Genomic DNA, 56,024 nt, shown 5'->3' with positions numbered 1-56,024 from the left:
AGGCGTCGGTGTCGAGGCCGGGCTCGGGCCCGTCGAGCAGGGCGCCCAGCTCGCCGGCGAAGACCTGGTGGCGCAGCCGCTGGGCGGCCCGGACGTCCTCCTGGTCCCGGGCGAGGCCGACGACGTACCGGGGCGTGGGCTGCTCGGCGGGGGCGCCGACCGGCGTCGTGAGGTCACGGGCCTGGGGCTGTGCGGGGACGGCGAGCGTGGGCGTCGGTGCGGACATGGCGGGCTCCTCCGGCGGGACGGAAGGGGAAGGGGCGGGGCCGGGCCGCGTGAGCGGTGGCCCGGCCCTTTACTTCTTCCGTCACCGGCTGGATTCGACATGACCGTCCGGGGGCTCGCGGGTGTGCGAACGCTGAATGCTATTCGGCGAGGCTGTCCGTGATCGCGGCCGAGGCGTCCCTGGCCGCCTTGACGGGGTCCTCGCCCTGGAGGACGGCCGTCATGTACGGCTTGATGGGGTTGTCGGCCTCGACGTCGGCCCACTGCGGGGAGTTGGGGGTGGCCCGGCCGCGTGCGGCGCCCTTCGCCATGACGGCGGTGGCCTCCTGGCCGGCGACGACGGAGGCGAGGCCCTTCTTGTTGGGTACGTAGCCCATGGCGCGGGCGAGTTCGGACTGCCACTTCTCGCCGGCGAGCGCCTTGACGACGTCGAGGGCCGCGCCGCGCCGGGGCGCGTTCTCCGGGATGATGAGGTCGGAGCCGCCCGTGAAGACGGCGCAGGGCTGACCGGCCTTCTTGCCGGGTATCGGGAAGTAGCCGAGCTTGTCCTTGAGGTCCGGGTTGGCCTTGAGGACGGCGGCGACGGCGCTGGGCGTGGCGATGAGCTGGGCGACGTCGCCCTTGGCGAAGACGTCGGCCTGCGGCGGGGTCTGCTCGTCGGCGTTCTTCGGGCCGGAGCCGAGGGCCTGGAGCTCCTTGTAGAAGGCCATGCCGCGCCGGGCGGCGGGGCTGTCGAGCGCGCCGGTCCACTGGCCGCCCTTGTCGACGGCGAGCTCGCCGCCCTCGTCCCAGATGAATCCGGCGAGGGTGTACCAGTCCTGGCCGGCGAGGTAGATGCCCTGGGAGCCGTCCTGGTTGAGCTTCTCGGTGTCGTCGAGCCACTGGGCGCGGGTGGCGGGCGGCTTGTCGATGCCGGCGTCCGCGAACAGGTCCTTGTTGTAGATGACGATGCGGTTGGCCGCGTACCAGGGGATGCCGTACTGGGTTCCGGCGATGCTGCCGGGCTCGGCGAGACCGGGCAGCCAGTCCTCGCTGCCGAGGTCGCGGACCGATTCGAGCGTGAGGTCGAACAGCTTCTCGGTGTCGGCGTACTGGGCGACCTGGGTGTTGCCGACCTCGATGACGTCGGGGCCGCCGGAGCCCTGGATCGCCTCGGTGACCTTCTTCCCGATGCCGGTCCACTCCTGGATGGTGAACTTGAGCTCGACCCCGTCGTGCTCCTTCTCGTAGGCCTCGGTGAAGCGCGTGAGGAAGTCCTCGCTGACGCTGTCCCGCATGAGCCAGATGTTCACGGTCTTCGTCCCGCCGTCGCCGCCCGGCAGCATCCCGCAGCCGGCGAGGGCGAGCGCGGTGGCGGCGGCCAGGGGGCAGGCGAGATGGCGGTTCTTCACGTGGGTCACCTTCTGCTCAGGTTCAGCACAGGGTCGTGCGCATGGGGGCTGACCCGGCATGGGGGGACCGAACGGGGTGTTCGCGCGGGTATGTGGCCTGGATTCTGGTCTGGACCAACGGGATGGTCAAGTCCTTGACGATCCCGTTCCGCACCCCGGACGGACGGTCTGCTCCATTACCGTCGGTAGTTACTCGTGGGTCGCCCGGCCCCGTCGTGTCGCGCGCCGACGCACCCTGGGGCACCGTGGAGGGAACGCCACGAGCCCCGTCGTGTCGCGCGCCGACGCGCCCCGGGGCACCGTGGAGGGAACGCCACGAGAGGAGTTCGGCCCCCATGTCGAATCACACCTACCGCGTCACCGAGATCGTCGGCACCTCCACCGAGGGCCTCGACGAGGCCATCCGCAACGGCATCCAGCGCGCCTCGCAGACCCTGAGGGGCCTCGACTGGTTCGAGGTGACGCAGGTGCGCGGCCACCTCGTCGACGGCGCGATCGAGCACTACCAGGTCGGCCTGAAGGTGGGCTTCCGACTGGAGGACGAGGACTGATCGGCCCCGGCCGGCATCAGGTGCGGCCCTCCTTCTCCTGAGCCTCCCTCAGCGCCTCGGAGGGCTCCGCCCAGCGGGCCCGTACGACACGGAAGCCCGCCGCCTCCGCCGCGTCGCACACCGCCAGGTCGTCGTCGACCAGCATCCTCACCTTTCGGTCGGCGGCGAGCCGGCGCAGGATCTCCACCTTGGTCACCCGGGCCGGCCGGAAGTCACGGTTGCGCCGCATGTGGATCGCCCCCTCCGGGAGCCCCTGCTCCGCGAGCCACTCCACGGTCGCCCGGCGGCAGCGCTCGGGCCGCCCGGTCAGATAGACCACCTCGCACTCCTCGGCCGCCTCGCGGCACAGCGCGACGCCCTCCTCCAACGGCGGATCGTCGGGCGCCGCCGCGAAGAAGGCCTCCCAGTCCTTGGGCTTGCGCTCCAGGAAGTGCTGGCGGTGCGCGGTCGCGGCGAGCGTGTTGTCGAGGTCGAAGACGGCCAGGGGCCTGTTGTCCGATGTCACGGGCCCCAGCGTAGGAGCGGCGGGACGCGGGCGCCCGGGGATTACGGAGCGCGAGCAAATCCCTCCCGGCGTGCGGAGCCCCACGGCGGCTCTCCCGGCCGGTGGAGCGGCACAGCGGCTCTCCCGGCCGGTGGCCGTACGGCGGCGCCCCGGGCTTCACGCCCCGGGATCTGCGGGCCTGGATCCCGCCCCGGGAATCCCTCCCGGCCCCGCGCGTTGAACCCTCTGTGAGCACCTTCCTCCACGGCATCCGGTTCTCCGTCCTCGACCGCTCCCGCACCCGGGAGGGCGAGGACGCTCCCCAGGCGCTGCGCGACACCGTGCGCCTCGCCCAGGAGGTGGAGGCCCTCGGCTACCACCGCTTCTGGGTGTCGGAGCACCACGGTGTGCCCGGGGTCGCCGGTTCGGCCCCCACGGTTCTCGCCGCCGCCGTCGCCGCCGCGACCTCCACCGTCCGTGTCGGTACGGGAGGGGTGATGCTCCCGAACCACCGGCCGCTGGTCGTGGCCGAGCAGTTCGGGGTGCTGGAGTCCCTCTTCCCCGGCCGGATCGACATGGGGATCGGCCGCTCGGTGGGGTTCACGGACGGCATCCGACGGGCGCTCGGCCGGGACAAGGACGAGGCCGACCGGTTCGGGGAGCAGCTCACCGAGCTCCTCGGCTGGTTCACCGGCGAGCAGACGGCCCATCCTCAGGTGCACGCCCGGCCCACCGAGGGCCTCCGGGTCCCGCCCTTCGTCCTCGCGACCGGGGAGGGCGCCGGGATCGCAGCGGCGGCGGGACTGCCCCTGGTCATCGGCGACCTGCGCGGCCGGGACCGGGTGCTCACGGCCGTCGACACGTACCGCGCCGGCTTCCGCCCGTCCCCGTGGGCCGCCGAGCCGTACGTGGTCGTCGCCGGGACGGTCGCGGTGGCCGCCACGGAGGCGGAGGCACGGCGGCTGCTGATCCCGGAGGCGTGGTCGCTCGCGTACTCCCGCACCCGCGGGGTGTTCCCGCCGCTCGCGGCGCCCGAGCGGATCGAGGGGCTGCCGATGACGGAGAGGCAGCGCGGCTTCTACGAGGCGGGGCTCGACGGGCACGTGCACGGCACGGAGGAGCAGGTGGCCGAGGCGCTGGAGCGGGCGGTGAAGGAGACCGGGGCGCAGGAGGTGCTGGTCACCACGAGCACGTACGACCGGGCGGCGCTCAGCGAGTCGTACCGCCGTCTCGCCCGGGCCGTCGGTCTGGCACCGCCGACCGCCTGACGGCACGGGGGCGCGGCCGCCCGGCCGCGGCCGGCTTCCGCCCGCGGCCACCGCAGCCACCCGAGCCACTGGGGCCGACCGGGCCACCGGAGCCATCGCGCGTCCCCGGGCCGCCCGAGCCCCTACCGGAGCGACCGGGGCAAAGGCGGAGCATTCGATAAAGTCGCGCCATGCACGACAGCCCGCATGATCCCTACGTCCGCGTCCGAGGCGCCCGCGAGCACAACCTCGCCGGGGTCGACGTCGACATCCCGCGCGACGCGCTCGTCGTGTTCACCGGCGTCTCCGGCTCCGGCAAGTCGTCGCTGGCCTTCGGTACGATCTACGCCGAGGCGCAGCGCCGCTACTTCGAGTCGGTGGCCCCGTACGCGCGGCGGCTGATCCACCAGGTGGGGGCGCCCGCGGTCGGTGAGATCACCGGGCTTCCGCCGGCGGTCTCCCTGGAGCAGCGCCGGTCCTCGCCGAACGCCCGCTCCTCCGTCGGCACGGTGACCACCCTCTCCAACTCGCTGCGGATGCTGTTCTCGCGAGCCGGCCGCTATCCGGAGGGCGCGGAGAGGCTCGACTCCGACGCCTTCTCGCCCAACACGGCGGCGGGCGCGTGCCCTTCGTGCCACGGTCTCGGGCTGGTTCACGACACCAGCGAGGAACTCCTCGTGCCCGACCCCGGCCTGTCGATCCGTCAGGGTGCGATCGCCGCCTGGCCGGGGGCCTGGCAGGGGAAGAACCTGCGGGACGTGCTCGACACCCTCGGCCACGACGTCGACCGGCCGTGGCGGGAGCTCGACGCGAAGGACCGGGAGTGGATCCTCTTCACGGACGAGCAGCCGGTCGTCACCGTGCACCCGGTGCGGGAGGCGGACCGCATCCAACGCCCGTACCAGGGCACGTACATGAGCGCACGCCGCTATGTGCTGCGTACCTTCTCCGACTCCAAGAGCCCCACCCTGCGCGTGAAGGCGGAGCGGTTCCTCACCAGCGCGCCCTGCCCGGCCTGTGGCGGGGGCCGGCTGCGGCCCGAGGCGCTGGCGGTGACCTTCGCCGGACGGAACGTCGCCGAGCTCGCCGCACTGCCGCTCACCGCCCTGTCCGGTCTTCTGTCGACCGCCGCGGCGACGGCGGACGCCTCGGAGACGGCGCGCGTCCTGACCGCCGACCTCGTCGCCCGGATCGGCACGGTCACCGAACTCGGCCTCGGCTACCTCAGCCTGGACCGCGCCACCCCCACCCTCTCCAACGGCGAGCTCCAGCGGCTGCGGCTCGCGACCCAGCTGCGCTCGGGCCTCTTCGGTGTGGTGTACGTCCTCGACGAGCCGTCCGCCGGGCTGCACCCGGCCGACACCGAGGCGCTGCTCGTGGTCCTCGACCGGCTCAAGGCCGCCGGGAACTCGGTCTTCGTCGTCGAGCACCACCTGGACGTCGTCCGGCACGCCGACTGGCTCGTGGACGTCGGCCCGCGCGCCGGAGTGCACGGCGGGCGGGTGCTGCACAGCGGCCCGCCGGGCGAACTGGCCGGCGTCGAGGCGTCCGCGACCCGGCGTTTCCTCTTCGACCGGGCGCCCGCGCCCGCGCGCGAGGTACGGGCCCCGGCCGGCTGGCTGCGGACGGGCCCGGTGACCCGGCACAACCTGCGGGCGGTCGACGCGGCCTTCCCCGTCGGCGTCCTCACCGCCGTCACGGGCGTCTCGGGCTCGGGAAAGTCGACCCTGGTCGGGATGCTGACCGAGGAACTGTCCGGCGTGGGGCGCCTGGTGACGGTGGACCAGCGCCCTATCGGCCGGACGCCACGCTCCAACCTCGCCACGTACACGGGTCTGTTCGACGTCGTGCGCAAGCTGTTCACGGAGACCGAGGAGGCGAGGGCACGCGGGTACAAGGCGGGCCGCTTCTCCTTCAACGTGCCCGGGGGCCGCTGCGAGACCTGCCAGGGCGAGGGCTTCGTCTCGGTGGAACTCCTCTTCCTGCCCAGTACGTACGCCCCCTGCCCCGACTGCCACGGCGCCCGCTACAACCCCGAGACCCTCCAGGTGCGGTGGCGCGGCCTCACCATCGCCGAGGTCCTCGATCTGACCGTCGAGTCGGCCGCCGCCTTCTTCGACGACACCCCGGCTGCCGCCCGGAGCCTGCGCACCCTCCTCGACGTGGGCCTCGGCTATCTGCGGCTCGGGCAGCCCGCGACCGAGCTCTCCGGTGGCGAGGCGCAGCGCATCAAACTCGCCTCGGAACTCCAGCGGCCGCGCCGCGCCCACACCCTCTACGTCCTGGACGAGCCGACCACCGGGCTGCACCCGGCCGACGTCGAGGTCCTGATGCGTCAGCTCCACGGCCTCGTGGACGCCGGGCACTCGGTGATCGTCGTCGAGCACGACATGGACGTCGTCGCCACCGCCGACTGGGTCGTCGACCTCGGCCCCGGCGGGGGCGACCAGGGGGGCCAGGTGGTCGCCGCCGGACCGCCCGCCGACGTGGCCGCGTCACCGGAGAGCCGGACGGCCCCGTACCTGGCCAGGGCACTCGCCGACTGACCCGCTGCCCCTCCCCCTAGATCTAGCCCTACCCCTTCACCTTCCTCTGTGCCCGCAGCCACTCCCTGTTCATCGCCGCGATCGACGGGAGCGGGATGCCCTTCGGGCAGGCCGTCGCGCACTCGCCGGTCAGGGTGCAGCCGCCGAAGCCCTCGGCGTCCATCTGGGCCACCATGTCGAGGACCCGGGTCTCGCGCTCCGGGGAGCCCTGGGGCAGGACGTTCAGGTGGTTGATCTTGGCGGAGGTGAAGAGCATCGCCGAGCCGTTGGGGCAGGCCGCGACGCACGCGCCGCAGCCGATGCACTCGGCGTGCTCGAAGGCGGAGTCCGCGTCGGCCTTGGGGACCGGGGTGGCGTGGGCTTCGGGGGCCGAGCCCGTCGGGGCGCTGATGTAGCCCCCGGCCTGGATGACGCGGTCGAAGGCGGAGCGGTCGACGACGAGGTCCTTGACGACCGGGAAGGCCGACGCGCGCCAGGGTTCGACGTCGATGGTGTCGCCGTCGCGGAAGGAGCGCATGTGGAGCTGGCAGGTCGTGGTGCGCTCCGGCCCGTGCGCGTCGCCGTTGATGACGAGGCTGCACGCGCCGCAGATGCCCTCGCGGCAGTCGTGGTCGAAGGCGACGGGGTCCTCGCCGCGCAGGATGAGGTCCTCGTTGAGGGTGTCGAGCATCTCGAGGAAGGACATGTCGGGCGAGATGCCGTCCACCGCGTAGGTGGCCATGGCGCCCTCGGTGCCGCCGTCCTTCTGGCGCCAGACGCGCAGGTTGAGCCTCATGCGTAGCTCCGCTGGGTGGGGTGGACGTACTCGAAGGTGAGGTCCTCCTTGTGGAGGACGGGGGCCGTTCCGGTGCCGCCGAACTCCCAGGCCGCGGCGTACGCGAACTCCTCGTCGCGGCGGGCGGCTTCGCCGTCCGGGGTCTGGGACTCCTCGCGGAAGTGGCCGCCGCAGGACTCGGCGCGGTGGAGCGCGTCGAGGCACATGAGCTCGGCGAGCTCCAGGTAGTCGACGATCCGGTTGGCCTTCTCCAGGGACTGGTTGAACTCCTCGCCGGAACCGGGGACCTTGATGCGGCTCCAGAACTCCTCGCGGATCTCGGGGATGCGCCGCAGGGCCTTGCTCAGTCCCTCCTCCGTGCGGGCCATGCCGCAGTACTCCCACATGAGTTCGCCGAGTTCGCGGTGGAAGGAGTCGGGCGTGCGGTCGCCGTCGACGGAGAGGAGGAGGTGGAGGCGGTCCTCGGTCTCGGCGAGGACCTCGCGGACCGCCGGGTGGTCGTCGTCGAGGGGTTCGCTCGACGGGTGGCGGGCGAGGTAGTCGTTGATGGTGGCGGGGAGGACGAAGTAGCCGTCGGCGAGGCCCTGCATGAGGGCGGAGGCGCCGAGCCGGTTGGCCCCGTGGTCGGAGAAGTTGGCCTCGCCGATGGCGAAGAGGCCGGGGACGGTGGTCTGGAGGTCGTAGTCGACCCAGAGTCCGCCCATCGTGTAGTGGACGGCGGGGTAGATCCGCATGGGGACCTCGTACGGGTTCTCGGCGGTGATCCGCTCGTACATGTCGAAGAGGTTGCCGTACTTCTCCTCGACGGCCTTGCGGCCCATCCGTCGGATCGCGTCGGCGAAGTCCAGGTAGACGCCCTGTCCGCCGGGTCCCACTCCCCTGCCCTCGTCGCAGACGTTCTTCGCGGCGCGGGAGGCGATGTCGCGGGGGACGAGGTTGCCGAAGGAGGGGTAGATGCGCTCCAGGTAGTAGTCGCGCTCGCCCTCGGGGATGTCGGCGGCGGGGCGGGTGTCCCCCTGCGCCTTGGGGACCCAGATGCGGCCGTCGTTGCGCAGCGACTCGCTCATCAGGGTGAGCTTGGACTGGTGGTCGCCGGTGCGCGGGATGCAGGTGGGGTGGATCTGGGTGAAGCAGGGGTTGGCGAAGTACGCCCCGCGCCGGTGGGCCCGCCAGACGGCGGTGGCGTTGGAGTTCATGGCGTTCGTCGACAGGTAGAAGACGTTGCCGTAGCCGCCGCTGGCGAGGACCACGGCGTCCGCGTAGTGGGTGGAGATCTCGCCCGTGATCAGGTCGCGGGCGACGATGCCGCGGGCCCGCCCGTCGACGACGATCAGGTCGAGCATCTCCGTACGGGCGTGCATCTCGACGTTTCCGGCGGCGATCTGCCGGGACAGCGCCTGGTAGGCGCCGAGGAGGAGCTGCTGGCCGGTCTGGCCGCGGGCGTAGAAGGTGCGGGAGACCTGGACGCCGCCGAAGGAGCGGGTGTCGAGGAGTCCGCCGTACTCGCGGGCGAAGGGGACGCCCTGGGCGACGCACTGGTCGATGATCTCGACGGAGATCTGGGCGAGGCGGTGGACGTTGGACTCGCGGGCCCGGAAGTCACCGCCCTTGACGGTGTCGTAGAAGAGGCGGTGGACGGAGTCGCCGTCGTTGCGGTAGTTCTTGGCGGCGTTGATGCCGCCCTGGGCGGCGATGGAGTGGGCGCGGCGCGGGGAGTCCTGGAAGCAGAACTGGACGACGTGGTAGCCCTGTTCGGCGAGGGTGGCGCCGGCGGAGCCGCCGGCGAGGCCGGTGCCGACGACGATGATCCGGTGCTTGCGGCGGTTGGCGGGGTTGACCAGCTTCGCCTCGAAGCGGCGGGTGTCCCAGCGGTCGGCGACGGGGCCGACGGGGGCCTTGGTGTCGGTGATCGGTTCACCGGTGGCGTAGTCGGAAAAGGTCATGTCAGCTCACCACTCCGGTCATGACGGCGACGGGGACGGAGACGAAGCCCGCGGTCAGGACGAGCGCGAGGGTGTTGGCGAGGGCCTTGAGGAGGCGCTCGCGGCGGGCGCTGCCGACGCCGAGGGTCTGGGCGGCGCTCCAGAAGCCGTGGCGGACGTGGAGGCCGAGGGCGAGCATGGCGGTGATGTAGACGACGTCGCCGTACCAGGTGGAGAAGGTGTCGACGACGTTCTGGTAGGGCTTGCCCTCCTCGAAGCCGCCGGGGTGGACGGTGCCGGTGGTCAGGTCGAGGACGTGCCAGACGATGAAGAGGGCGAGGATGATCCCGCCCCAGCGCATGGTGCGGGTGGCGTACGAGGAGCGCTTGCGGCGGTGGACGTACGCGGTGGGGCGGGCCTTCACGTCGCGTCGGCTGAGCTGGTACGCGGAGACGGCGTGGGCGACGACGGCGGCGAGGAGCACGACCCGGACGATCCAGAGGGCCCAGTGGTGGTGCAGGACCGGGGCGCCCATGACGCGCAGCCAGTGGCCGTAGGCGTTGAACTCCTCGGGGCCGAAGAAGACCTTGAGGTTTCCGGCGACGTGGGCGACGAGATAGCCGAGCATGATGAGCCCGCTGACGGCCATGACCGTCTTCTTGCCGAGGGTCGACGACCAGAATCCGCGGGACGGTGTGGGGGACGGCGGGCGGGCGGCCGTCCGCTCCCTCGTGGGTGCCAGAGCCATGTTCTCGACGCTAGGGCCGGAGGACCCGAGAGGTCCAAGACATGGTCCGGCTGATCTCGATAGGCTGAACCTATTCATGTCCTCTACGCTGGGACCATGCAGTTCCAGCAGCTCCTCTACTTCGTCGCCGTGGCCGAGACCCGTCACTTCACCCGGGCCGCCGAGCGCGTCCACGTCTCGCAGCCCTCGCTCTCCCAGCAGATCAAGGCCCTGGAACAGGAGTTGGGCGCGGAGCTGTTCAGCCGCGCCCGGGGGAACATCGCCCTCACCGACGCGGGCGAGGCCCTGCTGCCGCTCGCGCGCCGCATCCTCGCCGACACGGAGACGGCCCGCCTGGAGGTGCAGGAGCTGGCCCAGCTCAAGCGGGGCCGGGTGCGGCTCGGGGCGACGCCGAGCCTGTGCACGGGGCTCCTTCCGGACGTGCTGCGCGCCTTCCACGACCTGCACCCGGGGATCGAGCTCCTGATCGAGGAGGGCGGCTCGCACGATCTCGTACGGGAGCTGGCGCGCGGGGCGCTCGACCTGGCCCTGGTGGTGCTGCCGCTGCCCTCCCCCTCCCCCGCCCTGACGACGGTCGAGCTGCTGCGGGAGGACCTGGTCGTGGTCTCCGCCGCGTCGGAGCCCGCGCCCCGTCGGCCGGTGCGGATCCAGGATCTGCGGGACCAGCCGCTCGTGATGTTCCGGCACGGCTACGACCTGCGGGAACTGACCGTGGCGGCCTGCCGGGCGGAGGGTTTCGAGCCCACGTTCACGGTCGAGGGCGGGGAGCTGGACGCGGTGCTCGGTTTCGTACGGGCCGGGCTCGGGCTCGCGGTCGTGCCGGCGATGGTCGCTGCCCGCGCGGGGCGGGACCTACGGGTGACGGCGCTGGCCCGGCCGGGACTGCGGCGCACGATCGCGCTGGCACACCGCAGCGACGTGGCGCCGCCGAGGGCCGCGCGGGAGCTCCAGAGGCTGCTCATGGCCTCCCGCCGGGGCGTGTGACACGCCCGGCGTCACCGGCCGGAGGCGCGGACGAGGGCGACGGCCTCGTCCGTGCGGCCCGCGCCGCAGATCCGGAGGACCTCGGCGAGCCCGGGGTGGTCCGCTTCGAGGAGCGCGGCCGCGGCGAGGATGTCGACGGCACTCGCGCGGCCGGTGAGCAGCTCGCGCAGGCGCAGGGCGAAGCGCAGGTCGGGGTCCGGGTCCGCCGGGCCGTCGTCCCCCGCCCGGTGCGGGGTCACCGCGACGCCCATCGAGTCCTGGCCCGGTGTTCTGCTGGCGCGGATCTCCGCGAGGGCGAGGGAGGCGTCCGCGGCCGGTACGGTGCCGGCGCGCACCTCCTGGGCGAGGTGGAGGACGGCCGAGAGGCGGGCCGCCGCGTCGGGGTTGGCGATCCGGGCGCGCTGGCCCCGCATGACGAGGCTGAGCATGGCGGGCGAGATCCCCAGGGTCTCGGCGAGTGCGGACTGGGTCGTTCCGAAGCGGTCGCAGAGCTCCCGGCACAGCTCGCCGAGCGGAGCCCCGTACCACTGGCGCTGGAGCTCCTGATTGCGGGCGATGGCGGTCGCGTCCATGCACGGGACGCTAGGCCTCCGGATTGACACTTGTCAAAGGGAGTTTTCATGTGTCAATCTCCCGATCGGAAAGGCACGACCTCGTCCACCCTCACTGATGGGACGTCACCATGCCCTGGAAGCGCACCACTTCACTGCTCGCCGTCGCCGCCGTCGCCGTCCTCGGGCTGACCGCCTGCGGTTCCGGCAGCACCGACGCGAAGCCGTCCGCCACCGCCACCGCCACGACCGAGGCCCCGACCGACGGAGCCGGCTCCGCGACCCCGGACGCCCCCGTCACCGACGGCGTGAAGAAGCCGGACGACCTGCCCGCGGGCCTGCCGCTGCCGGCCGGGGAGCTGACCTCGGTCACCGGGAGCAGAGGCGGCTACGTCATGACCTACAGCGCCCCGGACCCGCAGGCCGCGCTCGGCGAGTACCGCAAGGCCCTGGAGGGCGCCCAGTACACGGTGGTGGACGTCGCCGGCGTCTTCACCGCCACCACGGACAAGACCTCCGTCTCGGTCGTCACCACCGGCGACACCCTCGTCCTCACGCTGGCCACCCTCTGACCCGCCGCGCCGCGGAGGTACTCTGCGGCGCATGGAAGCAGGGGCGACACTCGCCGGACGGTACCGGCTCGTGGCGCCGGTGGCGCGCGGGGCGCAGGGCACGGTCTGGCGGGCCGTCGACACGCGCGACGGCACGGACGTGGCCGTGAAGCTGTCCGGCGGTGCGGACCTGGAGTCGTTGCTGCGGCTCGTCTGCGAGCAGTCGGTGCGGCTCGGCCATCCGCACGTGCTCGCCCCCGTCGACTGGTTCGTCCGCGAGGGCGAGGCCTGGCTGGTGCTGCCGCTCGTGCGCGGCGGCACCCTCGCAGGCCTCCTCGCCGACTACGGAGAACTTCCGTCGACGGTCGGCCTGCTGATCGCCCATCAGCTCATGGACGCACTGGTGGCCGTGCACGCCGCGGGGCTCGTGCACCGCGACGTGAAGCCGTCCAACCTGCTGCTCGCGGCGACCGGGACGGGCCGCCCCCGGCTGTACCTGAGCGACTTCGGCGTGGCCCGCGTCCTGCCCCATCTCCGTCTCACCTCACCCGCGTTCGTCGCGGGCACCCCGGACTACCTGGCCCCCGAGGTCCGGGCCGGGGCGGCGGGCGGTCCCGCGCAGGACGTCTACGCGGCGGGGCTCGTACTCCGCGAACTCGGCGCGCCCGCCGCGCTCGTGGCCGCCATGACCGCCGAGGCGCCCGGTGACCGGCCCACGGCCTCCGGGGCCCGGGACGAACTGGCCCGCTGCCGGGCGGCTCTGGGGCCCGAGCGGTGGCCGGTCCTGTGGGAGGGCGAACCCTTCCTCGTACCGGACCAGTTCTCCGGCGCTCCGGAGGAGACGTGCCCGGCTCAGGCTGCTGCCGCGGCACCGCCACCCCGCCCTCGACAGGGGCGGCGGGTCCTCGGGGCGGTCGTGCTCGGCTCCGTGGCACTCGCCGTCGCCGCGACGACCGCCCTCACCGCGCTCACTTCGGACGCCGGCTCAGGAGGCGTTCCGGCCTCGTCCCCGGCCCCGGTCCGCACCGTTCCGGCCCGTGCCGAGTCCGGGCCCCCGGACCCCGCAGGACCTGCCGCCTTCGCCCCCTGCACGGCGGACGAGGCGCTCGCGGTCTCCTTCAGCCCCGAGGGATACCTCCTGATCTGCGACCAGGTCCCCCGCACCGCCCGGTACGAGTGGACCCCTCAGCCCTCCGAGGAGGACTGAGGTCCGGCCGGGCGGAGCTCACACCGCGTCCGCCAGGAGGAGCGAGTGGATGCGGTCCGGGGCGCCCGGGCGGGCGTAGTACCAGCCCTGGGCCGTGTCGCAGCCGAGGTCGCGGAGCTGTCGCGCCTGCGCCCCGGTCTCCACGCCCTCGACGGTGACGGCGAGTTCCAGGCTGTGCGCGAGCGAGACGATCCCCTCGACGATCTTGAGGTCGACCGGGTCCACGGGGTGCTGCTGCATCCCCCGGGTGAAGGAGCGGTCGAGCTTGAGGACGCTCACCGGCAGCCGGCGCAGGTTGGCCAGGTTCGAGTAGCCGGTGCCGAAGTCGTCGAGGGCGATGTCCACGCCCATCTCGGCGAGCTGCCGCAGCGGCTTCAGCAGGTCCTCGTCGGCACCGATCAGCGCCGACTCGGTGACCTCGAGGCACAGCGCGCCCGGTTCGAGCCCCGACCGTTCCAGGACGTCGACGGTGTCGGCGACCAGGCGCGGGTGGTGGAGCTGTGTCGGGGAGAGGTTGACGTTGATCCGCAGCGGGCCGCCGTCGGAGTGCCGGGTCTGCCAGAAGCGGGCCTGGCGCACGGCCTCCTGGAGCACCCAGCGGCCGAGCGGCACGATGAGGCCGGTGTCCTCGGCGAGCGGGATGAAGCGGTCCGGGCCGAGCACGCCGTGCTGCGGGTGGCACCACCGGACGAGGGCCTCGGCGCCGTGCACGCTGCCGTCGTCGAGGTGGACGAGCGGCTGGTACTCGATGAAGAACTCGCCGCGCTCCAGGGCGGCGGGGAGGGCCGTGGTGAGTCCGTGCCGGGTGATGGCGCGGGCGTCGGCCTCCGGGTCGGCGAGTTCGAAGCGGTTGCCGCCCGCCGACTTGGCCCGGTACATGGTGATGTCGGCGCTGCGGAGCACCTCGGCCGGGGTGCGCTCCCCCGCCGGGCCCTCGACGACTCCGAGGCTGCCGCGCACGGTGAGTTCGCGGCCGTCGATGCTGAGGGGGGTGGCGAGGGCGGCGAGGATGCGGTCGGCGAGTTCGGTGACGTCCCGCTGGCCGGCGGCGCCGGTGGTGAGGGCGACGAACTCGTCGCCGCCGAGCCGGGCCACCATCTCGCCCGCCCCGGTGACGCAGCTCTGCAGCCGGTCGGCGACCTCGACGAGCAGCCGGTCGCCGGTGGAGTGGCCGAGGCTGTCGTTGATGACCTTGAAGCCGTCGAGGTCGAGGTAGCAGAGGCCGAAGCGGGCGTTCTCGCCGGGGGCGAGCGCCTTCTCCAGGCGTTCGAAGAACAGCGTCCGGTTGGGCAGTCCGGTGAGCGCGTCGTGGGTGGCCTCGTACCGCAGGCGCAGATGGAGCAGGCGCCGTTCGGTGGTGTCCTCCATGAGGGCCAGCTGGTACTGGGGGTTGCCGTCGGCGTCCCGGAGGAGCGAGACGGTGAGGTTGGTCCACAGAACCGTTCCGTCACCCCGGTAGTACGGCTTCTCGACGCGGTAGTGCTCGCGCTCGCCCCGGACCAGCTCCTCGTACAGCTTCCAGACGTGCGGCCCGTCCTCCGGGTGCACCCACTCGCTGACGTTCCGGCTGCGCACCTGGCCCTCCATCCCGCCGAACATGCGGGTGAGGGTCTCGTTGACCTCCAGGACGTTGCCGTCGAGGTCGGCGATGCCGATGCCGATCGCCGCCCCGTCGAAGACCGCGCGGAAGCGGCTCTCGGTGGCGTGCAGGGCGATCTCGGCGGCGCTGCGGGCGGCGAGCGCGGAGCGGGCGATGGCCTCCTGCTCGGCGCGGGTCCGCTCGCGCAGGGCCTGCGCGTAGCCGGCGGCCATGGCGTGCTGGAGCCGGGCGCAGCGGGCGCGCAGCTCCTCGGCGGGGAGGTCCGACTCCGTACCGCAGTAGAGCACCAGGTACGAGTCGACGACGCCGAGGCTGCGGCCGAGCGCGTCCGGGTCGGTGCAGTGGGCGGCGACGAGGGCCGTGCCGGTGCGCTGGGCCGGTGCCGTGTCGAAGGGGCGGGCGTGCAGGGCGTCGCACAGGGTGCGGGCCAGCGGCAGCAGATGCCCCTCGAACTCGGCGCGGGTCAGCGAGGTGGCGGTCACCGGGAAGATCGCGCGGCTCCAGATGGTGACGAACCGCCTGAGTCTGTCCTCCGGGCCGTCGGCTTCGGCGACGGCGCCGGACGGCTGCGACGGGACCTTCACGCCTTGCGCCCCACGCCTGCGAAACCGGAGAAGGCGTACGGATCCTCCTCCTCGGCCGCACTGTCCGGCCGCCAGAGCGGCATCGGGACGAGTCCGGGCTCGACCAGTTCGGTGCCCTCGAAGAAGCGGGTGATCTCGCCGCCCGACCGCATCACCAGGGGGTTGCGGATGTTGCGGTAGACCCCGACGGTGCCGCCGGCCTCCTCCTCGGACAGCGGGATGCCCTCGTACGAGGCGTGGGTGAGGACGACGAGGCTGCCGGGGGCGAGGGCGTCGATCAGTTCGGCGACGGCCTCGTACGGCCGGTCCTGGTCCTCCAGGAAGTGCAGCACGGCGACGAGGAGCAGGGCCACCGGCCGGTCCAGGTCGAGGAGTCGGGTCACCTCGGGGCTGTACAGGATGTCGGCCGGCTTGCGCAGGTCGGCGGCGACGACGGCCGCGCTGTCGTCGCCCTCCAGGACGGCGCGGCTGTGGGCCACGGCGACGGGGTCGTGGTCGACGTAGACGACCCGGGCGGCGGGGTCGGCGGCGCGGGCGACCTCGTGCACGTTGCCGAAGGTGGGTATGCCGGAGCCGATGTCGAGGAACTGGGTGACGTCGTTGTCAACGGCGTGGCGGACGGCGCGCCGCATGAAGGCACGGTTCGCCTGCATGATCTTGGGCAGGCCAGGCATGAACTCCATGGCCTTGCGCGCCGCTTCCCGGTCCACTTCGAAATTGTGCGAGCCGCCCAGATAGAAGTCGTACATACGGGACACGCTCGGTACCGAAATGTCGATACCGGGCGGAGCCCAGGCGGGACGCTCCATCAATGTCTCCAACAAGTCGCCATGGGGGATGCGGCCATGTGTTCGCGGCCGGTGTTCGAGGTGAGGCTACTGATCGCCCGCCGGGAGAGCGAGTAGAAACGGAAATTCGCGGTCCGTTCTTGGTCACACGCCATTGGCACGTGCGGCGGGAACGCAGAGTTCACGCCTTCAGGCTGTGCAAATTCACGTGCATATGATCGTGCGTCGGTTCCCGGGACGACGCCGGCCACGCCCGGTGGAGCCCCAGGCCCCGTCCGTACCTCGGCTGTTGCGGTGCCCGGGGCCCGGTCGCCGGTGCAGGATGCCCTGTTGGCCGTCCTGCCCGACAGGGCGACAACCGGACAGTTCTTCTCCGCGAGGCCTGAACGGGCCGTGTCGGCCACCCGTCCGGAATCAACCCGCCCGGCAATACCGGGCATTGCGCCGAATCCGCCACCGACACCCGGCGAAACGTCAAGCCCACACATCCGGAGATCCCCTCCATCTGGCGAATCCGGCCCGAATCCGCCCCGGCGCGCCCCGTCTGTGATCAAGCTCGACGGCGTGTCTCTGTACGGATCACTCCTCGCGCGGCCGCTGGCGGCCCTCGGGCTCGTGTGGATGCTCTCCACACCCGTGCCCGCCTCCGCCGACGCCTGCGCCTACGCCTCGACCGACTCGGGCGGCTCGTACCTCGCGGTGGCGGTCGCCGGTGACGGCCACCACGACGGCGACGACCACGGGAACGACGACGGGAAGGACCACGGGAACGGCAACGGCAACGGCAACGGCAACGGCAACGGGCACGAGCGTCACGGCAAGGGGAAGGGCAAGGGTCACGACCATCACCACCACCCGAAGCCCTGCGACCCCGAGCCGCCCCCGCCGTGCCCGTCGCCCACGCCCGAGCCGACGCCCCCGCCGTCCCCGACGCCGACGCCCGAGCCCCCGAAACCGTCCCCGACCCCGACGCCGACACCGGAGCCGCCCCCGCGGCCCGAGCCGCTCCCTCCCCGGCCCGCGCCGAAGCCGCCGGCCACCAGGCCCGCGCCCCGGCCGGAGCCGCCGTCCCCCGCGCCTCCGACCACGAGGCCGCCGGAGCCCGCGCCCGCGCCGCCCCCTCCCCCGTCCCCGACTCCGCCACCCACCGTGCGGCCCCGGCCGCCGGCTCCCGGGCCCGTGGCGCTGCCCCACTACCGCCCCGCGACGCACACCAAGCAGAAGGGGGGCACCTCCGTCGTCACCGCGACGCTGATGATCACCGCCCCCGCCGTGATCGCGACGGCGATCCTCCGCCCCCGCTCCAAGTGACCCGCGACCCCCGCCGGCTCACCGACCCACCGCCCCTCTGAATCCCGCCGGAGGAATCCATGTCCGAATGGCTTGTTCTCTCCCTCGCGATGGCCGCCGCCTGCGCCGTCGTGCTCACCATCGTCGTCATCAACAACCGCCGCATCCCCGAGGACGACGACCCCAGCGAGACCCCGGACGTCATCGAGTACATGACGATGATGATCGGCGTGATCTACGCGATCGTCCTCGGTCTGGCCATCGCCGGCGTCTGGGAGGCCCGGGGGTCCGCCCAGGAGACCGTGCGGCAGGAGGCCCAGGCGATGCACGAGATCTCGGCGCGCGCCGAGGTGTACCCCCAGGAGGCCCGCGCCCGGATCCGCGCCGACGTCGACGCGTACGTCTCGTACGTGGTCCACGACGAGTGGACGTACATGGCCGAGCAGGGCGAGCTCAGCGACGAGGGCACCGCGCTCCTGGAGAAGGTGCGGCGCAGCGTCACCGACTACCAGCCCGCCAACGACTTCGAGGGGCAGGCGTACCAGCCGCTCGTGGACCAGGTGGCCCTCGCCGACGACGCCCGGGGCGCGCGCGGGCAGAGCGCCGGCGAGACGATGCCGGGGGTGGTCTGGTTCGGCCTGATCATCGGAGCCCTGGTGACGGTCGGCCTGATCTTCACGCTGCAGATCCGCAGAACCGGCCGGGAGCTGCTGCTCGCCGGGCTCTTCAGCGTGCTGATCGCCTTCCTGCTGTTCCTCATCTGGGACTTCGACGCGCCCTTCGGCCGGGGCATCTCGGCCACCGCCGCGCCGTTCCTCGACCTGTTCCCGCAGATCAGCGGGTGAGCCGAGCCGTGCGAGTGGGCCACCCGGGGGACATCGGTGCCCCATTCGCACGTCTGGGATCGCGGCTGTGGTAAAGCGCTCCTAGCGTTTCGGGCATCGAGGTGCACGGCCCTTCGCGGGAACCCCCTTCCGCGGCTGCCCCTCGGGACCCGGAGGATTCACCATGCGCGCGATACGTGCCGCGTCCACTGCCCTGTTGGGGGCGGCCGCCCTCGCCCTGGCCGCCCCCGCCGCCCTCGCGGCCGACGGTGCTCCCGCGGCCGAGCCGCGAGCCGCCAGGGCCAAGGCACCGGGCGATTTCCTCGTGTCGCCGTCGGTCGTCGCCCCGGGCGGCCGGGTGACGCTGAGCGCCCCCGGCTGCGCCAGTACGGCGACGGCCTCGGCCGGCATCTTCGACACGGCGACCATCGCACCCGGTGCGGTGGTGACCGCCACCGTGGACGCGGACGCCAAGCGGGGCGCCGTGTACACGGTGCTGTTCAACTGCACGGGCGGCGTGCAGGACACCGTCGCCCTGACGATCAGCGGCAGCCCCACCGCCACCCCGACCATCAGCGCCACGATCCTCACGCCTCCGCGCGGGGCGCAGGGCGGCCTCGGCGGCTCGTTCGCCCCCAGCTCCACCGAAGTGGCGGCCGGCGGGGCGCTGGCGCTCGCCGCGGCCTGCGGCACCGTGTACGTCGTCCGCCGCCGCTCCGGCGCCGGCCGGCGTCACTGAGCCGCGGAGACCGGAGCGGTGCGCGGCGTCCCCGGACGCCCGCCGCCCCCGGGTCCCGGCAGGGGACTCGGGGGCGGCGGGCACGACGGTCCGACCGGGAGGTTCGGCCGGTCAGACTCCCACGCCGGTGACACGGCGGCGGCGGGCGATGAAGAGCCCGCCACCGAGCGCGGCCGCGGCGACGAGGCTGCCGCCGACGGCCATCTCGGTGGAACTGGGGGCCATCGAGCCGCCGAGACCGCCGGCCGCACCCTGGCCGACGAGGACCCGGAACGGCTGGGTGAGCGTACGGCCGTTGCACTGGACGGCCAGGTTGTACTGGCCGGGCGTGGCGTTGTCGAAGATGCGGGGGGTCGCGGTGGACACCCCGTTGACGGCGGGGCCGAGCGTGGTCGGCGCGAAGGCGTTGGACGTGACCGTGCCACCGGCGCAGCCCCGGACGGTGACCGTGAGGATCGCGCCCTGGTGGACCGCGAAGGGGGACACGGTGACGCCGTTGGAGTTGTCTCCGCCCCGCTCGGCCTGGAAGGGGCTGACCGTCAGGTTGCTCGGTCCGTTGGTGGCGGCGGCGAGGGGGGCCGCGAGGCCGACCGCCGCGAGTGCGGTGGCGGTCACCGCCAGAGTGCGTGCAGCACGCATGGTTGAACCTCCAGTGGAAGACGCCCCAAAGCGGTGCTCCGGGAGTTTCGACGAGTACGCCTTCCATGACGAACCATCACAAACCGGGGCGAGCCGTGCATGTCGGCACTGGGCCACCCCGGTGAGGCGACACGCCGGGGACGCAAGCCCCTGGGCCGACGGAACCGCAGGTCAAAGCCGCCCGGGACGCTTATCTGACGATTACTCGGATGGGTCAGCCCGCTGTCACCCGCCTGCCTGCGCACCCGCTGCCGCCGAGGTCCGCCGCCGCACGCCCCGCTCCGGGCCCCGGACACCCGTCCGGCGGCGGCCCCCACCCGTTCGCACCGTCCGGGGCGACGGCCCGCGCGACCGCCCTTACCGTTCTGACGACGCCGAGAAGGGAGAACCATGCCCCCGAAGGACTTCCGCGTCTTCGAGCGCAGGAGACGCCAACCCTGGGGCGTCCTGGCCCTCGCCATGCTGTCCGGGCTCGCGATGATGCGCAACGGGGTGGACGTCGCCCTCGGGCCGCCGCAACCCGCCGCGGCGGCCCGGCCGGTGGCGCGCCCGCTCACCCCGCCGCCGCCCGCCGCGAGCACCGGTCTGGAGCCGCTGCCCTACGCCCCGGCATCGCGGGTCAAGATCCCGGCGATCCGGGTGGCGGCCCCCCTCATGGACGTGGGTCTGGACGAGAACGGCTGGGTGGCGGCCCCGCCCCCGGAGGACCCCAACCTCGCCGGCTGGTACCAGAACGGCATCGCCCCCGGCCAGCGCGGCACCTCCGTCCTGGTCGGCCACGTCGACAACACGAAGGGCCCGGCGGTCTTCTACGGCCTGGGCTCCCTCCAGAAGGGCCAGCACGTCGAGGTCGAGCGGTACGACGGCCGGGTCGCGGTCTTCGAGATCTACGGCGTCGAGGTGTACGCCAAGGACAACTTCCCCGGCGTACAGGTCTACGCCGACAACGGCGAGCCGGAACTGCGGGTGATCACCTGCGGCGGCGGCTACACGCGGGCGCGTGGCTACGACGGGAACGTCGTCGTCTACGCGCGCATGGTCGGCTCGCGCTGACCCGCGCACGAGCGGAAGGACCCCGGCACCTCTGGTGCCGGGGTCCTTCCGTTCGTGACGGGACGTCAGCGTCGGGGGACGGTGATGTGGTAGCCGGCGTCGAGGAGTTCGGGCAGATAGCGGCGGAGCGCGGCGACGCTCTGGGAGCGGTTGCCGCCGGCGTCGTGGGAGAGGACGACGACACCGGGTGCGGCGCCGTCGAGGACGCGGCGGACGATGGTGCCGGTGCCGGGTTCCGTCCAGTCCAGGGTGTCGACGGTCCAGGCGAGCGGCTCCATGCCGAGTTCGGCGCCGATCTCGAACGAGAGCCGGTTCCAGGCGCCGTAGGGCGCGCGGTACCAGAGCGGGGCCGTACCCAGTGCCTTCTCGATGACCTCGCTGGTGGAGCCGAGCTCGTCGCGGATCCGGGACGGCCGCAGCTTGGGGATGAGGGGGTGCGACCAGGAGTGGTTGCCGACGACGTGGCCGTCCTCGGCCATCTCCCGCAGCAGGTCCTGGTTGTCCACGGCCATCTCGCCGCAGACGAAGAACATCGCACGGCAGTCGTAGTGGCGCAGGGTCTCCAGGATGCCGGGGGTGTACCGGGGGTCGGGACCGTCGTCGAAGGTGAGCACCATCGAGCGGCCGACCCCGGACATGCTGAGGAAGGGCCGCTGACGCACCGGCGGCACCGCGCGCCGGAAGGCCGGGGGCGCGTAGGCGGTCATGGGCTGGAGCCGGTACGCGGACGGGCGCAGCCGGGTGGCGTGCGCCTGCGCGCCGGCGGCGGGGCCTGTGCGCCCCGCGCCGGACGTGCCCCGGGGTGTGGAGGCGGCGCCGGTGGCCGCCTCGGGCGTGGCGAACCGGTCCGCCGCGAGGGCTCCGACGGTGGCGGTGGCCCCGAGGGCGGCGGCGAGGCGTAGGACCGCTCGGCGCCCGCTGGGCATCTGATCCTTTTTCATGACCAATGGTTCGTACGGGCGGGGGTCGACGCAGCTCAGCGACACCGGCCGCCCGCCCGAAAGCACCCGATGAGCCGATAGCCTCGAAGGGTGAGCGAACAGCGGCCCGACCGGTTCGAACGCGGTACCGACGGCCCGAAAGTGATCATGGCGGACGTCGACGGCTCCGCCTCCTCCCTGCGCGCCGCGGCGTACGCGGCCGGGCTCGCCCGGCGCCAGAACGCGCTGCTCGCGCTCGTGTACGTACAGCCGGTGATCCCGGCGGGCGCCGCGCTGGGCGTGCCCGTGACCGGGACGACGGAGGAGATCGCCGAGGGTCTCGTCGCCGAGATCCGGACGTCCGCCGAGCGAAGCGAGATGGGGGTCCCCCCGGACGAAGTCTGGGGGGAGGGTCAAGGACCTGTGGCGGATCAGGTGGGAGTTCCACACCTTCCGGGGCGACGCCTACGCGGGTCTGGTCCAGGCCGCGGAGGAGCTGACGGCGGACGCCGTGGTGGTGGGCGCCTCGGAGTCGGCGGGCCACCGCTTCGTCGGCTCGGTCGCCGTCCGCCTGGTGAAGGCCGGCCGCTGGCCGGTCACCGTCGTCCCGTGACCTGACCGGCCCCCGCCTTCCCCGACCGTCCTCCTACTCGCCCATCACCAGGCCGTCCTTGTCGGCGCCCCGGCCGAGCACCACCTGACGGATCGTCTCGCGGATCTCGGTCTGGTGGGCGTCCCCGCCCTCCGCCGCGCCGAGGTTCACCACGCGGCCGCGCGCGGTGTCGAACCACTGGGGGACGAACTCCGCCTTGGTGACCTCCCAGCGCCCGCCGGCGGTCCTGGGCGGGGCGAAGGTGAAGCGGCCGATGCTGCTCTGGTTGCCGCGCGGGTCGTAGGCGCCCTCGTGGTTGATCATGTCGCCGGCGATCTGGTCGCCCATCCCGTAGACGATCCAGGTCCCGTTGACCTTCTCGTACGCCTGCGGGACGTGGGCGTGCGTACCGATGATCAGATCGATGTCCGGGCGTCCGCCGCTCTGCGAGGCGGTCAGCGCGCGGCCGAGGGAGAGCTGCCGCTCGTCGGGTTCGGTCTGCCACTCGGAGCCCCAGTGGACGCTGACCACGACCACGTCGGCACCGGCCGCGCGGGCGGCGCGCGCGTCGGCGATCACCTTGTTCTCGTCGAGCAGCCGGACGGCCCAGGGCTGCCCCGCGGGCAGCGGGTAGCCGTTGGTGTCGTAGGTGTACGCGAGCTGGGCGACCGTGGCGCCGCCGGCCTTCAGCAGGGTGGGCCGCGCCGCCTCCTCGGCCGTACGGGCGGACCCCGCGTGTTTGACGCCGGCCTTGTCGAGCGCGTCGAGGGTGCGGCGAAGGCCCGCCGCCCCGTCGTCGAGGGTGTGGTTGGAGGCGGTGGAGCAGGAGTCGTAGCCGGTGGCCTTGAGCGCGGCGGCGACCTCGGGCGGCGACTTGAAGGCGGGGTAGCCGGTGTAGGGACCGCCCTCCTCTCCGTACACGGTCTCCATGTGGCAGATGGCCAGGTCGGCGCGGGAGACGACGGGCTTCGCGCCGGAGAGCATGGGGCGGAAGTCGTAGCCGGCCCCGTCGGCGTCCTCGGCGGCCCGCCGGATGATCGAGTCGTGCGGGAGGACGTCGCCGGAGGCGACGAGGGTGAAGCCGGTGGGCGCGGAGGCCCCGCCGGGGGCGGCGGACGGGGCGGCGGGGCCCGTGGCCCCGGTCCGCCCGGTCGCGGCACCAGGGGTGGTGGCGCCGGTGGCGGCGCCGCTCCCGCCGGTGCAGCCGGTCGCCGCGGCGAGCAGGAGCGCGGCGAGCGCCGCCGCCCCCGCGGGTCTGGTGCGTGAGGTCATGTACGGCACTCCGCCCGAGTCATGTGATGAACATCTGTTCTGACGAATTCATCTCCTCGGAATGCCGCAGTCAAGGGTCAAGGCCGCACCGGGTGACGAACCCCGCTGAAACGGACGCACCGACTCCATGTGACCGCTCGCCGTGCCATTCGCCGCTCGGTGCGACCGTTCGTCGCAGACCGGTGTCCGTTCCCTGTCCCTCGCCGTCCGGATGCGCTCGTATACGCCCCGGACGACGAGCCGCGGGAGAGGCGGGCAGCATGACGACGGCGACGACCGACGAACGGACCCTGGAGGAGCTGCAGCGGGACCACGGTCCGGCGCTCCTCTCCTTCCTGCTCGGCCTGACCTACGGGGACCGGCAACGGGCCGAGGACCTCGCCCAGGAGACCCTGGTACGGGCCTGGCTCCACCCCGAGGCCTTCGACGGCCCCTACACCTCGATGCGCCCCTGGCTCTTCACCGTGGCCCGCCGCCTCGCCATCGACGCCCGCCGCTCCCGCCTCGCCCGGCCCACCGAGATCGGCGACGGCGTCCTCGCCGTGACGCCCGACCCCGCCGACGCCACCGCCTCCGCCGAGGCCGCGCTCGACGTACGGGCGGCGGTGCGGGAGCTCAGTCCCGAACACCGCGCGGTGCTCGTCCGGCTCTACTTCCACGGCCTCACCGTCAACGAGGCCGCCGTCGAGCTCGGCATCCCGGCCGGGACGGTCAAGTCCCGCTCGCACTACGCGCTGCGGCAGCTCGGCCGCTCCCTGCCGGACTACCGGCCGCGCCGCGCGGCCGTTGCCCGGGCCCACGCCGGGGCCCCACAATGACGCCGTGACGCTGACACTCACCGCCGCCGAAAAGGTCCTCGCCGACAACTTCGCCCCCTGGGTGCTGGATCTGGGACTCACCGTCGAATCCGTCGGATCCGCCGACGGCCACGAGGCCGTCCTCCGGCTCCCCTGGTCGGACCGGCTCGCCCGCGAGGGCGGCGGCCTCTCCGGCCAGGCCCTGATGGCCGCCGCCGACACCGCGACGGTGATCGCGGTCGCCGCGGCCCGGGGCGGCTTCGTGCCGATGACCACCGTGCAGCAGTCCATCAGCTTCCAGCGGGCGGTGATCGGCGCCGACGTCCTCGTGCGGGCCAGGCTCACCAAGGCGGGGAAGCGGATGGCCTTCGCCGACATCACCATGACGGCCGAGGGCACGGAGGAGACCGCGGCCCACGCGACCGCGGTCTACGCGCTCCTCGGCTGAGCCGGCGCCGGATTCCCCGGACTCCCCCGCCCCACCTGTCACCCCCGACCCGCCCGGCACCAGGAATCCCACCGGCACCGATCCGGCCGGGAAACGTATCCGAAACCACACGGGCGAGTTGAGCAAAGCGGGACCCGCGGGCGCCCTTCACGGAGGAGGCTCTCCCCCGGGCCCCTGACGTCCGGGGCCCTCACGTCCGGGAGAAGGTGGGAGCGTTGCTGCCCGAGAGCACGAACGGCGCCGGCGGCACGAGCGGCGGCGGCCTCGCCGTCCCGATGGCCTGGCTGTGTGCCGAGTACCTGGCCGACGAGGTGCTGCGGGCCGCCGCGCTCGTGGCCCCCGGCTCACTGGAGTACCGGGCCGGCCTCCAGGCCCTGACCCTCACGGTCCACCTCGCGGAGGAACCCGACGGACCGGCCGGCGCGTGGGCCTCCTGCCGGGTCGACGAGTGGCTGCGGCACACCGCGTACGACCGGCCCTGGCCGCCCTGGGTCGAGGAGCGGCTCGCCGCGCGGCAGGCGGCAGCCGGCGACGGCCCCGACCTCGCGCTCGCCCGGACCGCCTGGCGCCGGCTGCGGGACACCTGGATCCGCGCCGCCGACCTCGACGGCCGCACCGACCCCGAGAACCCGGTCGACGAGGCCGAGCAGATCTGGCTGCCCGCCTGGAAGCTGGGCCTGCCGCTCGCGCATCTCTCGCTGCACCTGCGCTGACGGCTCCCGGACGCCTTCTAGGGTGCCGAAGGGTGCACGCCCGGACGGTACTTGGGGACCCGTACCGTCACCTTCATCCCGGCGCCGACCCCGGTCTCGATGACGAGCCCGTGCTCCGTCCCGTACACCTGGCGCAGCCGCTCGTCCACGTTCGACAGGCCGATGCCGGAGCCCGCCGGGTGCTCGCCGCGCAGGACGGCGCGCAGCAGCTCCGGGTCCATGCCGATGCCGTCGTCCTCGACCGTCACCACCGCCTCGGCGCCCGCGTCCCGCGCGGCGATCGTGACCCGGCAGCCCCGCTCCCGGTCCTGGAGGCCGTGCTTGACGGCGTTCTCCACGAGCGGCTGGAGGCAGAGGAACGGCAGGGTCACCGGCAGCACCTCGGGGGCGATCTGCAGGGTCACCTTCAGCCGGTCGCCGAAGCGGGCCCCCGCCAGGGCCAAGTACTGCTCGATGGCCCTCAGTTCGTCGGCGAGCTGGGCGAACTCGCCGTGTCTGCGGAAGGAGTAGCGGGTGAAGTCGGCGAACTCCAGGAGGAGTTCCCTGGCCCGCTCGGGGTCGGTGCGCACGAACGAGGCTATCGCCGCGAGGGAGTTGAAGATGAAGTGCGGGGAGATCTGGGCGCGCAGCGCGCGGATCTCGGCCTCCACGATGCGGGTGCGCGAGCGGTCCAGTTCGGCCAGCTCCAGCTGGACGGAGACCCAGCGGGCCACCTCGGTCGCGGCGCGCACGAGGACGGCCGACTCCCGCGAACCGTAGGCGACGAGCGCGCCGAGGACGCCGTCCTCGCCGGTGAGCGGAGCGGTCACCGCCCAGCGCAGCGGGCACGCCGGGTCGTCGCAGCCGCTGTGCGCGGAGCGGCTGCGGCCGGTCGCCAGGGTCTCGGCGGCCTGCTCGGGCACGTGCGCGCGGTGGTGCTCCTCGCCCGGCCCGTCCCAGGCGAGGACGGCTCCCCGGTCGGTGAGGCAGAGCGCCTCGGTGCCGAGCAGCGAGCGGAGCGTGCTGGCCGCCTTGCGGGCGGTCTCCTCGGTGAGTCCGGCGCGCAGCGGCGGCGCGGCGAGCGAGGCGGTGTGCAGGGTGTGGAAGGTGGCCCGTTCGACGGGTGTGCCGAGGTCCGGATCGGCGGCGCGGCCGCCGCGCCGGGCGGCGAACCGGCCGAGGGCGAAGCCCGCGGCGAGCAGCACGGCCCCGGCGGCGGCAGCGGCGGCGAGGGCGATGCCGCTCATCGGCGGGCCTCCTGGGCGGGGACGGTGCCGGTGGTCTTCTCCGGGAGGGTGATCTCCTCCGGGAGGTGGAGCCTGGCGAGGATGGCGGGGGTGCCGGGCGGGACCCGGCGGGGCGTGGCGAGCGAGACGAGCACCATCGTCAGGAAGCCCAGCGGGACCGACCAGACCGCCGGCCAGGCCATCAGGGTGTGCGGCCAGCCCTCGGGCGCGAGCCCGGCCCGGGTCGCCATCACGGCCGCCAGGGCGGAGCCACCGCCCAGCAGCAGCCCGGCCATGGCACCGGGCGGGGTGAGCCGCCGCCACCAGATCCCGAGGACGAGCAACGGGCAGAAGGAGGAGGCGGAGACCGCGAAGGCGAGGCCGACGGCGTCGGCGACCGGGACCTTGGAGGCGACCACGCCGACGGCGAGCGGGACGGCGGTGGCGAGCAGGGTCGCGCGGCGGAAGTGCCGTACGCCCCGGGAGGACGCCCGGGAGGGCAGCACGTCCTGGGTGAGGACCCCGGCGACCGACATGGTGAGCCCGGAGGCGGTGGAGAGGAACGCGGCGAAGGCGCCGGCCGCGAGGAGCGCCCCGAGCAGGTCGCCGAGGAGTCCGCCGAGGATCCGGTCGGGCAGGACGAGCACGGCGGCGTCGGCGGAGCCGGTGAGGGCGAGTTCGGGGGCGTAGATCCTGCCGAGGGCTCCGTACAGGCCCGGCAGGAGGTAGAACGTGCCGACGAGGCCGAGGACGACGAGGGTGGTGCGGCGGGCTGCGCGGCCGTGCGGGCTGGTGTAGAAGCGGACGGCGACGTGCGGCAGGCCCATGGTGCCGAGGAAGGTCGCGAGGATCAGTCCGTACGTGGCGTACAGCTGGTGTCCGTCGCGTCCCCCCGCCAGTGGCTGGGACCAGCCGAGGGGGTCCGTGCCGCTCGCGGCCCTCTCGGGGAGCGTCGCCCCCGGGGCGAAGGCGAGCGAGGTGCCGCCGAGGACGTGATGGGTGCCGGGGGCGAGCGTGACGGTCCGTCCGGTGTACGCGACGGAGTCGACGCTGCCGGTGACGGTCACCGTGAGCGGGTCGCCCAGCCCGATCCGTACCGTGTCGGCGACCTTGACGACGGTGTGGCCGCGCAGCACCGCGGGGGCGTCGAAACGGGCCCGGGGAGCCCCGTCCCCGTACCAGGCGGCGAGCAGGAAGAGGGCGGGGACGAGCAGGGCGGTGAGCTTCAGCCAGTACTGGAAGGCCTGGACGAAGGTGATGCTCCGCATGCCGCCCGCGGCGACGGTGCCGGTCACGACGAGGGCGACGAGCAGCCCGCCGACCCAGTCGGGGGCGCCGGTGAGGATCTCCAGGGTGAGTCCGGCGCCCTGGAGCTGCGGCAGCAGGTACAGCCAGCCGATGCCGACGACGAAGAGGCTGGCGAGCCGCCGGGCCTGCGGGGATTCGAGGCGGGCCTCGGCGAAGTCGGAGAGCGTGTACGCCCCGGAGCGGCGCAGCGGGGCGGCGACGAGGACGAGCAGGACGAGGTAGCCGGCGGTGTAGCCGACCGGGTACCAGAGCATCGCGGGACCCTGGACGAGGACGAGTCCGGCGATGCCGAGGAAGGAGGCGGCGGAGAGGTACTCGCCGCTGATGGCGGCGGCGTTGAGGCCCGGCCGGACGGTCCGCGAGGCGACGTAGAAGTCGGAGGTGGTGCGGGAGATCCGCAGGCCGAGGGCGCCGATGAGGACGGTGGCGAGGACGACGGCGGTGACCGCGGCGACGGCGTAGGTCTGGTTCATGCGGGACCGTTCACCGTTCTCAGCGCTCGACGAGGCCGGTGAAGTCGCGCTCGTTGCGCTCGGCGCGGCGGACGTACCAGTGGGCGATGGCCCAGACCACCGGGTACACGCCGAAGCCGAGCGCGGCCCAGACGAACGCCTCGGGTGCGGGCAGCGCGAGCAGCAGCGGGAGCGAGCCGACCAGCAGGGTGAGGGCCCCGAGGGCGGTGAGGGCGGCGCGGAGCTGGCTGCGCATCAGGGAGCGGACGTAGGTGTGGCCGAGGGTGGTCTGCTCGTCGATCTCGGAGCGGGCCGGCGGGTGGGCGGGGCGCCGCCCGGCGGGTGCGGGAACGGCTCCCGGGCCGTGGGCGGAGGCGTAGGTGACGGTCTCGCGCCGGGGCCTGCGCGGGGGGTGGTGCTCCGGCATCGGCGACCGCTCTCTGACTCGCTCCTTGGCCCGTGGAGTGTACGCAGAGGGGGTGCGGCACCGGTAGGGGTGCCGGTCAGCCGGCGGCCCGCCGCATCAGGAGGTCCCGCAGGTGGCGGGCGTGGCGGCGGCTGACGGCCAGGTCGGTGTCGCCGATCCGTACCGAGGTGGCGCCGGCGTCGAGCCGCAGCTCGTCGATCCGGCCGAGGGCCACGAGGTGGCTGCGGTGGATGCGGACGAAGCCCCGCTCGGCCCAGCGCTCCTCCAGGGTGGAGAGCGGGATGCGGACGAGGTGGCTGCCGTGGTCGGTGTGGAGGCGGGCGTAGTCGCCGTGGGCCTCGACGTAGGCGATCTCGTCGACGGGGACGAAGCGGGTGACGCCGCCGAGTTCGACGGGGATCTGCTCGGGGACGGCCGCGGCGGCGGGCGCGGCGGCGACGTGGACGAGCTCGTGGACGCGGCGTACGGCCTCGGCGAGGCGCTCGCGGCGGACCGGCTTGAGGACGTAGTCGACCGCCTTCAGGTCGAAGGCCTGGAGCGCGAAGCCCTCGTGGGCGGTGACGAAGACGACGAGCGGCGGGCGGGCGAAGCCGGCGAGCAGGCGGGCCACGTCGAGGCCGGTGAGGCCGGGCATGTGGATGTCGAGGAAGACGACGTCGACGGCCTCGTCGCCGTCGGGTCCGGCTTCCAGGGCGCGCCCGATCCTGCGCAGGGCCGCGGTGGCGTCGCCCGCGCCCTCGGCGGTCCGCACCCGGGGGTCGGCTCGCAGCAGGTAGAGCAGCTCCCCGAGGGCGGGCTCCTCGTCGTCGACGGCCAGTACGCGCAGCATGCGCGGGAGTCTATTTGAGGAGTTTCGACAGGCGGCGGTCGGCGAGGGTCTTCCCGTCGGTCTGGCAGGTGGGGCAGTACTGGAGTGAGGAGTCGCTGAAGGAGACCTCGCGGATGGTGTCGCCGCAGACGGGGCAGGCTTGGCCGGTGCGGCCGTGGACGCGCAGGCCGCTCTTCTTCTCGGCCTTGAGCTTGCCGGCGGCGAGGCCGTGGGAGCGTTCGACGGCGTCGTGGAGGGTGGTGCGCATCGCCGTGTAGAGGGCGGCGGTCTCGTCCGGGGTGAGGTTCTGGGTGGGCTTGAAGGGCGACATCTTCGCGACGTGCAGGATCTCGTCGCTGTAGGCGTTGCCGATGCCGGCGATGAGGCTCTGGTCGCGCAGGGCGCCCTTGATCTGGCGCCGTTCGCCGGCGAGGAGGGCTGCGAACTCCTCCGGGCCGAAGTCCTCGGCGAGCGGGTCGGGGCCGAGGCGGGCGACGCCCGGCACCTCCTGGGGGTCGTGGACCAGGTGGACGGCGAGGCGTTTGGTGGTGCCGGCCTCGGTGAGGTCGAAGCCGTCGCCGCCGGTGAGGGCGGTGCGCAGCGCCAGCGGGCCCTTGCCGGGTTTCGGCGGCCCCGAGGGCAGCGGGTCCTGCCAGCGGAGCCAGCCCGCGCGCGCCAGGTGGATCAGGAGGTGGAGTTCTCCGGCCGCGCCCGTGCTGGTGAGGTCGAGGAACTTCCCGTGCCGGCCGACCGCGGTGACCTCGGCGCCCTCGACGGCGCTCAGGGGCGGGTCGTACGTCTTGAGGACGCTGATCGCGACGGGCAGGACGCGGGCGATCTCCTTGCCCACCAGGTGCGTGTCGAGGAAGGCGCGGAGCGCTTCCACCTCGGGCAGTTCGGGCATGGCTCCACCCTGCCGCACCGGGGGTCGGGCCGCGCGCCGGACGGAGATCAGGGTGTGTCCGCCTTGCCACGCACGGCACCGGACGCCGCTCCCTGATCCGGTCTGATCGGCAGGGCACCCCCTGGCTAGGGTGTGCACCGTGCGTGTACTGCTCGTCGAGGACGACGAAGACCTCCGGTTCGGGGTGGCCGCCGCGCTGCGGGCCGCCGGTCTCGCCGTCGACGAGGCATCCGATCTGCCCCGCGCCGACGAGGCGCTGTTCGTCACGGCGTACGACTGCGCGGTCTTCGACCGGATGCTGCCGTCCGGCGACGCCGCCGCCTATGTCGACGGGCTGCGGCGCGGTGGCCGTGACGTGCCCGTGCTGTTCCTGACGGCGCGCGACACGGTGGCGGACCGGGTGGAGGGCTTCGCGAGCGGCGGGGACGACTACCTCGTCAAGCCGTTCGCCGTGCCCGAGCTGGTCGCCCGGGTGCGCAGCCTGTGCCGACGGTCCGCGGTCGTGCGCCCGCCGGTGCACCACGTCGGCGACCTGGAGATCGACACCGCCCGCCGCCACGTCCGGCGGGCCGGGGTGCTGCTCACCCTCACGAGCAGGGAGTTCGCGGTCCTGGAGGTCCTCGCCGCGCGCTCCGACCAGGCGGTCTCGCGCGCCGAGCTGATCGAGAGCTGCTGGGACGAGATGGCCGAACCGCAGTCGAACGTCCTGGAGGTGCTGGTCTCCCAGCTCCGCCGCAAGCTCGGCGACCCGCCGCTGATCCACACGGTGCGCGGGGTCGGCTACCGACTCTCCCCCGACGACGCGCGGTGAGGCCCTCGCGCTTCCGGGGGCCGAGGAGCCGGTCGCAGACGCCGACGCCGACCGCGCGGGTGCTGCGGCTGCGACGCCGGATCAGCCTGCTGTTCGCGCTGACCAGTGCCGTGGGGCTGATCGCGATGACCGTACTCGCCGTGCGCAGCGACAGCGGCCGGTGGCGGGAGCAGCTCGATCACGCGATGGACGCGGACACCAGTTGGGCCCTCGGGCTCCTGGAGACCGACGAGGAGGGACGGCTGGCAACCGACGTCCTGGCGGAATCGGTGGACACCGCGTGCCCGCCCCTGACGGTGCTCCTCGTGGACGGGGACGGCTCGGGCGCGCTGACGGTCGAGCGCGCGCCGACCCGACCGTGTCTGACCGTGAGCCGGGCCGTGGTCCTGGAGGCGGGCCGTGCGGCGGTGCGGACCGACGGCGTACGGGCCTTCGACGCGCGTACGACGGACGGCGATGCGGTGCGCGTGTTCGCGCAGCCCTTCTACGCGCCGGAGGCGGCGGACGGCGAGGGACCTCAGGGCGTGCTCGTGACCGTGGCCGACGCGACCGCGCAGCGGGACGACCACCGGCGGCTCGTGTGGCTGGCGACGGGCGGCTGCGCGGTGCTCGTCCTGCTGTCCGCGGCCGTGGGTCACGCCCTGTCGGGCCGGGCGGTCCGGCCCGCGCTCGCCGCACTCGACCGGCAGGAGGCCTTCCTCGCGGATGCCGCGCACGATCTGCGGACCCCGGCCGCCTCGCTCCGGACGCTCGCCGAGACGGCGCTGCGCGGCGAGACGGACAGCGCGGACGTGCACCGGCGCACGCTGCGCCTGGCGGAGGGGATGGGCCGGCTGGTCGACGGGCTGCTGACCAGGGCCCGGCTCATGTCCGGTACGGCCGCGGTGGCACGGCAGCCGCTGCGTCTGGACCAGTTGGTCGAGGCGGTCGTCGATGTGGCCTCCACGGAGGGCCACCGCGTCCGGGTCGAGGCCGAGGACTCCGTCGTGGTCGCCGACCCCGACCTCGTACGCCGGGCCGTCGGCAATCTGCTGGACAACGCGCTCGCGCACGGCCACGCGCCGGGCGAACCGGCGGACGTGCTGATCACGGTGGCCCGGGACGGGGCGCTGACGGTCGAGGACGCGGGTCCCGGCCTGCCTCCCGAGGTCGCGGGGGCGCTGTTCGAGCGGTTCCGCAGCGGATCCGGGTCCACCGGCCTCGGTCTCTCCATCACCGCCTGGGTCGCCCATGCGCACGGCGGCACGCTCACGGCGGGGCGCGGCGAGCACGGCGGGGCCCGGTTCGTCCTGCGGCTGCCGACGTCGGACTGACCGAGAACCGGCCGAGGGCCCCGTCCATCCGGCCGAGGGCCCCGTCCATCCGACCGAGGGCCTGTCCATCCGACCGGGCCCCGTCCCCGACGGATCGTCCTCAGCAAAACCTCAGCATCCTTGCGTGACCCTTCCCTGGACCGACCATCCAGGGGAGTTCCTCGTGTTCCGCACCACCGCCCGCCGCCGGGCCCTCGTCCTCGCCCTCGCCTTCCTGGGCACCACTTCTCTGGCCGCCTGCACGGTCGGGCCCGGCCAGGACGGGAACCGGCCGCGGTCCTCCGCCGTCCCCGCCGACCCGGCCGCCCGCCCCGACCTGCGGCGCTTCTACGGCCAGAAGCTCGTCTGGCGGCCCTGCGGCGACGTCCAGTGCGCCTCGCTCACCGTACCGATGGACTACTCCCGTCCCGGCGACGGCAAGACCTTCGTCCTGCCGGTGGCGAAGGCCGCCACCGCGGTGCCGGGGAAGCGCGTCGGCTCGCTCGTCCTCAATCCCGGCGGCCCGGGCGAGCCGGGCGCGAAGCTCGTCAAGGACGGCGTCGCCGACGACATCGGCCGGGGCGTGCGCGAGCGGTTCGACGTCGTGTCCTTCGACCCGCGCGGCGTCGGCGAGAGCAAGCCCGCCCTGACCTGCCTCACCGAGGACCGGGCGGAGAAGGAAGCCTCCGCCACCGACGAGGCGCCGCTCTACCCCCACACGGACGCAGAGCGCGCCGAGGCCCTCGCGGGGGCGCGGGCGCAGGCCGCCGCCTGCCGGAAGGCCAGCGGTCCGCTGCTCCCGCATGTCGGGACGGACGACGCGGCGCGGGACCTGGATGTGCTGAGGGCCGCGCTCGGCGAGCGCAGGCTGACGTACCTCGGCTGGTCGTACGGCACCAGCCTGGGGACCTCGTACGCCGAGCAGTTCCCGCGCCGCGTACGGGCGATGGTCCTGGACGGAGCGGTCGACCCGTCCCTGGACTGGCGGCAGCGTGCGCTCGGCCAGTCGACCGGTTTCCGGAACGCCGTCGAGAAGTACGCCGACACCTGTGCCGACCTGGTCGGCGAGGGCTGCCCCGGTGCCTCGCCCGAGGAGATACGCGCGCTGATCGACCGGCTGATCGAGCGGACGCGCCGCGAGCCGCTGCCGGTCGACGGCTCCGATGAGGGTCTCGACGCGGCGGGCCTGGTCTCCGCGCTCAGCCTGTCCATGTACACGCCGGAGGCGCAGTGGAAGGGCCTGTCCGAAGCGCTGCTCGCGGCGGACGACGGGGACGGTACGAAGCTGGCGGCCCTGGCGACGGGCGACGAGGCGACCCCGGACACGGACACGGACGGCGACACCGACACCGAGGAGGACTCGGGCGCGGGCGCCGACGCGGCCCCCTCCGAAGCGCCCGCGAGCGACGTACCCGAGGACAACAGCGAGGCGGCCCTGATCGCGGTCAACTGTCTCGACGTCCCCCACCCGCGCGACGCACAGGCCTACTGGGACACGCTGGCCCCCGCCGACAAGGCCGCGGGGGTCTACGGCACGTCAGGGGTGACGAGCGAGCTGGTCTGCAAGGACTGGCCGGCCGGCACCGAGCGGCCGCACCGGGTGCACGCGGCCGGTGTCCCGCCGGTCCTCGTCGTGGGCACCGCAGGCGATCCGGCGACGCCGTACGACGAGGCGGTGAGCCTGGCCCGCCAGTTCCCCGGTGGCATGCTGCTGTCCTTCGAGGCCTCCGGGCACACCGGGTACGGACGCGACGCCTGCGTCGGCGAGAAGGTCGAGGCGTATCTGGTCTCGCTCACGAAGGTCCGCCCCGGCACTACGTGTGCGCAGTAGCGTCCGGCGGGGCGAGCAGGTCGAGTTCGGCGGTGAGCGCGGCGGCGAGCGCGTCGAGGTCGGGGACGGCCTCGCCGTCGGCGACGAGGCCGATGTGGACCTGGCCGCCGTACGGGGACATGGCGACGGCGAGGGACTGGCCGCGGGCGAGCGGGGCCATCGGGAAGAGCGCGCGGAGCGGCGCGCCGCCGAGGGAGAGCGCGGAGCGGGGCAGCGGCACCTGGGTGACCAGGAGGTCGAAGAGGAGGCAGGCGGCGCCGGCGGCGAGGGGGGCGCCCAAGCGGTGGGCGAGCGGGTGCAGTTGGTCGGCGAGGAGGGCGACGGCGCCCGCTCCCCGGAAGGGGCCGGCGGCCTTGTTGCGGTCCATTTCGCCTCGGACGGCGGCGAGTCGCGCGGCCGGGTCGGGTTCGTTCACCGGCAGGTCGACGAGGTATCCGGAGAGGCTGTTCCCGGGACCGGCCGGGGTGCCGGGGCGGCGGCGGGAGACCGGGACGAGGGCGCGGGGGTCGGCGCCGGGGAGGGGCAGGCCGCGCCCGTCGAACCAGCGGCGCAGGGCGCCGGCGACGAGGGCGAGGAGGACGTCGTTGGCGGTGCCGCCGGTGCTGCGGCGGATCCGGTGGACGCGGTCCAGGGGCAGGGTGACGGTGGCGATCCGGCGGGTGCCGCTGGAGTCGGCGGCGAGCGCGGTGGCGGGGCGTCCGTCGAGGCGGCCGGCGCGGACGACGGTGGAGCCGACGACCGAGGCGCCGACCTCGACGGCCCTGCCGAGGTCGCCGAGGCGGTCCCGGGCGATGCCGAGGAGGCGGCCGGGTCCGGGCAGCCAGGAACGCGGGGGGACGGGACGGGCCCGTCCGGCGGGGCGTCGGCCGGCGGCGATCTCGTCGAAGATCCCGGCGCCGATGGCGACGGCCCGCATGCCGTCGGCGAGGGCGTGGTGGAGTTTGACGAGGACGGCGAAGGAGCCGTCGGGGGCGCCGCTGAGCAGGTACATCTCCCAGGGCGGCAGACCGCGGGCGACGGGGCGTTCCATGAGTTCGGCGGCGAGCCGGGCGGTCTCGGCGGGGAAGTCGATGCCCGGGAGGGCGATCTCGCGGACGTGCCGCCGCACGTCGAAGTCGGGGTCGGCGCTCCAGGCGGCGCCGCCGACGGGGAACAGGACGTCGCGGACGCGCATCCGGAGCCGGGGGACGGCGGCGGCCCGGCGGGCGAGCAGCTCCAGGATGTCGGCCGGCTCGTGTCCGTCGGTGGTGGGCGGGGGGCCGAAGTGGGAGAGGGCCCCGAGGTGCAGGGGGTGTTCGGTGGATTCCAGGTGCCAGAAGGCCAGGTCCAGGGGTGCCAGTAGCTCGCTGCTCACGTTGTCCTCTTGTCCTGCACGGTGAGACCGGTGAACGGAGTCAATCTCATACCGTCAGTTACGGTCAAGTACGATCAGTTCACGCTCAGTTAACAAGTTCAGTGCTCCACGGTGAACTCGCACCACACGCACTTGCCGCCGCCCCGTGACTCCACGCCCCACACGTCGGAGATCCGGTCGACCAGGAGCAGCCCCCGGCCGGAGACGCCCGCCTCCCCCGCCTCGCGGCGGCGGGGCAGGGCGCTGGACCGGTCCTCCACCTCGACCCGCAGCCGCCGCGGGGGCCCGGTCAGGATCCGCAGGGTCACGATCGCCCCGCCGTCGGTGTGCATCAGGGCGTTGGTCATCAGCTCGTCGGCGACCAGTTCGATCTCGTCCGCGCGCTCCCCCGCGCCCCAGGCCCGGACGGCGGCCCGGATCATGTGCCGGGCCGAGCTCAGCGCCTCCGGGTCGTTCTGGGCCACGTGCTGCTGGAAGCGGCCGGTGCCCTGCGGGTGGTACGTGCCGTGGCGGCGCAGCAGCAGGATCGCGACGTCGTCCTCGCCTCCCCGGTCGGCGACCACGTCGCACAGGTGGTCGGCGAGCTCCTTGAGGTCGGCGGGGCCGCGCCGGACGAGGGAGGAGAGCCACTGGAGGCCCTCGTCGAGGTCGGCTCCGGGCTTCTCCACGAGCCCGTCGGTGTAGAGCATCAGCGTCTGGCCGGGGTCCAGCTCCAGCGTGGTCACCGGATAGTCGAGGCGGCCGAACTCCGCGGAGAGCCCGAGCGGCAGCCCGCCCTCCACCGGAAGTCTGCGGCAGCGGCCGTCGACCTCCCTCATGAGCGGGTCGACATGGCCGGCGCGCACCACCTGGACGACGCCGGTGGCGAGGTCGACCTCGGCGTACGTGCAGGTGGCGAAGCGTTCGGTGTCGAGTTCGTGCAGGAAGACCGAGGCCCTGGCCATGACCGTGGCCGGGGGGTGGCCCTCGGCCGCGTAGGCGCGCAGCACGATCCGCAGCTGGCCCATGACGGCCGCCGCGTGGGTGTCGTGGCCCTGGACGTCGCCGATGACGGCGCCGACCCGCCCGCCGGGCAGCGCGATGACGTCGTACCAGTCGCCGCCGATGTCGCGGCCGAGGCGGGCCGAGCGGTAGCGGACGGCGGTCTGGGCGCCGGGCACCTCGGGGATCCGGCGGGGCAGCATCGCCTGCTGGAGCCCTTCGGCGAGGTCGTGCTCCTGCTCGTAGAGCATGGCCCGCTGGAGGCTCTGGGCGATGCTGCTGCCGAGGGCGACGAGCAGGGTCCGCTCGTCCTCGCTGAAGCCGGTCTTGTCGCTGTAGAGCAGGCCGAGGGCGCCGATGGGGCGGGCCTGGGCGATCAGCGGCAGATAGGCGGCGGCGGTGATGCCGAGTCCGCTGATGTGCGGCCAGAGCACCGGGAAGGAGTCGGCGAAGTCCCGGGCCGAGTCGATGAACCGGGGGCGCAGGGTCCGGATGACCTCGCTCATCGGGTACGGCTCGTCCACCCGGGTGAACCGGGTGCCCGGCACGAAGGCGCCGTCGGGTCCTTCGGCGACCAGGTGGATCCGGCCGGCGTCGAGGAGGCCCATGACGAGGCTGGCCGCGCCGAAGTGTTCGAGCGCGTGCGAGTCGTTGAGCAGGTCGATGACGTCCTGGACGGTCCGGGCGTAGGCGAGGGCCGCCGTGGTGCCCTCGACGACGCCGGCGCGCCGCCGGCGCCCCTCGTCGAGGCCGAGCCGGGCGGCGGACTCGGTGAGTTCGTGGGTGGCGTCGCGGAGGATGCCGATGATGCGGACGGGCCGGCCGGTGTCGTCGCGGTGGACCATGCCCTGGGTGTGGGTCCACTGGTGGCTGCCGTCGCGGCGGCGGATGCGGAAGTACGCGCCGTACTGCTCGCTGCCGTCCTTGAGCGCCTGCGCGACGAGGGTGTCGAGCTGGCGGCCCTCGTCCGGCAGGACCCGCGAGCCCAGGGTCTCGGGTCTGCCGTCGTACTCCTCGCGGTCCATGTCGAAGACGTCGAGGGCGGCGTCGTCCATGGTCATGGTCCCGGTGAGCAGGTCCCAGTCGAAGCCGCCCATCCGGAAGGCGGAGCCGTAGTCGGCCAGGATCCGAGCCCCGGTCCCCGGCCCCTCCGGCTCCTCCGGCGCACGGCGCACCCGCGCGATCGCCTCCCCGCCCCCGTTGCCCGCGTTCATGGGGCCACGCTAGGCGCAGCCCCGCGCGGGCGCACCAGGAAGATCCGTTTCACCCCTGGAACGTCTGCGGCTGGTCGGGTGCCGGACCGGCCGGGAAGAGCTCGTCGGGCGGCAGCGACCCGTCCGGGACGGTGGGCGGCTCGCTGGGGGGCTCGGCGAAGGGGTCGGTGAAGGGATCGGTGTACGGGTCGGGGTACGGCTCCGTGGACGGATCGGGGGTCGGCTGCGCCGGCGGCTCGGTGCTCGTGCCCCCGGGCCCGGACGGGTCGGGACTGTCCGGGAGCGGGTCCGTGGGGGCGGGCCGGACGGGGTCCGGGGAGACGGGCGGCGGTACGGGGGAGGCGGGGTCCGGGGAGGTGCGGTGGCCGGGGGCGGTCGGGTCGGGCGTGCCGGGATCGGCGAGGGCGCACGTGTCGGGGTCGCAGGCCGGCTCCACGGCGGGCTGCCGGTCCTGGTCGCCGTCGCTGCCGGTCCGCCGCTCGATCCAGGTGCTGTCGGTGGTGTTCACGATGACCAGGCTGGTGACGACGGAGGTGGTGGGCCGGACGACGATCACGCGGTCGGGGTCGAAGCCGTCCCACGGCTCGCCCTGGTGGACGCCGCTCCGGTCGGCGGCCGGGCTGCGGAGCGGGTTGCCGCAGGCGCAGCGGACGCGCGGGGAGCCGTACTGGTCGACGAGGACGGCCGTACCGGTCTGCAGGACGGACTGGAAGGCGTTGGCCCGGCCCTCGCGGTAGCCGTGGCTGGTGACGCGGGTATCGGCGCGCAGGGCGACCGGGGTCAGTCCGCGGAGCCAGCCGGCGACGTTGGTCTCGGGGATGCCGGCGGCGTCGGCGAAGGCGCGCGCCTTGGCCGGGTCGGCGGCGAGGAAGGCGACCTGCCGCTCGACGTCGCAGCTGCCGACCGCGCGCGTGCCGCCGTAGAGGCCGGGGGTGGAGCCGGTGACCTCGCGGATCTGCCCCGCGCCGTCGCTCGGTTCCCGGTCATGGGCGGCGGGCGGCGCGGTGTTCCGGACGGTGGAGGCGGTGAAGGGGTCGGGTCCCCGGTCGCCGAGGGCCTGGAGGATGACGTCCTGGACGGGGGCCGCGGCCGGTTCGCCGCCGGTGCTCTCCCAGGCGGTGGAGCAGCCCGTGAGCAGCAGGGCCGAGACCAGCGCGGCAGCCGCCGGGCGGGCCCCGGCGGGCGGGGTCGGGCGGGAGGCTCCGGTGAGGGGGGTCGGCCCGGCCCCGGTGGGCGGGGTCGGGCGGGAGGCCCCGGTCGTTCGCGGCGTCCGGGCGGTGGGGGTTCGCCACGTCCGGCGGAGGGATGAGCGCACCTGGTTCTCCCGACTTTCTCTCCCCCGGGCCCGGCGCCCGGTTGCGGCCAGTCCCTCATGTCTGTCGCAGCGCGTACGGCCCCGCAAGCGGAGGGCGGCCGAGCGGGTCGGACCGTCGGCCGAGCTGGTGACGGCCGGGCCGGAGATCGCACTTGAACACGTTCAAGAAAGGCCCTACGCTCAGCATGGCAGTTGAACGCGTTCAAGTCGGGGGGTGTCGCATGACCGCGCTGTCGGTCCTGGTGAGTCCGGTCGTGATGATCGGCATGTTCTGGGTCGTCCCGACGGGGCTCGCGCTCCTCGACGGCCCCCGGCCGCCGGGCTGGGACCGGCTCCGGCGGGCCTGGCCGCTGCTCGCCGTCCCGGGAGCCCTGGCCCTCTGGCTGCCCCGCTCCGGAGCCGCCACCGCGCTCGCCGGCGCCTATGCCCTCGCCACCCTGGCGCTGGCCCTCCAGGCCCCGGCCCGGCTGATGCTGACGCGCTCGCTCCGGCCGAGCGAGATCGCCGTCCTCACCGCCCTCGTGGCGCCGTCCGTCGCCGGCCTCGCGCTCGTCGCCGAACGGGCCTCGTACCCGCTGTTCGGCTTCGACCTGGACATCCTCGCCCTGACCGTCCCGCACTTCCACTTCGCCGGCTTCGCCGCCGCCCTGGTCGCCGGACTCGTCAGCCGCACCTCCGACGGGCCCGCCTCCCGCATCGCCGCGCTCAGCGTCCCCGCCGGCACCCTGCTCGTCCTGCTCGGCTACTTCGTCGACGACTGGGCGGAGCTCGTGGGAGCCGTGGTCCTGACGGCCGGCATGGCGGCCGTCTCCGTGCTGACCCTGCGGGAGCGCCGCGAGCTCGCCGCCGACCGCCTCACCCGGGGCCTGCTCGCCGTCTCGGCCCTGGTCCTCGTCGTCACGATGCTGCTCGCGCTCAGCTGGGCGCTCGGCGAGGCGACCGGACTTCCGCACCTCTCCCTGACCTGGACGGCCGCCACGCACGGCCTGGGCAACGCCCTCGGCTTCGCCGTCTGCGCGCTCCTCGCACACCGCCGCCTCCGTGCGGACCGCACCTTCCCGTCCCTTCCGACCCGCCCGCGAACGGAGCTTCCGGCATGACCCGCCTGACGCACGACGTCTCCCGGCCCCGACCCCGCCTCACCTACCGCGAGGTCGGCGCCACCAGCACCCCTCAGACGCTCCCCGAGGGCTACCACCACCTGCGCCACAGCGCGGTCGTCGGCCACGGACGGGCCGCCTTCGAGACCGCCGGCGCCGCCGTCACCACCTGGCGCATGCACCGCTCCTCCGGGGCGCGCGTCCGCGCCGATGCCGACCGCGCCGATCCCGGCGCCCGCCTGGTGGTGTCGCTCGGCGCGGGACCGCTCCGGATCGGCGTCCCGTGCTCGGTGATCTGGACGGCGTACGAGCAGGACCGCACCGGCTTCGCCTACGGCACGCTGAACGGGCACCCGGAATGCGGCGAGGAGTCCTTCGTGGTCACGCTGGAGCCCGACGGGACGGTCCGCTTCACGGTCACCGCCTTCAGCCGGCCCGCCGCCTGGTACACCCGGCTCGCCGGGCCTCTGATCCCGCCGCTCCAGCTCGCGTACGCGCGCCTTCTCGGCCGCACCCTCGCGCGCCTCGTCAGGACGTGACCCCGGGCCGATACTGGTAGGGATGGAGTGGTTCACGGCGCCCGACCTGTGGCTGAGCCGGATCGTCTTCCAGCGGGGCCTCGCCGGGCTGTACTGCGTGGCGTTCCTTTCGGCAGCCCTCCAGTTCCGGGCGCTGATCGGGGAGCGCGGCATGCTCCCCGTACCGGAGTACGTGCGCCGGACCCGGCCCCGCCACGCGCCCTCCCTCTTCCACTGGCGCTACTCCGACCGCCTCTTCGCGACGGTCTCCTGGTCCGGCGCCGCCCTCGCGCTCGCGCTGATCGCGGGCGCCGGGGACGCCGTGCCGCTGCCGGTCTCGATGCTCCTGTGGCTGGTGCTGTGGGGGCTCTACCTGTCGATCGTGAACGTGGGGCAGACCTGGTACTCCTTCGGCTGGGAGTCGCTGCTCCTGGAGACGGGGATCCTGGCCGTCTTCCTCGGCAACGACGAGACGGGCCCGCCGATCCTCGTCCTGTTCCTGCTGCGCTGGCTGCTCTTCCGGGTCGAGTTCGGCGCCGGGCTGATCAAGATCCGCGGCGATCCCTGCTGGCGGAACCTGACCTGCCTCTACCACCACCACGAGACCCAGCCGATGCCCGGCCCGCTGAGCTGGTTCTTCCACCACCTGCCCCGCCCGCTGCACCGGGTGGAGGTCGCGGCCAACCACGTCGTCCAGCTGGTCGTGCCGTTCCTGCTCTTCACCCCGCAGCCGGTGGCGACGGTGGCGGCCGGTCTGATGGTGGCGACCCAGCTGTGGCTGGTGCTCTCCGGCAACTTCGCCTGGCTCAACTGGATCACGATCGTGCTCGCGCTCTCCGTCGTGGACGCCTCCCCGCTCACCGGCCAGCACCCCCAGCCCGATCCTCCGCTCTGGTACGTGGTCGTGGTGGTCGCGATGACCGTCTTCGTCCTGGTGCGGAGCTACCGCCCGGCGCTCAACCTGCTCTCCCGGCACCAGGCGATGAACCGCTCGTACGACCCGTACCACCTGGTCAACAGCTATGGCGCGTTCGGCACCGTCGGCCGGGTCCGGGACGAGATCGTCGTCGAGGGCACCGAGGACCCGGTGCCGCACCGGGGTACGGTCTGGCGGGAGTACGGCTTCAAGGGCAAGCCGGGCGACCCGCACCGGCTGCCGCGCCAGTTCGCCCCGTACCACCTGCGGCTCGACTGGCTGATGTGGTTCGCCGCGCTCTCCCCCGGGTACGCGCGCGAATGGTTCGGGCCGTTCGTCGAGCGGCTGCTCGAAGGCGACCGGGACACGCTGCGGCTGCTCGCCCACAACCCGTTCCCGGACGCGCCGCCGGCCCTCGTCCGCGCGCGCCTCTACCGGTACCGGTACACGACCTGGCGCGAGCTGAGGGCGACCGGGGACTGGTGGCACCGGACGCTGGTACGGGAGTACCTGCCGCCGATCCGCCTGCGGGAACCCACGGACACCACCCGCTGAACGCGCCGGTGCCCCCGGGCCGGAAACGGCCGGGGGCACCCGGGGTGAAGCGTGAGGATCAGTCGATGCCGGGCAGGATGTGGGGCTCGGCGAGGTCGTCCTCGTAGCCCGCGAGCCGGATCGGGGCCGCGTGGGCCCACACGTCGAGGCTTCCCAGCTCGCCGTTCCGGCGCGGCCGGTCGTTGCGTTCGGCCGGTCGCGGTTCCTGCTTCGTCAGTTCGGGTGTCACCGCGCACTCCTTTGTGTCGCGTACCTGTGGGACAAGTGCCGGTCGGTCGCGGTGGCGCCGGTGGTGGCGGGACCGCGGCCTTGGTGGCAGGCCTGTCCCGGGAAGGCCGTGAGGACGGTGTGTCTCCTCGGTGGCCGACCGTGGTCATCAGAGTAACCAAATGAGCGCATCCGCGCTCTACCGGGCTCCAAAGTGTGACGCGATCGGGTGAACCAAGCCGAAAGAGCGCCCCACCAGGCCGGTGAGGCGCTCTTGCCAGGACTGCGGGAACCGCTGTACGCGGCGGTCTACCAGTTGGCGGGGGCGTAGTCCTTCAGGAAGCAGCCGTACAGGTCCTCGCCGGCCTCGCCCCGCACGACGGGGTCGTACACCCGGGCCGCGCCGTCGACGAGGTCGAGCGGGGCGTGGAAGCCGGCCTCGGCCAGGCGCAGCTTGTCGAAGTGGGGGCGCTCGTCGGTGATCCAGCCGGTGTCGACCGAGGTCATGAGGATGCCGTCGGTCTCGAACATCTCCTGGCCGCTGGTCCGCGTCACCATGTTCATCGCGGCCTTCGCGGCATTGGTGTTCGGGTGGCCGGCGCCCTTGTAGCCGCGGCTGAAGACGCCCTCCATCGCGGACACGTTCACGACGTAGGCGCGGCCGCTGGCCGCCTTCTTCGCCGCCTCGGCCATCACCGGCCGCAGCTTGCTGATCAGGATGAACGGCGCCGTGTAGTTGCACAGCTGCGTCTCGAGCAGCTCCACCGGGGAGATCTGCTCGATGCTCTGCACCCAGGTGTTGGTGTCCACGACGTCCGGCACGAGGCCGCCCGCGTCGATGGCGGTGCCGTCGAGGTGGCGGGCGATGCTGGCGTTGCCCGCGACCAGGGCGAGGTCGGCGACCTGCTGCGCCTCCAGGCCGCTCGCGCCGACCGGCAGCGAGGAGCCGCTCACCAGCTCGCCGACCGCGCCCGAGTTGAAGGCGCCGATGACGTGGTGGGCGGGGAGCTCGCCGGCGGGCAGCGGGGCGGCCTCGCCGTCGACGAGCGCGGCGTAGGCCGAGGGCAGCCGGCGGACGGTCTGCGTCGCGTTGTTGATGAGGATGTCCAGCGGACCGGCCTCGGTCATCTGGTCGGCGAGCGCGACGGCCTGGGCCGGGTCGCGCAGGTCGATGCCGACGACCTCCAGGCGGTGCATCCAGTCCGCGGAGTCCTCCATCGCCTTGAAGCGGCGGATGGCGTCTTTGGGGAAGCGGGTGGTGATGGTGGTGTGGGCACCGTCGCGCAGCAGCCGCAGCGCGATGTACATGCCGATCTTGGCCCGGCCGCCGGTGAGCAGCGCGCGCTTGCCGGTGAGGTCGGCGCGCGCCTCGCGCTTGGTCCGGTTCTCCGCCGCGCACTTCTGGCAGAGCTGGTGGTAGAAGTAGTCGACCTCGACGAACCGCGCCTTGCAGACGTAGCAGGAGCGCGGACGCTGGAGTATCCCTGCGATCCGACCCTCCTCGGTGACGGAGGAGGGCAGCAGGCCCTCGGTCTCGTCGTCGATGCGCTGCGCGGAGCCGGTGGCCGTGGCCTCGGTGACCGCCTTGTCGTTCGCGGTCTTCGCGGCCCGGCGCTCCTGGCGGCGGCGCTGCTTCACGGTCCGGTAGATCCCGGCGGTGGCGCGCCGGACGGTGATCGCGTCCGGGTGGTCGACGTCGATCTTGTCGAGCTCGTCGAGGACGCTCAGGCAGACGGCCAGGCGCTCGGGGTCGATGCCCGGCCCGTAGTCCTGGAATTCTTCGGTCACCGTCATGGCCTTCGGGTTCCTCGTTCGCTCGTGTCGTCGCTGTTCGGGGGGTCTCGAAGTAGCAACTTTACGGAGCGGGGGGCCGCGCCTCCAAACCCGTTCGGGGGGCGTGGTCGAAGACACAGTCGCCGCACAGCCCTCCGCCCGGGCAGCGGTAGTAGAGGCAGCAGCTGGTGCGGCGCAGCCGGGGGCCGCGGACCGTCCCGGCGAGGTCGGGGTGGTCCAGGAGCCCGGAGACCAGGACGGCGGCCCGTACGGCCACCTCCGGGCGCCCCTGGACGCGCGCCCAGCGGGTCAGCTCGCGCAGGGCGCCGGCGAGGGCGGAGCCGGCGTTGCCCCAGAGGAGCCGGGCCGAGATCCGGCCGTCGCGGCGCAGCGCCGCGTGGAGCGGTACGAGATGGGCCTCCTGGACCGCCGCGCGCAGCTCGTCCACGGTCGCGGGTCGGGTCGCGGAGCCCGCCCACCACAGGTCGTCGGGAGAGGACAGTGCCCCGTCCCAGTACAGCTCGGCGGGGTCGAGAGCGGGGAAGCGGCCGTGGATCGCGGCGGGGCCGAGGGCGGTGGACCAGAGCCGGGCGGCGAGCCCGAGGTGGGCGACGGAGGCGCCGACGCGCCGCTCGGGGGCGCCGGTCCGGGCGGTGACGTGGTCCACGCGCGCGGTGAGGGGGCCGTCCTCCCCCGCGTACAGGCGGGCGAGCGGGCGGTGCGCGCCGCCGGTCGCCGGGGCGCTCGTCCGCAGGGCGAAGAAGCCGCCCGGCGATCCGCCGTCGCCGCTCGCGCCGAGATCCATGCGCACGCCCTCCGCCCCGGAGTCCTGTGATCTGTGGTCGGCTCTCACCGTAGCTGCTCCGGAAACTTCTCCGGCGTCCCCCGAAGCCTCCCCGAAAGCCCTTTCGAAACGAGCGGAAAGGCCGCTTTGCACCCGTTGTGACCTGCACGGGTGTACATCCCGGGGCGTATGCGGGGCCCGCGTACTGCGTCGGTGGTACCCGCGAAGACGTCCCCTGGTACGACGACGCGAACGGCCTGGAAGAGAGATCGTGGAAGGTATGAGTCCACTCATGCTGTCCGTCGCCCTGGCCCTGGCCTCCGCGGTCGCCTACGCGGCCGCGGCGATCGTGCAGGAGCGGGTCGCGGCCTCCGCCGGGGGCCCGCGCTACGCGCCGCTGCGCAGCCCGGCCTGGTGGGTGTCCGTCCTCCTCAACGGCGTCGGCGCCACCCTGCACGTCGCCGCCCTGGCGTACGGGCCGCTCAGCCTGGTCCAGCCGCTGGGTGCCCTCACGATCGTCTTCGCGCTGCCCATGGCGGCCCTGTTCGTGGGGCGCAGGGCAGGGCGGCGGGCCTGGCGCGGCGCCCTCATGGCCACGGTGGGTCTCGCCGGGCTGCTGAGCCTCACCAGCGGCACCGAGGCCGGATCCCTGGCCGACGGGGAACGATGGCTGCTCGCGGGCACCGCCTTCGGCGCGGTGGCCGCCCTGTTCACCGTCGCGCACCTGGTGGGCCGGTCCGTGCTGCGCAGCGTCGTGCTCGCCGCGGCGGCGGGCGTCTCCTTCGGCATGGCCTCGGTCCTCACGAAGGCGGTGGCCGAGGAGTGGACGCCCCGGGCCCCGCTCGCCGAGTGGACGGGGCTGCTCGTCCTGTCCGCGTTCGCCGTGACCGGACTGCTGCTCTCCCAGGCCTCGTACCGGGGTGCGGGGCTCGCCGCCCCGCTGGCCACCGTCACGGTGGTGAACCCGGTGGTCGCGGCGGCGGTGGGCCTGACCCTGTTCGGCGAGAGTTTCCGCTACGGCGCGGCGGGCACCGTCGCCGCGCTGATCTGCGGCGCCGTCGCCGCGGGCGGTCTCGTCCAGCTCACGCTCGACCGCATGACGACCGCGCCGGAGTCCCTGTCGGTGTCATCGGCGCCGTCGTCATCGGATGCGCCGGTGTCAGACGGAGACTCCCCGCGCCCTGAGGTAGGCCAGGGGGTCGATGTCGGAGCCGTACCCGGGACCCGTCCGAATCTCGAAGTGGAGGTGCGGTCCCGAGCTGTTGCCGGTCGATCCTGAGCGCGCGATGCGCTGACCGGCGTGCACCCGCTGGCCCTCGCGGACGGTGAGGGCGGAGAGGTGCGCGTACTGGCTGTAGCGGCCGTCGTCGTGGCGCAGGACGATCTGGTAGCCGTACGCGCCGCCCCACCCCGCGGAGACGACCCGGCCGCCGGCCACGGCCTTGACCGAGGTGCCGGTGGGCACGGGGAAGTCGACCCCGGTGTGGTAGCCGCTGGCCCAGGAGGAACCGCGGGTGCCGTAGCGGGTGCCGATGTCGGCGGAGACGGGCGCGGAGTAGCTGTCCTCGGTCCGCTGGGAGACGGGCTTGGTCGTGGGCTTGTGGCTGGGCTTGTGGCTGGGTTTGGTGCTCGGCTTCGGCGTGTGCTGGGTCCGCGGCTTGACCACGGGCTTCGGGGCCGGCTGGGTGTGCGGCTTCGAGGTGTGCGGCTTGGCCACCGGCTTCGGGGCCGGCGTGGTGTGCGGCTTGGGGTGCGGCTTGGCCACGGGCTGCGACGGAGTGGCCTTCTCCGGCCTGTCCGCCTTCTCCGCCTTCTCCCGCCTCTCCGGCTTCTCCGGCTTCTCCGCCTTCTTCGGTGCCGTGATGCGCAGGGTCAGGCGCTGGCCCGGGAGGATCAGGTCGGGGTCGTCGCCGACGACCCGCCGGTTGGTCTCGTACAGGCGCTGCCAGCCGCCCCGGACGTGCTCCTCGACGGCGATCTTCGACAGGGAGTCGCCGGGCGTCACCGTGTACATCTCGCGCACGGTGGGCACGGTGGTCGGGCTCGCGCCGCTCGCCGCCTGTTCGGTTAAGAGGCGCTGCCCCGGCAGGGAGGCCGTACGGACCGCGTTCCCGCCGCCGGTCGGCTCGGCCGCCGTGGCGCGCCGGGGGGTGACGTCCGGCGCCTCGCCGCCCCGGGCGGGTTCCGAGCGGGGGCCGCAGGACGGCCAGGCGCCGGGGCCCTGGCTCTTCAGGACGCGTTCGGCGACGGCGATCTGCTGGTCCTTGGAGGCGAGGTCGGCGCGCGGCGCGTAGTGCGTGCCGCCGTACCGCTCCCAGGTGGACTGGCTGAACTGGAGGCCGCCGAAGTAGCCGTTGCCCGTGTTGATGTGCCAGCTGGAGGAGGACTCGCAGGACGCGACCTTCTCCCAGACGTCGAGCGAGGCGGCCTGTGCGGCGCCCGCGCCGATCAGCGGCAGCGCCATTCCGGCGCCTCCCGCCGTGACGGTGAGCGAGGCACGGTTGATCCGGCTCGGCTGGTGGCGGCGGTGACGTCCGCGTACGGCCATGGGCCCCCCTTGAACACAGCAGCAGCCGTCCAAGTTAGGGGTGGCGCACGCTCCGTGACAAGGGCCGCGCGAAACCTCAAGCCCCTTCTGTCACCTTCGCGTTGGATCCGGTCACCCGCCGGCGGGGCCGGGTTCGGGCTGAGGTTCGGGTTCCGGTACGGGCCCGCCCGGCTGGGGCGCCGGGGCGGGTTCCGGCGGGACCGGCACCGGGTTGGGCGGAGGCACGGGCGGCGGCGAGGGCACGGGCGGCGGGATCGGCGACGGGGGCAGCGGATCAGGGGAAGGGTGGGTCATCACGGACCTCTCGGTCGACGGGATCTCCCTCTCACGGGATCTCCCATTCACGGGGGCTCCCATTCACGGGGGCTCCTACACGGGGGCTTCCCTTTCCAGGGTGGCCCCGCCGCCCCGCCCACGCCCGCCGGATCCCGTCCTTCGGGTCACCCGGCCCCCGCGAAGGGGTCGGGTGACCCGTAGGTCACGAGAGGTACGTCGGCACTCCCCGGCTCAGACCTGGGCGGGCACGGCGTGCGGGCCGCGCACCGTGTCGCTCCCGGGGACGGGCGCGGACGCGTCGCTGCCCAGCTCCACGATGCGGTTGTCGCCGTCGACGTGCACGACGCGCGGCACGAAGGTCCGCGCCTCGGCGTCCTCGACCTGCGCGTAGCTGATGAGGATCACAAGATCACCGGGGTGCACGAGGTGGGCGGCGGCACCGTTGATCCCGATGACGCCGGAGCCGCGCTCGCCCTCGATGACATAGGTCTCGAGGCGGGCCCCGTTGTCGATGTCGACGATGTGGACCAGCTCACCGGGCAGCAGGTCCGCCGCCTCCATCAGGTCCGCGTCGACGGTGACCGAACCGACGTAGTGCAGGTCCGCCTGGGTCACGGTGGCGCGATGAATCTTGGACTTGAACATCGTACGTATCATCGAGGTACTCCTGGACATAGGCTCCCTGCCTGCGTTTTTGCAGGTCAAGGGCTGTTTGCTCACCCTACAACGAGTCGCTTGTCCGGGCAGCGTTCCCCAGGTTCCCCAGGACTCACGCTGACCACTTGCCGACTCCCCTGACGCTTCGTCAGATCATGGCAGGGGGCTGCGACGATCCTCCCGCACCCCACAAGCCTACGCAGCACTCTCCCGGCTGCATCCGTGATCACCGTCACGTGCCCCGGCAGGACGCGAGGCTCGCATGGGCGGGGTGGGGTGGGTCAGCCGCGCAGCGCTTCGGCCGGTTGCACGGAGGACGCACGCCGGGCGGGATGGACCCCGGCCACGACTCCGGTCGCCAGGCCGATCAACGGGGCGGTGGCCAGGACCCCGGGTACATGACCGGGGTCCAGTCCCTGACCAGTGCCACCACCAGGACGGCGAGCGTGCCGGGCGTCCCGCATGACGCGGCCGGCCCGTCGCGACGCATGCCTGTGAAGAGACGCATGCCTGTGAAGAAGGGGGTGCGAGAGACCTCGCACCCCCTTCCCTTCGCGCCGGGGTCAGTCCCCGAACATCCCCGCGTACGGGTCGGGCTCCCCCGTCCACGGGTCGAGGCCCGCCTTCGTCCGGCGCTGCTCCTCACGCCGGTTGAGGAAGGTCGATCCGTCCTTCCCCCACAGGGAGCGGTCGCCGAGGGGACACGACTCGAACTCCGCCCGCAGCACATGGACGAGGAACTCGACCATGCCGCAGTCGTAGCGCCGCCACAGGTTGGCGTTCCTGTCGTGCACCAGGACGGGCCATCCGGCCGGGTCGGCGCCCGAGGCGTCCCAGCACAGGATGTCCGCGCTCGCGTCCGCACCCCAGGCGATCAGTTCCGGTGCGGCGTCGGCCAGCTCGGGCGACCTGGGTACCTTCGTCCAGGCGAGGGTCGCGTTCGCCGTCTCCTGGACCATGCCGCCCGTCGCGCCCGGGGTCCGTTCCCCTCGGGGTTCGGGTTCCTGGACGACCAGGTAGTTCTCGATCGTCCCGGCCCCGTACACCTCGATGAACCGGCGGTAGTCGGCGGGAAACTCCCTGCCCCACGACTCGCTCATCCGGGCCCAGTCGACCGACGTGTCGCTCTCGGCCGTGGGCGGCATGAGCCGGCGCAGCTCCTCCAGTCCTTCCACCTCGGTCATCTCCTCCTCCAGTAGGCGGGCCGGATCATGGCATCGATCCGGTGGGGACGGGAGCACCGGTGTTCTGATCGTTGTACATCCCGAGGTTCTGGCCCTTCAGGGTGTTCGGGATGTACGTGTTGATCTGGATGCCCGGCGTCCCGTCGGGGTTCTGGCCGTATGCCGTCAGGGTGAACCCCGTCGGCACCGTTCTCGCGCCACTGTAGGTCGGTGTCACGGTGTACATGACGTCCTGCCCCGCCTGGATCGCGTCATACACCTGCTGTTCGTAGTTCTGCATGTTGTTGGCCCCCTGGTCGGAGCCGTCCTGCCAGGCGTTGGCCCCTCGGGAGCAGGTCGCCAGGTTGTTCAGCTCGGTGCCCGATCCGGAGAGCTGGTTGGCGAGCAGGTGGCAGGCGTTGATGTTCTGCTGGACCGGCTGTGCGCCCAGGTGTCCGGCCACGCGCTGCGCCCACCGGTATCCGGGAGGGGCGACGGTGGACGTGTCGGTGGCCGAGCCGCTGTGCGAGTCCAGGTAGTCCTTGTTCAGGCAGGCCGTGACGCCCGTGGACCGGTTGCCGTTGCTGGCGTCCACGTCGCCGTGCTGGACCCAGCCGTCGCCGCATCCCTTCTTGCTGTCGTCGTCGGTGTCGTCGGGGCCGGGGCGGGGCTTCGGGATCGGCTTGGGATCCTCCTTCGGCTTCTCCGCCTCGCCCTCGTCCGCGTCCTCGTTGATCTCCTCCGCGACCTTCTCGACGACCGCCGCCACAGCGAGGACGACCACCGCGACGACCAGGACCACGGCGACCACTTCGAGGACCGCGACCGCGGCGGCGATCGGCGCCAGCGCGGCGAGGAAGGCGAAGTGCCCGTCGATCTCCACGTTGCTGATCGGGTTGCCGCCGGTGAAGGCGTAGCGGTTTCCGGTGAAGGGATCGCTGCCGAGCCCCATGTCGGCGAGGGCGCCGTTGTACATGTCCCGGGTGGTGAAGCGGTTCAGGCCCGGGTCGTAGTCGCGGAAGCCCATGTCGTACGTGCCGGACTGGGAGTCCCACCGTTTGGCGTTGTAGCGGTAGGAGTTGTACGGCTCCTTGGTGGGGTCGGTGGCATCGGGCTTGTCGATGCCGGTGAACTCCGACCGGTCCTCGTTGCCGTAGGCGGTGTAGCCGTAGGTGGCCTTGGTGTCGCCGTTCTTGTCGGTCAGCGTCTCGACGTCGGTGTGGCTGTTGTAGCCGTAGTACGCGTCCTCGGTCGTGCCGTCGTCGTTGTGCGTGACCTGGGAGAGCCGCTGGCCCCAAGGGCTGTACTGGTACGACTTGGTGAGCTTGCCGGCGACCTCCTCGTTGAGGACCTCCTGTGAGAGGCCGAGGTAGGTGTAGTCGGTCGTCCTGCCGTCGGCGGTCATGGACGTGGTGCGGTCCAGCGGGTCGAACGTGTAGGTGGTGGACTTCATCGCGCCGGTGCCGTCCCGCTGCTGGGACTCGACGACGTGGTCGAAGCCGTCGTACACGCTCCGCGAGACGATCTGGCCGCCCTTGGTGACGGACTCCTGCCGCCCGAACGGGTCGTAGTTGAAGGAGGACGTGGCTCCCGCCGTGGTCGAGGTGAGGAGCCGGTTGCGGTCGTAGCCGAAGGTCGTGGACGTGTTGTCGACGCTCTGGCTGACGACGTTGGCGTTGTCGTCGTGGACGTAGGTCTCGGTGCTCGCTCCGTTGCCGGTCTTGACCGCCTTGGCGAGGCGGTCCACCGGGTCGTAGCCGAAGTCGGTGGTGGACTCCAGGTACGCCGAGTGGTCGTCGGCGTTCATCTTCTTCGCCGCGTCCTGCGCCTTGTTGCCGTTGGCGTCGTAGGCGTAGGTGTGCGAGGCGACGAGCGTGCCGTCCGGCTTCTTCTCCGTGGTGGTCCTGACCGCGCCGTCGAGGTAGTAGGTCGTGTCGACGGTGTTGCCGTTGTCCTTGGTCTCGCGCAGGACCTTCCCGCGGTCGGTGTACGTGTACGTCGAGACCTTGGGGTCGGGGTCCGTGGGCGATGTGCCGACCGAGACCGTTCCGACCAGCTCACGTGGGTCGTAGGTGTAGCTGGAGAACTGGCCGGGGTGCGTGACCGTCTGCGGCTGGCTGTTGGCGTCGTAGCTGTAGGAGGTGCTCTTCTTCTCCTGGCCGGCCAGCGCCTCGGTGACCTTGGCGACCTGGTTCAGCTCCGTGTAGGCGATGGTGTACGCGTCGATCTTCGCGCCGGACGAGGTGTCGTCGATCGAGGTGAGATTGCCGTTGAGGTCGTAGGCGTAACGGAACTGGTGTTTCTCCGTGTCCGTCTCGCCAGCGGTGTCGCGGACCAGTTTCACGCCGTCGGCGACGACGGCTCCGCCGCTGTTCTGGAGGAGTTCCAGCTTGGCCGTGTTGCCCTGGGCGAAGTCGTAGGAGCCCAGGCTGAGCCAGGCACCGCCGCCGGTGGACTGGTCGAGGGTCTTCTCCGTGGCTCCGCCGGAGTGGGTGATCTTGTACTTCGCGGTCGTGGCGGCCCCGGAGACCTGCGGGAACCTGACGTAGGCGGTGTACTTCCCCGCCTTGGGGATGTTCAGGGTCCAGGTGAAGGTGTCCGTGCCGGTGCCCGCGGCGTGGACCTGGTGGTCGTAGCCCTGCTGTCCGGCGAGGGAACTCTTGGTCCAGGTGCCACTGGAGGTGGTGTTCTGGACGTCGGAGTTGTCGACGAGCGGGACCGCGGTGCCGACCGGCACGCCGTCGTCCGTCTTGTCCTTGAGCTTGCCGTTCGGGTAGTACGACCAGCCCATCGTGCGGCTGACGGACCCGCCCGCCGACGTCAGCGTCCGGGCGGTCTGCTGCCCGAGGTCGTTGTAGTCGTAGGTGGTGACGATGTCCCACGCGTCGGTCGTCGACTTGGCCCAGCCGTTGTCGAAGTAGCCGGCGACGCTGTCGTTGCGGACCGTCTGGCCCTCGGACGGGGGCGCCGAGGTCCTGATGACCCTGCCGACCTCGTCGTAGAACGTCTGGGTGTAGACGTTCGGGTTGTTGTAGCGGCCGTCCGCCGGGTCGTACGGCTGGTACTGCTTGAACGGCCGGTTCAGCGCGTCGTACTCGGTGCGCGAGACGAAGTCGTCGGCGGCCGCCGTGGCCGTGCCGCGCGGGGTGACGACCTTGGTGGGGTTGCCCACCTGGTCGTACTCGTAGCGGGTCGTCCGGTAGGTGATGTCCCCGCCGCTGCCCTCGTGCGGGACCTTGATCTCGGTCTGCTTGCCCCTCTCGTCGTAGCTGATCAGGGTTTCGTTGCCCTCGGCGTCCTTGGTGGCGACGGGGAGCGAGTCCTTGTCGTACGTGCGGGAGGTGGTCTTGCCGAGTGCGTCGGTGGCCGCGGTGATGCGGTGGTCGAGGTCGTAGGTGGTCTTGGCGGAGAAGTCGTCCGGATCGGCGGTCGCGTTCTTCTTCGGGTCGATGACCTTGACCGGGTTGCCGACGACGTCGTACTCGTAGGAGATCTTGTGACCCAGCGCGTTGACCACGGAGGTCAGCTGGTAGATCTCGTTGTAGATGTTGGTGGTGACGAAGTCGCCGGGGTCCGCCGTGGTCGCGGTGCCCTTGGGCTCCGTCGTCCTGACGACGTGACCGGCCTTGTCGTAGGTGTAGGTCGTCGTGCGTTCGGCGGCGGTGGCCGAATCCTTGGGCGCGGTCGCCGAGGTGATCTGGTCCGCGGCGTCGTACACCGCGGTGGACACGGCACCGTTGGGTGCGGTGGCCCTCACGACGTTGTCGTTGGCGTCGAAGACCGGCGCCGGGGTGGTGATCAGAATGCCCTTGGCCTGGTCCTTGGGCACGGTGTTGACCAGCGGACGTCCGAACGTGTCGTACGTCTGGGTGGTCTTCTTGCCGAGCGCGTCGGTGACCTGGGTGACCTGACCGCGCTCGTCGTAGAGGTACGTGGTGCTGTTGTTCAGCGCGTCGGTGATCTTCGCCGGGTATCCGGTGGGACCGAACTCGCTGTTGGTGACGGGATTGCCGTTGGCGTCCCTCACCTTGGTCAGCAGGCCGTGGGAGTCGTACTCGTACGACGTGGTGTAGTCGCCCGCGGTCGGGGAGGCCACGCCCTTGGGGTCCGTGACCGTCTTCAGGTTGCCGAAGGTGTCGTAGCCGAAGAGCCAGGAACGGCCCTGTGTGGACGTCTTGCGGTAGAGGTCGGCCGCGTATCCGTCCAGACGCGTCTGGTACTCGAACTTCTGCGCGTTGACGGGGTAGACCCCAGGCGCGCAGTCGCTCTGCGGCGGCGCACCGGCCTTGTTGTGCTCGGCGTCACGCTTCCACAGCGGATAGCCGGTCCGCGGGTCGAAGCAGTACGCCGTGATCGCCCCGTTGGCCTCTTCGAGGTACGTGACGTTGTTGTCGGCGTCCCAGGCCAGCTTCGTGGTCTGGGCCTTGGCGTTGGTGGTCCGCAGCGGGCGGCCGAAGTCGTCGGTCACATAGTCCGCGGAGTGGTTCTCCGCGTCGGTGACCCGGGTGGAGACGTACGCCGGGTTGGCGGTGTCCTTGGCGTACGTGAAGGTGGTGGCGCCCTGCAGCCGGTCGGTCAGGGTCTGCGTCCACCAGTGGAACTTCGGGTCGTCGCCCTCCTTCGGGTAGTAGTACGCGAGGCCGGTGCTGTTGCCGCGCGGGTCGGTGATCTTGACCAGCTTGACGTTCTTGTTGCCCTGCGTGGCGTCGTACTCGAAGGCGAAGACCTTGGGCTGGGCGGTGCCGGCGCCGTCCGTCAGGCGCGTCAGCAGGCCCTTGTCGGAGTACGCGAAGGTGACCTTGCGCCCGGAGATGTCGGTGACCGACTGGATGTGGTCGACGATCTTCGGGCTGGACGCCTCGGTCTTGTCGTAGTAGTCGACGGTCAGGGACTGCCGGCCCGCCGGGTCCGTGATGTAGGCGAGGAACTTGGTGGGCTTGTTGTTGGACTTGCGCTCCTCGTACGTGAACGACTGCGTATTGCCGTTCTTGTCGATCGTCGAGGTCATGTAGCCGTCGCAGCCGAACAGGAACCGCGTCCCGTCGGGGCGTGTCATCGTCCAGGCGTCCGGGATCGGGTCCTTGGCCGGGGTGCAGTCGAGGCCCGGCTTGGCGGCGAGCCGGTAGTGCACGCCCGCCGGAGCCTTCCAGGAGCCGTCGTCCTGCTTGCGGAAGACGTGCGTGGTGCCGTCGCCGTCCGGGAGACGGATCTCGGTCGGGTTCGGGTTCGGGTGGAAGTCCAGCGGCGCGCCGAGCCGGACCGGTCCCGCGGCCTGGAAGGACCAGCCGGGCCCGGACACCGTGTCCGAGGTGTCCAGGGAGTTGTACGCGAACCGCACGAAGGTGCTCAGACCTCGGCCGGGGTTGCTGAACGCGTTGTAGGACCAGACGGTGTTGCCCGCCGCCGTGTTGTTCATGACGGTCGAGCCGGCGCCCGTGTTCTTGCCCGCGAAGGAGTAGTACTTCTCCAGACCGAGCTGGTCCGACGTCGGGTCCTCGACGGCCACGTTCTGCTTGAGCCCGGGGATGCCGCCGGTGTCGGACAGCCACGTGTTCGCGGTCTTGTCGAGGACGTCCCAGGTCAGTACGTACTCGGTGCGCTTGTTGCCCGAGTCGGAGTTGATCGGGGTCTCGACCTGTGCCTGGAGGGTGACCGAGTCGCCGGGGGCGACGTCGCCCGGCAGGACGGTGCGGACCTGGTTGCCGCCGTTGGTGACGTCCGTCCCGTCGGGCAGGGCCCAGCGGTAGGTGAGGACCTGGTCGGCGGCCTTCCACACGGCCGTGGTGGTGTTGGTGAGGGTGAACTCCACCGTGTGCGTGGAGTTGGGGGTCATCCGGGCCGGGGTCCGCGGCGCGTAGTACGTCGACTCGGTGGTGGAGTCGATGTAGGTGACCACGATCCTCGGGTGCAGCCGGGCTTCGGCCGCCTCGGAGGACAGGAAGACGGTGCGCTCCTGCGTGGCGCTCTCGTCGGCCGTCTTGACGACCACGCCCCTCTGCGAGGCGGGGGTCTTCACCCAGGACTGCGCGAGTGAGGTGACGTTCCATTCGCGGCGCGCCGGGTCGTTGCTGATCGACCCGATGTCCGCCACCGTGGCGCCGAGGTCACCGCCCTGGGCGGTCCAGGCGGTGGTGGCGTCCGCCTTGGCCCAGGTCGCCGTCGCCTCGTCGAAGTCGCGGGTCAG

At 72.8% G+C, this 56,024-nt stretch carries 47 protein-coding genes and 1 pseudogene (2 of these 48 running past the window's edge); 21 read left to right on the top strand and 27 right to left on the bottom strand.

From position 1 onward, the window contains the following. Both ACN9M0_RS32745 and ACN9M0_RS32740 read right to left on the bottom strand, forming a co-directional pair. On the bottom strand, positions 1 to 226 hold the 5' portion of the coding sequence (locus tag ACN9M0_RS32745; protein ID WP_426404698.1) for a GNAT family N-acetyltransferase. 596 nt of this gene lie to the left of the window's left edge; 226 of the gene's 822 nt are visible here — the first part of the coding sequence; the start codon lies at positions 224 to 226; the stop codon falls past the left edge of the window. Between the two features lie 139 nt (positions 227 to 365). Continuing rightward, on the bottom strand, positions 366 to 1,616 hold the full coding sequence (locus ACN9M0_RS32740) for an extracellular solute-binding protein (RefSeq protein WP_366041333.1): 1,251 nt from the start codon (positions 1,614 to 1,616) through the stop codon (positions 366 to 368). Positions 1,617 to 1,951: 335 nt separating this feature from the next. On the opposite strand from ACN9M0_RS32740, the gene ACN9M0_RS32735 reads away from it, so the two are divergent. Next, positions 1,952 to 2,167: a dodecin gene (locus ACN9M0_RS32735; RefSeq protein WP_366041334.1), complete on the top strand. Its 216-nt coding sequence runs from the start codon at positions 1,952 to 1,954 to the stop codon at positions 2,165 to 2,167. 16 nt (positions 2,168 to 2,183) lie between these two features. Here ACN9M0_RS32735 and ACN9M0_RS32730 read toward each other — a convergent pair whose 3' ends face one another. Next, entirely contained in the window at positions 2,184 to 2,672 is a 489-nt protein-coding gene (locus ACN9M0_RS32730) for an LNS2 domain-containing protein (RefSeq protein ID WP_366041335.1), read from the bottom strand. Between the two features lie 227 nt (positions 2,673 to 2,899). Between ACN9M0_RS32730 and ACN9M0_RS32725 the strand changes: the two genes are divergently transcribed. After that, complete coding sequence (locus ACN9M0_RS32725; RefSeq protein WP_426404697.1) at positions 2,900 to 3,919, top strand: MsnO8 family LLM class oxidoreductase; 1,020 nt, start codon at positions 2,900 to 2,902, stop codon at positions 3,917 to 3,919. A gap of 170 nt (positions 3,920 to 4,089) precedes the next feature. Next, complete coding sequence (locus ACN9M0_RS32720; protein WP_426404696.1) at positions 4,090 to 6,444, top strand: ATP-binding cassette domain-containing protein; 2,355 nt, start codon at positions 4,090 to 4,092, stop codon at positions 6,442 to 6,444. A 28-nt stretch (positions 6,445 to 6,472) separates the two neighbouring features. Here ACN9M0_RS32720 and ACN9M0_RS32715 read toward each other — a convergent pair whose 3' ends face one another. The 3 genes from ACN9M0_RS32715 to ACN9M0_RS32705 are packed head-to-tail and all read right to left on the bottom strand — an operon-like array spanning position 6,473 to position 9,889. Beyond that, the gene (locus ACN9M0_RS32715) at positions 6,473 to 7,219 is read right to left on the bottom strand and encodes a succinate dehydrogenase/fumarate reductase iron-sulfur subunit (protein WP_366041338.1); all 747 of its coding nucleotides are present in this window, start codon (positions 7,217 to 7,219) and stop codon (positions 6,473 to 6,475) included. Continuing rightward, positions 7,216 to 9,162, bottom strand: a complete 1,947-nt coding sequence (locus ACN9M0_RS32710; protein WP_426404695.1) for a fumarate reductase/succinate dehydrogenase flavoprotein subunit — start codon at positions 9,160 to 9,162, stop codon at positions 7,216 to 7,218. Before ACN9M0_RS32710 ends, ACN9M0_RS32715 begins: the two co-directional genes overlap by 4 nt. Before the next feature lies 1 nt (position 9,163). Further along, positions 9,164 to 9,889 (bottom strand): succinate dehydrogenase, encoded by a 726-nt coding sequence (locus ACN9M0_RS32705; RefSeq protein ID WP_399701671.1) that lies wholly within the window; start codon positions 9,887 to 9,889, stop codon positions 9,164 to 9,166. Between the two features lie 96 nt (positions 9,890 to 9,985). Between ACN9M0_RS32705 and ACN9M0_RS32700 the strand changes: the two genes are divergently transcribed. Continuing rightward, the gene (locus ACN9M0_RS32700) at positions 9,986 to 10,873 is read left to right on the top strand and encodes a LysR family transcriptional regulator (RefSeq protein WP_366041340.1); all 888 of its coding nucleotides are present in this window, start codon (positions 9,986 to 9,988) and stop codon (positions 10,871 to 10,873) included. 11 nt (positions 10,874 to 10,884) lie between these two features. On the opposite strand, the gene ACN9M0_RS32695 is transcribed toward ACN9M0_RS32700, so the two are convergent. Next, positions 10,885 to 11,445 (bottom strand): DNA-binding protein, encoded by a 561-nt coding sequence (locus tag ACN9M0_RS32695; RefSeq protein WP_426404694.1) that lies wholly within the window; start codon positions 11,443 to 11,445, stop codon positions 10,885 to 10,887. A 110-nt stretch (positions 11,446 to 11,555) separates the two neighbouring features. Between ACN9M0_RS32695 and ACN9M0_RS32690 the strand changes: the two genes are divergently transcribed. Continuing rightward, positions 11,556 to 11,996, top strand: coding sequence for a hypothetical protein (locus tag ACN9M0_RS32690; protein ID WP_366041342.1), 441 nt, complete (start codon positions 11,556 to 11,558; stop codon positions 11,994 to 11,996). Between the two features lie 31 nt (positions 11,997 to 12,027). After that, positions 12,028 to 13,182 (top strand): protein kinase domain-containing protein, encoded by a 1,155-nt coding sequence (locus ACN9M0_RS32685; RefSeq protein ID WP_426404693.1) that lies wholly within the window; start codon positions 12,028 to 12,030, stop codon positions 13,180 to 13,182. 18 nt (positions 13,183 to 13,200) lie between these two features. Here the strand turns inward: ACN9M0_RS32685 and ACN9M0_RS32680 are convergent, their stop codons facing one another. Together ACN9M0_RS32680 and ACN9M0_RS32675 are read right to left on the bottom strand one after the other, a co-directional pair. Further along, on the bottom strand, positions 13,201 to 15,366 hold the full coding sequence (locus ACN9M0_RS32680) for a putative bifunctional diguanylate cyclase/phosphodiesterase (protein ID WP_366041344.1): 2,166 nt from the start codon (positions 15,364 to 15,366) through the stop codon (positions 13,201 to 13,203). Then, the gene (locus ACN9M0_RS32675) at positions 15,363 to 16,175 is read right to left on the bottom strand and encodes an SAM-dependent methyltransferase (protein WP_366041345.1); all 813 of its coding nucleotides are present in this window, start codon (positions 16,173 to 16,175) and stop codon (positions 15,363 to 15,365) included. Before ACN9M0_RS32675 ends, ACN9M0_RS32680 begins: the two co-directional genes overlap by 4 nt. A gap of 543 nt (positions 16,176 to 16,718) precedes the next feature. On the opposite strand from ACN9M0_RS32675, the gene ACN9M0_RS32670 reads away from it, so the two are divergent. The 3 genes from ACN9M0_RS32670 (at position 16,719) to ACN9M0_RS32660 (ending at position 19,007) form a co-directional block, all read left to right on the top strand. Continuing rightward, positions 16,719 to 17,465, top strand: a complete 747-nt coding sequence (locus tag ACN9M0_RS32670) for a hypothetical protein (protein WP_426404692.1) — start codon at positions 16,719 to 16,721, stop codon at positions 17,463 to 17,465. A 59-nt stretch (positions 17,466 to 17,524) separates the two neighbouring features. Next, a complete protein-coding gene (locus tag ACN9M0_RS32665) occupies positions 17,525 to 18,289 on the top strand; it encodes a hypothetical protein (protein ID WP_399701657.1) in 765 nt (254 codons plus the stop codon). Positions 18,290 to 18,452: 163 nt separating this feature from the next. Beyond that, positions 18,453 to 19,007, top strand: a complete 555-nt coding sequence (locus ACN9M0_RS32660) for a hypothetical protein (RefSeq protein ID WP_399701655.1) — start codon at positions 18,453 to 18,455, stop codon at positions 19,005 to 19,007. Between the two features lie 111 nt (positions 19,008 to 19,118). Here ACN9M0_RS32660 and ACN9M0_RS32655 read toward each other — a convergent pair whose 3' ends face one another. Beyond that, positions 19,119 to 19,646, bottom strand: a complete 528-nt coding sequence (locus ACN9M0_RS32655) for a hypothetical protein (protein WP_366041138.1) — start codon at positions 19,644 to 19,646, stop codon at positions 19,119 to 19,121. A gap of 390 nt (positions 19,647 to 20,036) precedes the next feature. On the opposite strand from ACN9M0_RS32655, the gene ACN9M0_RS32650 reads away from it, so the two are divergent. Next, positions 20,037 to 20,699, top strand: coding sequence for a class F sortase (locus tag ACN9M0_RS32650; protein WP_366041137.1), 663 nt, complete (start codon positions 20,037 to 20,039; stop codon positions 20,697 to 20,699). 65 nt (positions 20,700 to 20,764) lie between these two features. Here ACN9M0_RS32650 and ACN9M0_RS32645 read toward each other — a convergent pair whose 3' ends face one another. After that, positions 20,765 to 21,625 carry a polysaccharide deacetylase family protein gene (locus ACN9M0_RS32645; protein WP_399701652.1) on the bottom strand — a complete coding sequence of 287 codons (861 nt, stop codon included), beginning with the start codon at positions 21,623 to 21,625 and terminating at the stop codon, positions 20,765 to 20,767. 105 nt (positions 21,626 to 21,730) lie between these two features. On the opposite strand from ACN9M0_RS32645, the pseudogene ACN9M0_RS32640 reads away from it, so the two are divergent. Then, a pseudogene (locus tag ACN9M0_RS32640) lies at positions 21,731 to 22,232 on the top strand (universal stress protein). Between the two features lie 33 nt (positions 22,233 to 22,265). Here the strand turns inward: ACN9M0_RS32640 and ACN9M0_RS32635 are convergent. Next, a complete protein-coding gene (locus ACN9M0_RS32635) occupies positions 22,266 to 23,483 on the bottom strand; it encodes a CapA family protein (protein WP_426404691.1) in 1,218 nt (405 codons plus the stop codon). Between the two features lie 260 nt (positions 23,484 to 23,743). Here ACN9M0_RS32635 and ACN9M0_RS32630 point away from each other — a divergent pair, with 260 nt between their 5' ends. The 3 genes from ACN9M0_RS32630 to ACN9M0_RS32620 all read left to right on the top strand — a co-directional run bounded on the left by ACN9M0_RS32630 (position 23,744) and on the right by ACN9M0_RS32620 (position 25,441). Beyond that, entirely contained in the window at positions 23,744 to 24,301 is a 558-nt protein-coding gene (locus ACN9M0_RS32630) for a sigma-70 family RNA polymerase sigma factor (protein WP_366041134.1), read from the top strand. A 4-nt stretch (positions 24,302 to 24,305) separates the two neighbouring features. Beyond that, the gene (locus ACN9M0_RS32625; protein WP_366041133.1) at positions 24,306 to 24,728 is read left to right on the top strand and encodes a PaaI family thioesterase; all 423 of its coding nucleotides are present in this window, start codon (positions 24,306 to 24,308) and stop codon (positions 24,726 to 24,728) included. A gap of 215 nt (positions 24,729 to 24,943) precedes the next feature. Then, complete coding sequence (locus ACN9M0_RS32620) at positions 24,944 to 25,441, top strand: hypothetical protein (RefSeq protein ID WP_399701645.1); 498 nt, start codon at positions 24,944 to 24,946, stop codon at positions 25,439 to 25,441. 17 nt (positions 25,442 to 25,458) lie between these two features. Here ACN9M0_RS32620 and ACN9M0_RS32615 read toward each other — a convergent pair whose 3' ends face one another. From ACN9M0_RS32615 to ACN9M0_RS32595, 5 genes are all read right to left on the bottom strand, one after another. Beyond that, positions 25,459 to 26,667: a histidine kinase gene (locus ACN9M0_RS32615; RefSeq protein WP_399701642.1), complete on the bottom strand. Its 1,209-nt coding sequence runs from the start codon at positions 26,665 to 26,667 to the stop codon at positions 25,459 to 25,461. Continuing rightward, on the bottom strand, positions 26,664 to 28,427 hold the full coding sequence (locus ACN9M0_RS32610; protein WP_366041130.1) for a cation acetate symporter: 1,764 nt from the start codon (positions 28,425 to 28,427) through the stop codon (positions 26,664 to 26,666). Before ACN9M0_RS32610 ends, ACN9M0_RS32615 begins: the two co-directional genes overlap by 4 nt. A 19-nt stretch (positions 28,428 to 28,446) precedes the next feature. Continuing rightward, a complete protein-coding gene (locus ACN9M0_RS32605; protein ID WP_366041129.1) occupies positions 28,447 to 28,833 on the bottom strand; it encodes a hypothetical protein in 387 nt (128 codons plus the stop codon). 76 nt (positions 28,834 to 28,909) lie between these two features. Next, entirely contained in the window at positions 28,910 to 29,662 is a 753-nt protein-coding gene (locus ACN9M0_RS32600) for a LytR/AlgR family response regulator transcription factor (RefSeq protein ID WP_366041128.1), read from the bottom strand. A 10-nt stretch (positions 29,663 to 29,672) separates the two neighbouring features. Continuing rightward, a complete protein-coding gene (locus ACN9M0_RS32595; RefSeq protein WP_366041127.1) occupies positions 29,673 to 30,545 on the bottom strand; it encodes an Fpg/Nei family DNA glycosylase in 873 nt (290 codons plus the stop codon). Between the two features lie 139 nt (positions 30,546 to 30,684). On the opposite strand from ACN9M0_RS32595, the gene ACN9M0_RS32590 reads away from it, so the two are divergent. The 3 genes from ACN9M0_RS32590 to ACN9M0_RS32580 all read left to right on the top strand — a co-directional run bounded on the left by ACN9M0_RS32590 (position 30,685) and on the right by ACN9M0_RS32580 (position 34,479). Beyond that, positions 30,685 to 31,356: a response regulator transcription factor gene (locus ACN9M0_RS32590; RefSeq protein WP_366041126.1), complete on the top strand. Its 672-nt coding sequence runs from the start codon at positions 30,685 to 30,687 to the stop codon at positions 31,354 to 31,356. Between the two features lie 59 nt (positions 31,357 to 31,415). After that, positions 31,416 to 32,669 (top strand): sensor histidine kinase, encoded by a 1,254-nt coding sequence (locus tag ACN9M0_RS32585; protein ID WP_366041125.1) that lies wholly within the window; start codon positions 31,416 to 31,418, stop codon positions 32,667 to 32,669. A gap of 124 nt (positions 32,670 to 32,793) precedes the next feature. Beyond that, positions 32,794 to 34,479 carry an alpha/beta hydrolase gene (locus ACN9M0_RS32580; protein WP_399701628.1) on the top strand — a complete coding sequence of 562 codons (1,686 nt, stop codon included), beginning with the start codon at positions 32,794 to 32,796 and terminating at the stop codon, positions 34,477 to 34,479. Here ACN9M0_RS32580 and ACN9M0_RS32575 read toward each other — a convergent pair. The 3 genes from ACN9M0_RS32575 to ACN9M0_RS32565 all read right to left on the bottom strand — a co-directional run bounded on the left by ACN9M0_RS32575 (position 34,463) and on the right by ACN9M0_RS32565 (position 39,343). Beyond that, positions 34,463 to 35,833, bottom strand: a complete 1,371-nt coding sequence (locus ACN9M0_RS32575; RefSeq protein ID WP_366041123.1) for a wax ester/triacylglycerol synthase family O-acyltransferase — start codon at positions 35,831 to 35,833, stop codon at positions 34,463 to 34,465. The two genes, ACN9M0_RS32580 and ACN9M0_RS32575, sit on opposite strands and share 17 nt — an antisense overlap. Before the next feature lie 98 nt (positions 35,834 to 35,931). Then, complete coding sequence (locus ACN9M0_RS32570; RefSeq protein ID WP_399701624.1) at positions 35,932 to 38,028, bottom strand: SpoIIE family protein phosphatase; 2,097 nt, start codon at positions 38,026 to 38,028, stop codon at positions 35,932 to 35,934. Positions 38,029 to 38,077: 49 nt separating this feature from the next. After that, positions 38,078 to 39,343 (bottom strand): DUF6777 domain-containing protein, encoded by a 1,266-nt coding sequence (locus ACN9M0_RS32565; RefSeq protein WP_426404690.1) that lies wholly within the window; start codon positions 39,341 to 39,343, stop codon positions 38,078 to 38,080. 230 nt (positions 39,344 to 39,573) lie between these two features. Here ACN9M0_RS32565 and ACN9M0_RS32560 point away from each other — a divergent pair, with 230 nt between their 5' ends. From ACN9M0_RS32560 to ACN9M0_RS32550, 3 genes are read left to right on the top strand one after another with little or no spacing between them, the layout of a single operon-like run. Then, positions 39,574 to 40,443, top strand: a complete 870-nt coding sequence (locus tag ACN9M0_RS32560) for a YndJ family protein (RefSeq protein WP_366041140.1) — start codon at positions 39,574 to 39,576, stop codon at positions 40,441 to 40,443. Further along, complete coding sequence (locus ACN9M0_RS32555) at positions 40,440 to 40,982, top strand: DUF1990 family protein (protein WP_366041121.1); 543 nt, start codon at positions 40,440 to 40,442, stop codon at positions 40,980 to 40,982. Before ACN9M0_RS32560 ends, ACN9M0_RS32555 begins: the two co-directional genes overlap by 4 nt. A gap of 22 nt (positions 40,983 to 41,004) precedes the next feature. After that, positions 41,005 to 42,432, top strand: coding sequence for a lipase maturation factor family protein (locus tag ACN9M0_RS32550; RefSeq protein ID WP_366041120.1), 1,428 nt, complete (start codon positions 41,005 to 41,007; stop codon positions 42,430 to 42,432). 58 nt (positions 42,433 to 42,490) lie between these two features. On the opposite strand, the gene ACN9M0_RS32545 is transcribed toward ACN9M0_RS32550, so the two are convergent. From ACN9M0_RS32545 to ACN9M0_RS32535, 3 genes are all read right to left on the bottom strand, one after another. Continuing rightward, on the bottom strand, positions 42,491 to 42,661 hold the full coding sequence (locus ACN9M0_RS32545) for a hypothetical protein (RefSeq protein ID WP_399701619.1): 171 nt from the start codon (positions 42,659 to 42,661) through the stop codon (positions 42,491 to 42,493). Between the two features lie 287 nt (positions 42,662 to 42,948). Then, positions 42,949 to 44,433 (bottom strand): SDR family NAD(P)-dependent oxidoreductase, encoded by a 1,485-nt coding sequence (locus tag ACN9M0_RS32540; RefSeq protein WP_366041118.1) that lies wholly within the window; start codon positions 44,431 to 44,433, stop codon positions 42,949 to 42,951. A 61-nt stretch (positions 44,434 to 44,494) separates the two neighbouring features. Then, a complete protein-coding gene (locus ACN9M0_RS32535; RefSeq protein WP_366041139.1) occupies positions 44,495 to 45,217 on the bottom strand; it encodes a (2Fe-2S)-binding protein in 723 nt (240 codons plus the stop codon). Positions 45,218 to 45,476: 259 nt separating this feature from the next. On the opposite strand from ACN9M0_RS32535, the gene ACN9M0_RS32530 reads away from it, so the two are divergent. Next, positions 45,477 to 46,475 carry a DMT family transporter gene (locus ACN9M0_RS32530; RefSeq protein ID WP_426404689.1) on the top strand — a complete coding sequence of 333 codons (999 nt, stop codon included), beginning with the start codon at positions 45,477 to 45,479 and terminating at the stop codon, positions 46,473 to 46,475. On the opposite strand, the gene ACN9M0_RS32525 is transcribed toward ACN9M0_RS32530, so the two are convergent. The 4 genes from ACN9M0_RS32525 to ACN9M0_RS32510 all read right to left on the bottom strand — a co-directional run. Further along, positions 46,356 to 47,744 carry a transglycosylase family protein gene (locus tag ACN9M0_RS32525; protein ID WP_426404688.1) on the bottom strand — a complete coding sequence of 463 codons (1,389 nt, stop codon included), beginning with the start codon at positions 47,742 to 47,744 and terminating at the stop codon, positions 46,356 to 46,358. The two genes, ACN9M0_RS32530 and ACN9M0_RS32525, sit on opposite strands and share 120 nt — an antisense overlap. A gap of 507 nt (positions 47,745 to 48,251) precedes the next feature. Then, positions 48,252 to 48,677, bottom strand: a complete 426-nt coding sequence (gene panD, locus ACN9M0_RS32520; RefSeq protein ID WP_366041115.1) for an aspartate 1-decarboxylase — start codon at positions 48,675 to 48,677, stop codon at positions 48,252 to 48,254. Between the two features lie 563 nt (positions 48,678 to 49,240). Beyond that, a complete protein-coding gene (locus ACN9M0_RS32515; protein ID WP_426404687.1) occupies positions 49,241 to 49,861 on the bottom strand; it encodes an SMI1/KNR4 family protein in 621 nt (206 codons plus the stop codon). A 25-nt stretch (positions 49,862 to 49,886) separates the two neighbouring features. Continuing rightward, a protein-coding gene (locus tag ACN9M0_RS32510; protein ID WP_426405359.1) for a DNRLRE domain-containing protein crosses the window boundary here: on the bottom strand, positions 49,887 to 56,024 show its 3' portion. Its footprint extends 1,536 nt past the window's final position; 6,138 of the gene's 7,674 nt are visible here — the last part of the coding sequence; the start codon falls outside the window, past its right edge — the gene reads right to left on this strand; its stop codon occupies positions 49,887 to 49,889.

It is taken from the genome of Streptomyces sp. R-07 (assembly GCF_049913175.1).
Classification (GTDB): Bacteria; Actinomycetota; Actinomycetes; order Streptomycetales; family Streptomycetaceae; genus Streptomyces.
The sequence above is the reverse complement of the archived record's forward strand: the minus strand, read 5'-3'. Positions and strand labels throughout refer to the sequence as shown.

Excerpts from the sequence above, each read along its gene's own strand:
- ACN9M0_RS32515 (WP_426404687.1), bottom strand. The coding sequence starts at position 49,861 with ATGACCGAGGTGGAAGGACTGGAGGAGCTGCGCCGGCTCATGCCGCCC.
- panD (WP_366041115.1), bottom strand. The coding sequence starts at position 48,677 with ATGATACGTACGATGTTCAAGTCCAAGATTCATCGCGCCACCGTGACC.
- ACN9M0_RS32605 (WP_366041129.1), bottom strand. The coding sequence starts at position 28,833 with ATGCCGGAGCACCACCCCCCGCGCAGGCCCCGGCGCGAGACCGTCACC.
- ACN9M0_RS32710 (WP_426404695.1), bottom strand. The coding sequence starts at position 9,162 with ATGACCTTTTCCGACTACGCCACCGGTGAACCGATCACCGACACCAAG.
- ACN9M0_RS32570 (WP_399701624.1), bottom strand. The coding sequence starts at position 38,028 with ATGAACGCGGGCAACGGGGGCGGGGAGGCGATCGCGCGGGTGCGCCGT.
- ACN9M0_RS32525 (WP_426404688.1), bottom strand. The coding sequence starts at position 47,744 with ATGGCCGTACGCGGACGTCACCGCCGCCACCAGCCGAGCCGGATCAAC.
- ACN9M0_RS32715 (WP_366041338.1), bottom strand. The coding sequence starts at position 7,219 with ATGAGGCTCAACCTGCGCGTCTGGCGCCAGAAGGACGGCGGCACCGAG.
- ACN9M0_RS32650 (WP_366041137.1), top strand. The coding sequence starts at position 20,037 with ATGCCCCCGAAGGACTTCCGCGTCTTCGAGCGCAGGAGACGCCAACCC.
- ACN9M0_RS32690 (WP_366041342.1), top strand. The coding sequence starts at position 11,556 with ATGCCCTGGAAGCGCACCACTTCACTGCTCGCCGTCGCCGCCGTCGCC.
- ACN9M0_RS32665 (WP_399701657.1), top strand. The coding sequence starts at position 17,525 with ATGTCCGAATGGCTTGTTCTCTCCCTCGCGATGGCCGCCGCCTGCGCC.
- ACN9M0_RS32700 (WP_366041340.1), top strand. The coding sequence starts at position 9,986 with ATGCAGTTCCAGCAGCTCCTCTACTTCGTCGCCGTGGCCGAGACCCGT.
- ACN9M0_RS32695 (WP_426404694.1), bottom strand. The coding sequence starts at position 11,445 with ATGGACGCGACCGCCATCGCCCGCAATCAGGAGCTCCAGCGCCAGTGG.
- ACN9M0_RS32685 (WP_426404693.1), top strand. The coding sequence starts at position 12,028 with ATGGAAGCAGGGGCGACACTCGCCGGACGGTACCGGCTCGTGGCGCCG.
- ACN9M0_RS32645 (WP_399701652.1), bottom strand. The coding sequence starts at position 21,625 with ATGCCCAGCGGGCGCCGAGCGGTCCTACGCCTCGCCGCCGCCCTCGGG.
- ACN9M0_RS32595 (WP_366041127.1), bottom strand. The coding sequence starts at position 30,545 with ATGCCCGAACTGCCCGAGGTGGAAGCGCTCCGCGCCTTCCTCGACACG.
- ACN9M0_RS32720 (WP_426404696.1), top strand. The coding sequence starts at position 4,090 with ATGCACGACAGCCCGCATGATCCCTACGTCCGCGTCCGAGGCGCCCGC.
- ACN9M0_RS32550 (WP_366041120.1), top strand. The coding sequence starts at position 41,005 with ATGGAGTGGTTCACGGCGCCCGACCTGTGGCTGAGCCGGATCGTCTTC.
- ACN9M0_RS32540 (WP_366041118.1), bottom strand. The coding sequence starts at position 44,433 with ATGACGGTGACCGAAGAATTCCAGGACTACGGGCCGGGCATCGACCCC.
- ACN9M0_RS32735 (WP_366041334.1), top strand. The coding sequence starts at position 1,952 with ATGTCGAATCACACCTACCGCGTCACCGAGATCGTCGGCACCTCCACC.
- ACN9M0_RS32615 (WP_399701642.1), bottom strand. The coding sequence starts at position 26,667 with ATGAGCGGCATCGCCCTCGCCGCCGCTGCCGCCGCCGGGGCCGTGCTG.
- ACN9M0_RS32675 (WP_366041345.1), bottom strand. The coding sequence starts at position 16,175 with ATGGAGCGTCCCGCCTGGGCTCCGCCCGGTATCGACATTTCGGTACCG.
- ACN9M0_RS32705 (WP_399701671.1), bottom strand. The coding sequence starts at position 9,889 with ATGGCTCTGGCACCCACGAGGGAGCGGACGGCCGCCCGCCCGCCGTCC.
- ACN9M0_RS32660 (WP_399701655.1), top strand. The coding sequence starts at position 18,453 with ATGCGCGCGATACGTGCCGCGTCCACTGCCCTGTTGGGGGCGGCCGCC.
- ACN9M0_RS32635 (WP_426404691.1), bottom strand. The coding sequence starts at position 23,483 with ATGACCTCACGCACCAGACCCGCGGGGGCGGCGGCGCTCGCCGCGCTC.
- ACN9M0_RS32630 (WP_366041134.1), top strand. The coding sequence starts at position 23,744 with ATGACGACGGCGACGACCGACGAACGGACCCTGGAGGAGCTGCAGCGG.
- ACN9M0_RS32655 (WP_366041138.1), bottom strand. The coding sequence starts at position 19,646 with ATGCGTGCTGCACGCACTCTGGCGGTGACCGCCACCGCACTCGCGGCG.
- ACN9M0_RS32600 (WP_366041128.1), bottom strand. The coding sequence starts at position 29,662 with ATGCTGCGCGTACTGGCCGTCGACGACGAGGAGCCCGCCCTCGGGGAG.
- ACN9M0_RS32610 (WP_366041130.1), bottom strand. The coding sequence starts at position 28,427 with ATGAACCAGACCTACGCCGTCGCCGCGGTCACCGCCGTCGTCCTCGCC.
- ACN9M0_RS32530 (WP_426404689.1), top strand. The coding sequence starts at position 45,477 with ATGAGTCCACTCATGCTGTCCGTCGCCCTGGCCCTGGCCTCCGCGGTC.
- ACN9M0_RS32535 (WP_366041139.1), bottom strand. The coding sequence starts at position 45,217 with ATGGATCTCGGCGCGAGCGGCGACGGCGGATCGCCGGGCGGCTTCTTC.
- ACN9M0_RS32555 (WP_366041121.1), top strand. The coding sequence starts at position 40,440 with ATGACCCGCCTGACGCACGACGTCTCCCGGCCCCGACCCCGCCTCACC.